Annotated in this window: 52 protein-coding genes and 1 other RNA gene (1 of these 53 only partly in view); 26 read left to right on the plus strand and 27 right to left on the minus strand. The window is 64.1% G+C overall.

What is annotated here, in order from left to right:
* Positions 1–541: 541 nt before the first annotated feature.
* Positions 542–1,609: an NAD(P)-dependent alcohol dehydrogenase gene (locus tag XalbCFBP2523_RS12320; protein WP_045765198.1), complete on the plus strand. Its 1,068-nt coding sequence runs from the start codon at positions 542–544 to the stop codon at positions 1,607–1,609.
* Positions 1,610–1,907: 298 nt separating this feature from the next.
* On the opposite strand, the gene XalbCFBP2523_RS12325 is transcribed toward XalbCFBP2523_RS12320, so the two are convergent.
* Positions 1,908–2,237, minus strand: coding sequence for a zinc-binding metallopeptidase family protein (locus tag XalbCFBP2523_RS12325; RefSeq protein WP_249027728.1), 330 nt, complete (start codon positions 2,235–2,237; stop codon positions 1,908–1,910).
* A gap of 38 nt (positions 2,238–2,275) precedes the next feature.
* Positions 2,276–2,938, minus strand: coding sequence for a DUF4097 family beta strand repeat-containing protein (locus XalbCFBP2523_RS12330; protein WP_045765200.1), 663 nt, complete (start codon positions 2,936–2,938; stop codon positions 2,276–2,278).
* A gap of 215 nt (positions 2,939–3,153) precedes the next feature.
* Between XalbCFBP2523_RS12330 and XalbCFBP2523_RS12335 the strand changes: the two genes are divergently transcribed.
* Positions 3,154–4,350 (plus strand): murein hydrolase activator EnvC family protein, encoded by a 1,197-nt coding sequence (locus XalbCFBP2523_RS12335; RefSeq protein WP_430523482.1) that lies wholly within the window; start codon positions 3,154–3,156, stop codon positions 4,348–4,350.
* A 105-nt stretch (positions 4,351–4,455) separates the two neighbouring features.
* Positions 4,456–5,928, plus strand: a complete 1,473-nt coding sequence (locus tag XalbCFBP2523_RS12340) for a S41 family peptidase (RefSeq protein WP_045765201.1) — start codon at positions 4,456–4,458, stop codon at positions 5,926–5,928.
* Between the two features lie 54 nt (positions 5,929–5,982).
* Here the strand turns inward: XalbCFBP2523_RS12340 and XalbCFBP2523_RS12345 are convergent, their stop codons facing one another.
* Genes XalbCFBP2523_RS12345 through XalbCFBP2523_RS12355 form a run of 3 tightly spaced genes read right to left on the minus strand, consistent with a single transcriptional unit; the run spans position 5,983 to position 8,006 of the window.
* The gene (locus tag XalbCFBP2523_RS12345; RefSeq protein WP_045765202.1) at positions 5,983–6,966 is read right to left on the minus strand and encodes a D-2-hydroxyacid dehydrogenase family protein; all 984 of its coding nucleotides are present in this window, start codon (positions 6,964–6,966) and stop codon (positions 5,983–5,985) included.
* A gap of 4 nt (positions 6,967–6,970) precedes the next feature.
* Positions 6,971–7,291, minus strand: a complete 321-nt coding sequence (locus tag XalbCFBP2523_RS12350; RefSeq protein ID WP_045756693.1) for a DUF1820 family protein — start codon at positions 7,289–7,291, stop codon at positions 6,971–6,973.
* A gap of 37 nt (positions 7,292–7,328) precedes the next feature.
* On the minus strand, positions 7,329–8,006 hold the full coding sequence (locus XalbCFBP2523_RS12355) for a rhomboid family intramembrane serine protease (RefSeq protein ID WP_045765203.1): 678 nt from the start codon (positions 8,004–8,006) through the stop codon (positions 7,329–7,331).
* Between the two features lie 248 nt (positions 8,007–8,254).
* On the opposite strand from XalbCFBP2523_RS12355, the gene XalbCFBP2523_RS12360 reads away from it, so the two are divergent.
* The gene (locus tag XalbCFBP2523_RS12360; RefSeq protein WP_045765204.1) at positions 8,255–9,595 is read left to right on the plus strand and encodes an outer membrane protein transport protein; all 1,341 of its coding nucleotides are present in this window, start codon (positions 8,255–8,257) and stop codon (positions 9,593–9,595) included.
* A 193-nt stretch (positions 9,596–9,788) separates the two neighbouring features.
* On the opposite strand, the gene putA is transcribed toward XalbCFBP2523_RS12360, so the two are convergent.
* Positions 9,789–13,019, minus strand: coding sequence for a bifunctional proline dehydrogenase/L-glutamate gamma-semialdehyde dehydrogenase PutA (gene putA, locus XalbCFBP2523_RS12365; RefSeq protein ID WP_045765205.1), 3,231 nt, complete (start codon positions 13,017–13,019; stop codon positions 9,789–9,791).
* A gap of 227 nt (positions 13,020–13,246) precedes the next feature.
* Here putA and XalbCFBP2523_RS12370 point away from each other — a divergent pair, with 227 nt between their 5' ends.
* The 6 genes from XalbCFBP2523_RS12370 (at position 13,247) to XalbCFBP2523_RS12390 (ending at position 17,966) form a co-directional block, all read left to right on the plus strand.
* Positions 13,247–13,723, plus strand: a complete 477-nt coding sequence (locus tag XalbCFBP2523_RS12370) for a DUF2244 domain-containing protein (RefSeq protein WP_012914952.1) — start codon at positions 13,247–13,249, stop codon at positions 13,721–13,723.
* A 65-nt stretch (positions 13,724–13,788) separates the two neighbouring features.
* Positions 13,789–14,709, plus strand: coding sequence for a cytochrome c oxidase subunit II (gene coxB, locus XalbCFBP2523_RS12375; RefSeq protein ID WP_407071000.1), 921 nt, complete (start codon positions 13,789–13,791; stop codon positions 14,707–14,709).
* Between the two features lie 31 nt (positions 14,710–14,740).
* Positions 14,741–16,351, plus strand: coding sequence for a cytochrome c oxidase subunit I (gene ctaD / locus XalbCFBP2523_RS12380; RefSeq protein ID WP_012914954.1), 1,611 nt, complete (start codon positions 14,741–14,743; stop codon positions 16,349–16,351).
* Positions 16,351–16,482: a hypothetical protein gene (locus tag XalbCFBP2523_RS17350; protein ID WP_012914955.1), complete on the plus strand. Its 132-nt coding sequence runs from the start codon at positions 16,351–16,353 to the stop codon at positions 16,480–16,482. The genes ctaD and XalbCFBP2523_RS17350 overlap by 1 nt, the downstream gene beginning before the upstream one ends.
* Positions 16,479–17,069 carry a cytochrome c oxidase assembly protein gene (locus tag XalbCFBP2523_RS12385; RefSeq protein ID WP_012914956.1) on the plus strand — a complete coding sequence of 197 codons (591 nt, stop codon included), beginning with the start codon at positions 16,479–16,481 and terminating at the stop codon, positions 17,067–17,069. Before XalbCFBP2523_RS17350 ends, XalbCFBP2523_RS12385 begins: the two co-directional genes overlap by 4 nt.
* A gap of 21 nt (positions 17,070–17,090) precedes the next feature.
* Positions 17,091–17,966: a cytochrome c oxidase subunit 3 gene (locus tag XalbCFBP2523_RS12390; RefSeq protein ID WP_045765207.1), complete on the plus strand. Its 876-nt coding sequence runs from the start codon at positions 17,091–17,093 to the stop codon at positions 17,964–17,966.
* Positions 17,967–18,191: 225 nt separating this feature from the next.
* On the opposite strand, the gene XalbCFBP2523_RS12395 is transcribed toward XalbCFBP2523_RS12390, so the two are convergent.
* The gene (locus tag XalbCFBP2523_RS12395) at positions 18,192–18,410 is read right to left on the minus strand and encodes a twin transmembrane helix small protein (RefSeq protein ID WP_012914958.1); all 219 of its coding nucleotides are present in this window, start codon (positions 18,408–18,410) and stop codon (positions 18,192–18,194) included.
* Positions 18,411–18,440: 30 nt separating this feature from the next.
* Between XalbCFBP2523_RS12395 and XalbCFBP2523_RS12400 the strand changes: the two genes are divergently transcribed.
* Genes XalbCFBP2523_RS12400 through cyoE form a run of 4 tightly spaced genes read left to right on the plus strand, consistent with a single transcriptional unit; the run spans position 18,441 to position 21,873 of the window.
* Positions 18,441–19,199, plus strand: a complete 759-nt coding sequence (locus XalbCFBP2523_RS12400) for an SURF1 family protein (protein WP_012914959.1) — start codon at positions 18,441–18,443, stop codon at positions 19,197–19,199.
* 27 nt (positions 19,200–19,226) lie between these two features.
* Positions 19,227–19,802, plus strand: coding sequence for a hypothetical protein (locus tag XalbCFBP2523_RS12405; RefSeq protein ID WP_012914960.1), 576 nt, complete (start codon positions 19,227–19,229; stop codon positions 19,800–19,802).
* A gap of 11 nt (positions 19,803–19,813) precedes the next feature.
* The gene (locus XalbCFBP2523_RS12410) at positions 19,814–20,977 is read left to right on the plus strand and encodes a COX15/CtaA family protein (RefSeq protein WP_045765208.1); all 1,164 of its coding nucleotides are present in this window, start codon (positions 19,814–19,816) and stop codon (positions 20,975–20,977) included.
* Entirely contained in the window at positions 20,974–21,873 is a 900-nt protein-coding gene (cyoE, locus tag XalbCFBP2523_RS12415; protein ID WP_045765209.1) for a heme o synthase, read from the plus strand. Before XalbCFBP2523_RS12410 ends, cyoE begins: the two co-directional genes overlap by 4 nt.
* A gap of 45 nt (positions 21,874–21,918) precedes the next feature.
* Here the strand turns inward: cyoE and XalbCFBP2523_RS12420 are convergent, their stop codons facing one another.
* Both XalbCFBP2523_RS12420 and XalbCFBP2523_RS12425 read right to left on the minus strand, forming a co-directional pair.
* Entirely contained in the window at positions 21,919–23,493 is a 1,575-nt protein-coding gene (locus XalbCFBP2523_RS12420) for a thioredoxin family protein (protein ID WP_045765210.1), read from the minus strand.
* 188 nt (positions 23,494–23,681) lie between these two features.
* The gene (locus tag XalbCFBP2523_RS12425) at positions 23,682–24,671 is read right to left on the minus strand and encodes a bile acid:sodium symporter family protein (protein ID WP_045765211.1); all 990 of its coding nucleotides are present in this window, start codon (positions 24,669–24,671) and stop codon (positions 23,682–23,684) included.
* 359 nt (positions 24,672–25,030) lie between these two features.
* Between XalbCFBP2523_RS12425 and XalbCFBP2523_RS12430 the strand changes: the two genes are divergently transcribed.
* Positions 25,031–26,068 (plus strand): lipase family protein, encoded by a 1,038-nt coding sequence (locus XalbCFBP2523_RS12430; protein WP_249027729.1) that lies wholly within the window; start codon positions 25,031–25,033, stop codon positions 26,066–26,068.
* A 135-nt stretch (positions 26,069–26,203) separates the two neighbouring features.
* On the opposite strand, the gene dnaG is transcribed toward XalbCFBP2523_RS12430, so the two are convergent.
* The 4 genes from dnaG to rpsU form a co-directional block, all read right to left on the minus strand.
* Positions 26,204–27,940, minus strand: coding sequence for a DNA primase (gene dnaG, locus XalbCFBP2523_RS12435; protein WP_012914966.1), 1,737 nt, complete (start codon positions 27,938–27,940; stop codon positions 26,204–26,206).
* A gap of 63 nt (positions 27,941–28,003) precedes the next feature.
* Positions 28,004–28,912, minus strand: a complete 909-nt coding sequence (locus XalbCFBP2523_RS12440; RefSeq protein WP_045756699.1) for a YihY/virulence factor BrkB family protein — start codon at positions 28,910–28,912, stop codon at positions 28,004–28,006.
* Between the two features lie 128 nt (positions 28,913–29,040).
* Positions 29,041–29,487 carry a GatB/YqeY domain-containing protein gene (locus tag XalbCFBP2523_RS12445; RefSeq protein ID WP_045765213.1) on the minus strand — a complete coding sequence of 149 codons (447 nt, stop codon included), beginning with the start codon at positions 29,485–29,487 and terminating at the stop codon, positions 29,041–29,043.
* 231 nt (positions 29,488–29,718) lie between these two features.
* Complete coding sequence (gene rpsU, locus XalbCFBP2523_RS12455) at positions 29,719–29,934, minus strand: 30S ribosomal protein S21 (protein WP_003465342.1); 216 nt, start codon at positions 29,932–29,934, stop codon at positions 29,719–29,721.
* A 121-nt stretch (positions 29,935–30,055) separates the two neighbouring features.
* Here rpsU and tsaD point away from each other — a divergent pair, with 121 nt between their 5' ends.
* The 3 genes from tsaD (at position 30,056) to XalbCFBP2523_RS12470 (ending at position 34,184) form a co-directional block, all read left to right on the plus strand.
* Positions 30,056–31,204, plus strand: a complete 1,149-nt coding sequence (gene tsaD / locus XalbCFBP2523_RS12460; RefSeq protein WP_230599017.1) for a tRNA (adenosine(37)-N6)-threonylcarbamoyltransferase complex transferase subunit TsaD — start codon at positions 30,056–30,058, stop codon at positions 31,202–31,204.
* Entirely contained in the window at positions 31,197–31,556 is a 360-nt protein-coding gene (gene folB / locus XalbCFBP2523_RS12465) for a dihydroneopterin aldolase (protein ID WP_012914970.1), read from the plus strand. The genes tsaD and folB overlap by 8 nt, the downstream gene beginning before the upstream one ends.
* Before the next feature lie 447 nt (positions 31,557–32,003).
* Entirely contained in the window at positions 32,004–34,184 is a 2,181-nt protein-coding gene (locus XalbCFBP2523_RS12470; protein ID WP_045765215.1) for a glycoside hydrolase family 3 N-terminal domain-containing protein, read from the plus strand.
* Between the two features lie 89 nt (positions 34,185–34,273).
* Here XalbCFBP2523_RS12470 and XalbCFBP2523_RS12475 read toward each other — a convergent pair whose 3' ends face one another.
* The 3 genes from XalbCFBP2523_RS12475 to XalbCFBP2523_RS12485 all read right to left on the minus strand — a co-directional run bounded on the left by XalbCFBP2523_RS12475 (position 34,274) and on the right by XalbCFBP2523_RS12485 (position 38,331).
* Positions 34,274–35,569, minus strand: coding sequence for an APC family permease (locus XalbCFBP2523_RS12475; protein WP_045766613.1), 1,296 nt, complete (start codon positions 35,567–35,569; stop codon positions 34,274–34,276).
* 270 nt (positions 35,570–35,839) lie between these two features.
* Entirely contained in the window at positions 35,840–36,943 is a 1,104-nt protein-coding gene (locus XalbCFBP2523_RS12480; RefSeq protein ID WP_045765216.1) for a dipeptide epimerase, read from the minus strand.
* Positions 36,940–38,331, minus strand: coding sequence for a C40 family peptidase (locus tag XalbCFBP2523_RS12485; RefSeq protein WP_045766614.1), 1,392 nt, complete (start codon positions 38,329–38,331; stop codon positions 36,940–36,942). Before XalbCFBP2523_RS12485 ends, XalbCFBP2523_RS12480 begins: the two co-directional genes overlap by 4 nt.
* A 244-nt stretch (positions 38,332–38,575) precedes the next feature.
* On the opposite strand from XalbCFBP2523_RS12485, the gene XalbCFBP2523_RS12490 reads away from it, so the two are divergent.
* The 5 genes from XalbCFBP2523_RS12490 (at position 38,576) to hglS (ending at position 43,071) form a co-directional block, all read left to right on the plus strand.
* Complete coding sequence (locus XalbCFBP2523_RS12490) at positions 38,576–39,394, plus strand: N-acetylmuramoyl-L-alanine amidase (RefSeq protein ID WP_045765217.1); 819 nt, start codon at positions 38,576–38,578, stop codon at positions 39,392–39,394.
* A 144-nt stretch (positions 39,395–39,538) separates the two neighbouring features.
* Positions 39,539–39,928 (plus strand): hypothetical protein, encoded by a 390-nt coding sequence (locus XalbCFBP2523_RS12495; RefSeq protein ID WP_045765218.1) that lies wholly within the window; start codon positions 39,539–39,541, stop codon positions 39,926–39,928.
* A gap of 229 nt (positions 39,929–40,157) precedes the next feature.
* Complete coding sequence (locus tag XalbCFBP2523_RS12500; protein ID WP_045765219.1) at positions 40,158–40,529, plus strand: EF-hand domain-containing protein; 372 nt, start codon at positions 40,158–40,160, stop codon at positions 40,527–40,529.
* Positions 40,530–41,043: 514 nt separating this feature from the next.
* Entirely contained in the window at positions 41,044–41,583 is a 540-nt protein-coding gene (locus XalbCFBP2523_RS12505) for a hypothetical protein (RefSeq protein WP_045766615.1), read from the plus strand.
* Positions 41,584–41,709: 126 nt separating this feature from the next.
* On the plus strand, positions 41,710–43,071 hold the full coding sequence (gene hglS / locus XalbCFBP2523_RS12510; protein WP_045765220.1) for a 2-oxoadipate dioxygenase/decarboxylase HglS: 1,362 nt from the start codon (positions 41,710–41,712) through the stop codon (positions 43,069–43,071).
* A gap of 127 nt (positions 43,072–43,198) precedes the next feature.
* Here the strand turns inward: hglS and XalbCFBP2523_RS12515 are convergent, their stop codons facing one another.
* From XalbCFBP2523_RS12515 to XalbCFBP2523_RS12545, 7 genes are all read right to left on the minus strand, one after another.
* Positions 43,199–44,569, minus strand: a complete 1,371-nt coding sequence (locus XalbCFBP2523_RS12515; protein WP_012914980.1) for a leucyl aminopeptidase family protein — start codon at positions 44,567–44,569, stop codon at positions 43,199–43,201.
* A gap of 63 nt (positions 44,570–44,632) precedes the next feature.
* Positions 44,633–45,358, minus strand: coding sequence for an HAD family hydrolase (locus tag XalbCFBP2523_RS12520; protein ID WP_230599018.1), 726 nt, complete (start codon positions 45,356–45,358; stop codon positions 44,633–44,635).
* Between the two features lie 99 nt (positions 45,359–45,457).
* Positions 45,458–46,579 carry an AI-2E family transporter gene (locus XalbCFBP2523_RS12525; protein ID WP_045756703.1) on the minus strand — a complete coding sequence of 374 codons (1,122 nt, stop codon included), beginning with the start codon at positions 46,577–46,579 and terminating at the stop codon, positions 45,458–45,460.
* A 136-nt stretch (positions 46,580–46,715) separates the two neighbouring features.
* A complete protein-coding gene (locus tag XalbCFBP2523_RS12530; RefSeq protein WP_045765222.1) occupies positions 46,716–47,153 on the minus strand; it encodes a hypothetical protein in 438 nt (145 codons plus the stop codon).
* On the minus strand, positions 47,153–47,644 hold the full coding sequence (locus XalbCFBP2523_RS12535) for a hypothetical protein (RefSeq protein ID WP_045765223.1): 492 nt from the start codon (positions 47,642–47,644) through the stop codon (positions 47,153–47,155). Before XalbCFBP2523_RS12535 ends, XalbCFBP2523_RS12530 begins: the two co-directional genes overlap by 1 nt.
* A 5-nt stretch (positions 47,645–47,649) precedes the next feature.
* On the minus strand, positions 47,650–48,021 hold the full coding sequence (locus XalbCFBP2523_RS12540) for a hypothetical protein (RefSeq protein ID WP_045765224.1): 372 nt from the start codon (positions 48,019–48,021) through the stop codon (positions 47,650–47,652).
* Between the two features lie 162 nt (positions 48,022–48,183).
* The gene (locus XalbCFBP2523_RS12545) at positions 48,184–49,620 is read right to left on the minus strand and encodes a Do family serine endopeptidase (RefSeq protein ID WP_045765225.1); all 1,437 of its coding nucleotides are present in this window, start codon (positions 49,618–49,620) and stop codon (positions 48,184–48,186) included.
* Between the two features lie 442 nt (positions 49,621–50,062).
* Here XalbCFBP2523_RS12545 and XalbCFBP2523_RS12550 point away from each other — a divergent pair, with 442 nt between their 5' ends.
* A complete protein-coding gene (locus XalbCFBP2523_RS12550; protein ID WP_045765226.1) occupies positions 50,063–50,716 on the plus strand; it encodes a hypothetical protein in 654 nt (217 codons plus the stop codon).
* A 45-nt stretch (positions 50,717–50,761) separates the two neighbouring features.
* Here XalbCFBP2523_RS12550 and XalbCFBP2523_RS12555 read toward each other — a convergent pair whose 3' ends face one another.
* The 3 genes from XalbCFBP2523_RS12555 to XalbCFBP2523_RS12565 all read right to left on the minus strand — a co-directional run bounded on the left by XalbCFBP2523_RS12555 (position 50,762) and on the right by XalbCFBP2523_RS12565 (position 53,508).
* Complete coding sequence (locus tag XalbCFBP2523_RS12555; RefSeq protein ID WP_080928179.1) at positions 50,762–51,541, minus strand: lysophospholipid acyltransferase family protein; 780 nt, start codon at positions 51,539–51,541, stop codon at positions 50,762–50,764.
* 477 nt (positions 51,542–52,018) lie between these two features.
* Positions 52,019–52,408, minus strand: a complete 390-nt coding sequence (locus tag XalbCFBP2523_RS12560; protein ID WP_045765228.1) for a ribonuclease domain-containing protein — start codon at positions 52,406–52,408, stop codon at positions 52,019–52,021.
* A gap of 281 nt (positions 52,409–52,689) precedes the next feature.
* Positions 52,690–53,508 carry an HDOD domain-containing protein gene (locus XalbCFBP2523_RS12565; RefSeq protein ID WP_045765229.1) on the minus strand — a complete coding sequence of 273 codons (819 nt, stop codon included), beginning with the start codon at positions 53,506–53,508 and terminating at the stop codon, positions 52,690–52,692.
* Between the two features lie 220 nt (positions 53,509–53,728).
* Here XalbCFBP2523_RS12565 and XalbCFBP2523_RS12570 point away from each other — a divergent pair.
* A non-coding RNA gene (locus tag XalbCFBP2523_RS12570) (sX9 sRNA) lies at positions 53,729–53,803 on the plus strand.
* Positions 53,804–53,807: 4 nt separating this feature from the next.
* Here XalbCFBP2523_RS12570 and XalbCFBP2523_RS12575 read toward each other — a convergent pair.
* The gene (locus XalbCFBP2523_RS12575) at positions 53,808–54,281 is read right to left on the minus strand and encodes a YehS family protein (protein ID WP_045765230.1); all 474 of its coding nucleotides are present in this window, start codon (positions 54,279–54,281) and stop codon (positions 53,808–53,810) included.
* A 256-nt stretch (positions 54,282–54,537) separates the two neighbouring features.
* On the opposite strand from XalbCFBP2523_RS12575, the gene glpD reads away from it, so the two are divergent.
* On the plus strand, positions 54,538–55,737 hold the 5' portion of the coding sequence (gene glpD / locus XalbCFBP2523_RS12580) for a glycerol-3-phosphate dehydrogenase (RefSeq protein WP_045765231.1). Its footprint extends 309 nt past the window's final position; 1,200 of the gene's 1,509 nt are visible here — the first part of the coding sequence; it begins with the start codon at positions 54,538–54,540; its stop codon lies beyond the right edge, outside the window.

Raw genomic sequence — 55,737 nt, forward strand, 5'->3', positions numbered from 1 at the left:
AGCCATGCGAGAGTAGGTCATCGCCAGGGGCTTCACCCCTAATCCCCGTCCCTAAAAGACGGGGATTTTTTATTGCACCATCAAAAGCCAAATGCTCCACAATGCTGATAAGACACGTGCTTGCGACGTCTCCCCGCCCTGAGTAGCGGCCGGGTTTCCTGTGAGGCGTCCATACCAAAACCTCCAAGCCCATATCCCGCATGCTGCCTCCACAGCGGCACTCTTGGGCTGGGGGATACATGACATTGGCCGCACCGCAGAGGCTGCGAAACACCGCTCAGCAACGGATGTGGGGTGGCTAGCTAGAACCATGCGGTGTTGAGCCGGCATGCGTCAGATGCTTTCTTCATTGAGCACGTCCACCGCAAAGATCATGAAATCCATCTCAGAGAATGCGCATCGCAGCGTTCTAACCGATGATGGGTGCTTTTCATGCCATCCCCCTTAGACTGAGCAGAATCCGGTAGTCGCTTGATGGGGAAGTACTTGTATCGAGCGATGTGTTTTGCCGTTCCTTTCCACTGAACACGAGGGCTTTCGCATGAGCCAAGCCAATGGATACGCTGCCCTGGCATCCGATCAGCCGCTGATCCCTTACGCGTTCGAGCGTCGTGTGGTTGGCGCCCAGGATGTCCGCATCGAGATCCTTTACTGTGGGGTCTGCCATTCCGATTTGCACACTGCTCGCAACGAATGGCATAACACCCAGTACCCGTCCGTGCCGGGCCATGAAATCGTCGGGCGCGTTACGGCGGTGGGTCATCAGGTCGATGGGTTCAAGGTTGGTGATCTGGCGGGTGTCGGTTGCATGGTCGACAGCTGCCGCCATTGTGCTTCTTGTGCCGATGGCGAGGAGCAGTACTGCGAGAACGGTTTCGTGGGCACCTACAACGGTCCGATGTTCGGTGGCGAAAACACCTATGGTGGCTATTCGGATCACATCGTGGTCGACCAAAAGTATGTGCTCCACATCCGCCACGGCGCACAACATCTCGCGGCTGTGGCACCGCTGCTGTGTGCAGGCATCACCACATATTCGCCGCTGAATCATTGGAAGGTCGGGCCAGGCAAGAAGGTTGGCATCGTCGGCCTTGGGGGGCTCGGACACATGGGCGTAAAGATCGCGCATGCGATGGGTGCGCACGTGGTGCTATTCACCACCTCGGCGGGCAAGCGCGACGACGCGCGGCGTCTCGGTGCCGACGACGTCGTGATATCCAAGAACGCGGAAGAAATGGCTGCCCATGCCAACAGTTTCGATTTCATCCTTAACACGGTGGCGGCCCCGCACGATCTGGATGCTTTCCTGAACTTGCTCAAGCGCGATGGCACCATGACTCTGGTTGGCGCGCCGGCCGAGTCGCATCCCTCCCCTGGAGTCTTCAACCTGATCATGAAGCGTCGCCAGTTGGCCGGCTCATTGATTGGCGGCATTCGCCAGACCCAGGAGATGCTGGATTTTTGTGCGAAGCACGGGATCGTGTCCGATATCGAGATGATCGAGATGGCGCAGATCAATGAAGCGTATGAGCGTATGCTCCGGGGCGATGTGAAGTATCGCTTCGTCATCGACATGGCTAGCCTGCCGAAAGCCAAGCTCGCAGCGTGATGTCGCGCCAGCAGGTTAAGCCATGCCAATGAGATCCGGGTGGGTGGCCTGAGCTTTTTCGTAGAGACCATGACATTCGCTTGATCGGCAGGGGGACGCATCCGCGAGAGCGCCGTCGGTTCACAGGAGGCAGGGACGACGGCTATGGCGCAGTGGCCGAATTCAGCGAATGGGGATGGACGAAAATCCGAAGATCAGCATGGCTGATGCGGTCGTTGCAGCTGTCGCCGCCTGTCTATATCAGCACCCTACCCAGGCACGCTGATAGCGCGGAACCTTGAAGGCGGGCAGCAATCGATCAGGTGCCGGAGGCCGACGCGGCCGGCTTGCTTTTTTTGATCATCTTGTCCCGGGATGCTTTGAATGGATTGTTCGGATACCAGTTCGGCCAGATGCCGCCGCTTCCCAATGCCGTGCCGACTGCATACACCGCTTGCAGGTCTTCCATCACACCATCGAGTTTCCAAAGTGTCGAATCGTATTCGTCGGCCGGCGTATGGTAACGCTTGGCGTAGGCTGCGGACGCGCGCCGCCCGGCTTCGATGCCGCCGCTGCAGCCAAGCACAACACGAGCATACGGGACATGCGGGCTTCTGGTGTCGAGGTAACTTCCGAATTCTATAAGCAAGCCGCATGTCCACGCCTCGCGCCCCCGAGGCGTTCGGCTTAGTTTTTCGGTGCAGTGTCGGTGTCGAACGATTGTGCGGTGGCGCCGCTGATCGGCCCGATCTTGGCGCTGCGGTGGACGTACAGCGTGACCTTGCGCTCGAACCTCAGCGGACCGTCGATCACCGCATGTGGTCCAACGATGACACGCGGCGTGCGTGTGGGGTTGAACGACATGCTGAAGCTTGGCTTGTTGATCGTGATTCCGCCGCCGAGATGTGCGTCATGGCCTACGGTGATGTCGCCGTTGACGGTCTCGATGCCGCGATCCAGTTGTATGGCGATCACGCCGATGCTGCCGTTGACGCTCTCGATCCCGCCGCTGACGCGCCCGCCGCTATTGACGAAAATGCTGCCGTTGACCGTTTTGATGGAGCCACCGATTTGCGCATGTTCGCCGATGTTGATGCCACCGTTGACTGTGGACAAACTTTGGGTCTTGGCGTTATCGGCAATTCTGACATCGCCGTTGACCGTCTCCACATTGCCTACGTGTGCGTTGTGTTCGACGCTGATGTTGCCGTTGACGATGTCCAGGTTGCCGTATTGCTTGCCGGCGATAGCCGTGATGCTGCCGTTGACCTTGCTGATGTCGTCGGCCGCCAGCGCGGAGCCGGCCGTTAGGGCCATGGCCAACAGTATCACCGGATGCATCCGCTTCATTTTCAACCTCCCCCAACACCGGCTATCCGGCAGCGACCAATTGTGTGGGCATCACAACACGCTTCGCTACAATCCACACCTGCCTGAAGTCACTGGATCCAACCTTGCCCGCAGCCACTTCCGTTTATTCGCGCTCCGCTTCGCTCGGTGCGGCGTGGGGCTATGCTGGCGGGCAGCGGCATAGGGCGATACGTTTTGTGACGGCGGCGGTACTTTTGCTGGCTGTGGGCCTGGTTGCTGCACAGAACCCACGCGACGCCGAGCGCCGTCTGGAGAAAGTACGCGGTGAATTGAAGAGCGTGGCCGAGGAGCGGCATCAGTTGGAGGGTAAGCGCGGCGACGCCGCAAGGCAGTTGCGTGACGCCGACGAAAAGGTCGCCGCCAGCGGACGTAGCCTGGCACAGACCCAGCAGGCACTGCGTCAGCATCAGCAGACCCTGGCCGAACTGGAGCACAAACGCGATGCATTGCGCGCCAGTTTGACCCGCCAGCGCGCCGAATTGGCGCAATGGCTGCGTGCCGCCTATGCCATCGGTGATAATGCACCGTTGAAGCTCTTGCTGGCGCAGGATCGCGTGGCCGATGCCAACCGGCTACTGACCTATCACCGGTATCTGCAGAGCGAACGTGCGCAACGCATCGCCAGCTTGACCCACGAATTGCAGGCACTCGAACAGGTGCAGCGCGATGTCGCGCAGCAGCGGCAGCAGCTGAGCGAAGCGCAGCGTCGTCAGCAAGAGCAGGCGGCCGCATTGCAGCGTGACCGCAAGCAGCGCGCCAGCGTGGTGTCGGAACTGGATCAGCGTTATCAGGATCGTAGCGAGCGCGAGAAAGCGCTCGGCCAGGACGCGAAGGCCCTGGAGACCCTGCTAGCCAATCTGCGCGCGGCCGCTGCGCGTGCCGAGGCCGAGCGGCGTGCCGCGGCCAGGCGTGCAGCGGCCGAACAGGCCGCGCAGGCCAAGGCGGGCAATAACCCGCACGGTGGCGGCAAGGTCCCGCCCAAGGTGGTGGCCTCGGCACCACCGTTGAAGGTCGGTGGGCTTGGCTGGCCATTGTCCGGCGATCTGCTCGCGCGTTACGGCGGCCGGCTGCCCGATGGACGCACCAGCAACGGTGTGCTGATCGCTGCGCCAGCCGGCAGTACCATCACGGCGGTGGCCGATGGCACGGTGGTGTTCTCGGAGTGGATGACCGGTTACGGCATGATCCTGATCGTGGACCATGGCAACGGCTACATGAGCCTGTACGCGCACAACGACACCTTGTTGCGCGATGCCGGCGACCGGGTCAAACGTGGGGATCCGGTGGCCAAGGTCGGTAACTCCGGCGGTCAGGGGCGCCCGGCGTTGTACTTCGAATTGCGTCACAACGGCCAGCCGGTGGATCCGGCGTCGTGGCTGCAGCGACGCTGAACTGCAGCATCGCACTGCGGGTCAACGCGAATCCAGGGTGATTTCGCGCATAATTGTGGTCACTGTGCCGCGGATGGCGCAGGCCTTCCCCAATCGGAGTGCTTCATGCGCGTAGTCCTGTCCGTAGCCCTGTTGCTTGCTCTGGCGCCGCTGCCACTGATGGCGCAGCATGCCGCCACGCAGACATCCACGGCACCGGCGGCCAGCGCCGATGATCCCGATGCCACCGAGTCGGCCGCGTCGAAGGTGCCGCTGGACGAAATCCGCCGCTATGTCGCGGTCTACAACGCGGTGAAGGAAGCCTACGTCGATCCTGTCGACGACAAGAAACTGATGCAGTCTGCGATCCGTGGCCTGTTGCTCGATCTCGATCCGCACAGTACCTATTTCAGCAAAGAAGACGCCGAAGCCTTTGATGAGCAGACCAGCGGTGCCTACGATGGCATTGGCGTGGAATTGCTGCAGCTGCCGGATAACACCCTCAAGGTTGTGTCGCCGATCGACGACACCCCGGCCGCGCGCGCCGGCCTGCGCTCGGGCGACATCATTATCGCCATCGACGGCAAGCCGATCAGTGCGATCAAGGCGATGGAACCATTGCGTGGCCAGTCGGGCAGCAAGGTCGTGTTGACCATCGAGCGCGACAAGGTGAATAAACCCTTCGACGTAACGTTGACCCGGCAGACCATCCGCGTGGCCAGCGTGCGCAGCCGCATGCTGGAGCCGGGCTACGGCTACATCCGCATCAGCACCTTCCAGGCCGATACCGGCTCGGATTTCCGCAAGCAGCTACAGCAGTTGCTTGCTAAGGCGGGCGGCAAACTGCGTGGCCTGGTGCTGGATCTACGCAGCAATCCCGGCGGACTGCTGACCGCAGCGGTCCAGGTGGCCGACGACCTGCTCGACAAGGGCACCATCGTCAGCACGCGCGGGCGCATCTCGGTCAGCGATTCCAAGTTCGATGCCACCCCCGGCGATCTGCTCAACGGCGCACCGATGGTGGTGCTGGTGGACGCTGGATCGGCCAGTGCCTCGGAAGTGCTCGCTGGCGCGCTGCGCGACAACAAGCGCGCACGCATCGTCGGCAGCCGCACCTTCGGCAAAGGCTCGGTACAGACCGTGCTGCCGCTGGACAACGGCGATTCGGTCAAGCTGACCACGGCACGCTATTACACCCCCAGTGGCAAGTCGATCCAGGCCAGCGGCATCGTCCCCGATGTGGTGTTGCACCCTGAAGGCGAGGCGGAGGATGCGGACAAGCCGGCGGCGATTGCGGACTACAGCGAAGCCACGTTGCCGGGTCATCTGCGCGGCGACGACGAGGGGGCCGAGGGGTACAGTGCCGGCGACCCGCTGCCGGGCGATGCGCCGATCGCGCAGGCGCTTGCCGAACTGAAACAGCCTGGCGCGGTGGCCAGGGCCGCCGCAGCCAAGCCGGTCAAGTCGAAATCCAAGCCGACGGCGGCACCGGCGCACAAACCGGGTACACCCTCGACCAAGTCGGCGTCGCAGACGCCTGCGCACGGCAAGACCGAACCCGAAAAACCTGAGCCAGTAGCGCCGACGCCCGGTTACTGAGCCAGTGGCGCCGCGTGGCCGTCCCCCGTGCAGGCGTCGGTATCGCCCTGCCGATTAGCCCTGCGTCAGCACCTCGGGATTGGCGAGATGCTGCGGTGCCCCTGCGGCGAAGGCCAGCACGTTGTCGAAGGCAGCGCCGAAGTACAGTTCGTAGCTGGACTGCTCGACGTAGCCCAGGTGCGGTGTCGCCAGCACCTGCGGATGCCGTAGCAGCGGGTGCTGCGGATCCAGAAGCGGTTCCTGTTCGAACACGTCCAGCGCTGCCTGTCCCGGATGTCCGGCCGCCAGCGCCGCCAGCAGTACGCCGGGGGCGAGCAGCTCGGCACGGCTGGTGTTGACCAACAGCGCATCGGGCTTCATGCGCAGCAGATCGTCCAACACAATTTGGTGGCGGGTGGCCGCGACCAGGCGACGGTGCAGGCTGAGCACGTCGCTGTCGGCGAACAGGGCGGCGCGGCTGGCGGCGATCTCGAAACCGTCGGCGCGCGCATGCGCGCAGGTATCCTCGCCACCCCAGACCTGCACGCGCATGCCGAATGCACGGCCGTAAGCGGCGACGCGACGCCCAATCTTGCCGTAGCTCCACACGCCCAGGGTCAGTCCTTCCAGGCTGCGGCCCAGGCCAGCATCGCCGGTGGCCTGCCAGCGCCCAGTCAGCAATGCGTCGCGGTATGCAGGTAGGCGCCGGCTGGCCGCCATCAGGAGCGCCCAGGTCAGTTCTGCTGGCGCCACCGGCGAACCGACACCTTCGGCGACAGCGACGCCGCGTGTGGTGCACGCGGCCAGGTCGATGTGCTCGCCGATCCTGCCGGTCTGGCTGATCAGGCGCAGGGAAGGCAGCCGCGCCAGCAGCGCGGTATCGATGCGGGTGCGCTCGCGGATCAGCACCAGCGCCTCGGCCTCGCCAGCGTGGCGAACGAGGGTATCGGGATCGGGCGACGGCGCGGTCAGTACTTGCACGCGATGCCCCAGCAGCCGACGGAAGCATGACAGGTGCCGTACCGCATCCTGATAATCGTCGGCGACCAGGATGTGCATCGGATCAGCGTGGTTTGCCGGGCATCGGGAATGGCGTGACCACCTTTTCGCCGGTGGCCGCCTCGCGGATCGCCGACGGGCCCTTCTTTTCCACCTGTTCGATCCGCACGATGCTCTGCATCGGCAGGTGCAACGTCTTGGTGTTGCCGAACTCTTCGCGCAGTCGTTCCTCGGTGGGATCGATCACCAAACCATCGTGCACATCGAACAGCAGCGCGCCGATTTCGGTGAATCCCCACAGATGGCTGCTGCCGACGTGCTGTGCATACAGTTCGTAGACCTTGCCGTGGTTGAGGAAGGTCACTTTGTAGAGGTGTTTGAACATGCCCGCAGTATAAGACGCCACTGTCGCCGGACCAGGCTCAGAAGGCGTTGCGCTTGTCCGGCGTAGCGCGCACGTACAACCCGTAACCGATGCCGAAGGCGAAGCCGGTCAGGTGCGCCGACCATGCCACCATGCCGAATGCCGGGCCGATGTAGGCGAACACTACCTGCAATGCGACCCATGTACCGATCAGCAGCGAGGCGGGAGCACGGACGAACTCCAGGAACAGCCCGAGAGGCAGGACCACGCCGAGCTTGGCGCGCGGGAACAGTGCCAGATAGGTGCCGATCAGGGCAGAGACCGCGCCGCTGGCGCCGATGATGACCCGATCCGGGGTGTCTATCGCGAATACGGCGGCTAGGTTGGAGATCGCACCTCCGCTCAGGAACAGTAGCAGGAAGCGCCACGGGCCCAGCACACGTTCGGTGGGCAGGCCGAAGATCAGCAGGAACACCAGGTTGCCGAGCAGGTGCGACCAGTCGGCATGCAGGAACAGTGCGGTGAACAGGCGCAGCACGCTGCCGTCATGCAGGGTTGCCAGCCAGTCGCGCGGGCTGACGCCGGTCGACAGCGCGCCCCAGTCCAGCCACAACGTCGCGCGGGCTTCATTGGGGAGATTGATGGACCACAGGAAGGCGAGCCATATCGCTGCCAATAGCAGCGGCGCGGCCCAGCGCAGCTTGGTCCGTTCGCGAGTGGGGATGGAGACGAACATGCGAATACCGGAAAGCTTCGGATGGCAAAGATACCGGGCTTCATACGACAGGACATAGGCGGGCTCCATACGAACCTGAACGGAGCATGTTGTTCATGCGGAATATTGTTATAGTTAAGTTAAAGCAAGGCGTTATGCAGCATAACGCGCGGTATGTCCGGAGGGGGCCAGGATGCATCGTCCGGCTTCTCAGGCCAGCAATGCGCAGGCGCGAACACAGATTTCCCTTTAGTCCGGAGAGAAGATCCATGCAAAACGCAACCCAGTTCGTCCGTTTCACTGCACTGGCCGTGGGTATCGTCGGTGCACTGACCATGGGTCAGGCACATGGCGCCGCATTTCAGCTCAAGGAAAACAGCGCCAAGGGACTTGGTCGTGCTTTCGCCGGTGCCGGGAGTGCGCCTGACGACGCTTCCATCATCGCCGTGAATCCGGCGGGCATGCGCCAACTCGATGGCTCGGTGTTCCAGGCCGACGTCAGCGCCATTCAGTTCTCCGCCAAGTACCGGGGCAACGGCGGTACCTATGCCAACGGTGCGCCGATCTCTGGTGGCAATGGCGGCGACGCCGGCATGATCGCCCCGGTCCCGGCGTTCTACTTCCACATGCCGTTCGGCGCAGACAACAACATGCATTTCGGCACCTCGCTGACGGTGCCATTCGGTTTCAAGACCCAATACGACCGCGATTGGGTTGGTCGCTACAACGGTGTCAAGACCGAATTGCAGACGATCGACTTGAACGCCGCTTTCTCCTACGACGTCAATCCGTACGTATCCTTCGGCGCATCGGTGTTCGCCGAGCGTTTGAACATCGATCTGACCAACGCCATCGATTTCGGCACCATCCTGGCTTCACGTCGGGTGCCGGGTTTCAGGCCGGGCAGCGTCGACGGCTTCTCGCGTCTCAAGGGCGACAACACCGCGGCCGGCTTCACTCTGGGCGGCTTGTTCAGCGTCGATGAGAATACCCACATCGGTTTCAGCTACCGGTCGCAGGTGAAGCACAAAATCACCGATGGTGACGTCGATTTCACCGTCTGGGGCAATGTCGCCACCGTGCTGGCCGTTGCTGCGCCGGGCACCTTTGTCGACACCAAGGGCCGCGCCACGGTCAAGCTGCCGGCCAGCGCCACCGCCAGCTTCACCCACAACGTCAACGAGCAGTGGACGGTGATGGCCGACGTCACCCGCACCGCCTGGAAAAAGTTCGACAAGATCACCGTTGACTTCGCTTCCAATCAGCCCGAAAACACGCTGCTGTTCTCCTACCGCGATACCACTTCCGTCGCACTTGGCACCGAATACCGCATGAGCGACACCCTGACGTTGCGCGGCGGTGTGGCTTACGACCAAACCCCGACCACCGATCAGCACCGCGACGTGCGCGTACCGGACCAAAGCCGCAAATGGGCTTCGCTGGGTCTGACTTGGAAGCCGTCTCAGCAGGTGGAGTACAGCGTTGGCTACACTCATCTGTTCATCAACGATCCGAGGGTCGCCACCACCAGTGCGACGGGAAACACGCTGGTCGGCCATTACGACGTGAACGGCAACGTGTTGGCGGGCTCGGTCAACTACAAGTTCTGATCGCAACCGCTGCGCCGATCATGAAAAAGCCCCGCTTCTGCGGGGTTTTTTCTGCGACGTTCGCTTCTCCTCGTGCGGTTCTGCATCGCTCCATGCGAAGCGAGGCAGGCAAGGTTGATCGTCTTGTCCAGGCACGCTTGCCGCGATCGCTGCGTGCAGGCGGCATGGACTGGCGACGCCAACCGTGGGTCGCTCAATCGCCGAGCGTCAGCAGCGAGGCATTGCCACCGGCGGCGGTGGTGTTGACGGTCACCACCTTCTCGGTCGCAAAACGCAGCAGGTAGTGCGGGCCGCCGGCCTTGGGACCGGTGCCGGATAACCCCTGGCCACCGAAGGGTTGCACCCCGACCACCGCACCGATCTGGTTGCGGTTGACGTAGACGTTGCCGACCGCCACACGCGTGGCGATGCGCTCGATGGTTTCGTCGATGCGCGAGTGTACGCCCAGGGTCAGGCCGTAGCCGGTGGCGTTGATCTGGTCGATCACCGCGTCGAGCTGGTCGGCCTTCCAGCGGATCACGTGCAGCACCGGGCCAAAGACCTCGCGCTGCAATTGCGCCAGCGATTGCAATTCGTAGGCGCGCGGTGCGAAGAAACTGCCGTGTGCGGTGCTGTCGTCGGTGGCGGTCACGGCAATCAAGCGTGCTTCGCGGTTCATGCGCGCGGCGTGCTCGGTGAGTAGTTGCAGCGCGTCGGCGTCGATGACCGGGCCGACATCGGTGGACGGCAGGCCCGGATCGCCGATCTTCAGTTCGGCCATCGCACCCGCCAGCATGGTCATCACCTTGTCGGCAATGTCGTCCTGCACGAACAGCACGCGCGCGGCCGAGCAACGCTGGCCGGCGGAAATGAAGGCGCTGGCGATTGCATCCTTGACCACCGCTTCCGGCAGCGACGAGGAATCGGCGATGAAGGCGTTTTGGCCGCCGGTTTCGGCGATCAGCACGCCGATGGCGGCTTCGCGCGCGGCCAGCGCACGGTTGATCGCGCGGGCGGTCTCGGTGGAGCCGGTGAAGGCGACACCGGCCACGCGTGGATCGCGGGTGAGTGCGGCACCGACGGTGGCGCCATCGCCTGGTAGGAACTGCACGACCGCTTCCGGCACGCCCGCCTCGTGCAGCAACTTCACCGCGGCGTGACCGACCAGGTTGGTCTGCTCGGCGGGCTTGGCGATGACGCTGTTGCCGGCGGCCAACGCCGCGGCGACTTGGCCGAGGAAGATCGCCAACGGGAAGTTCCAGGGACTGATGCACACGAACACGCCGCGACCGTGCAACTGCAGTTCGTTGGATTCGCCGGTCGGCCCCGGTAACCGCTCGGGCGCGCCGAACTGGGCGCGTGCTTGGCCAGCGTAGTAGCGCAGGAAATCCACCGCCTCGCGCACTTCGGCGACGCCGTCGGGCAAGGTCTTGCCGGCTTCCTTGACGCACAGCGCCATGAACTCGGGCATCCGCGCTTCCAGCAGGTCGGCGGCGTGTTCGAGGATGGTGGCGCGGCTGGCGGCGGGAGTGCGGTTCCAGGCCGGTTGTGCGTTGACGGCATTGGCGAGCGCTTTTTCCACGCTCGCGGCATCGGCTGGCTGCCAGCGGCCGACGATCTCGCGGTGGTTGGCCGGATTGGCCACTGGCAGCGATTCGCTGGCGATCACCGCGCCGGGCACCAGTGGTGCGGCGTGCCAGGGTTTGAGCGCGGCGTTGAGTTGATCGGCCAGTGCGCGCAGGTCGTTGTCGTTGGCGAGGTTGACGCCCATGGAGTTTTTCCTGTTGTGGTGCTGGCTGCGCAGCAGGTCGACCGGCAGCGGAATCTTCGGATGCGGGATGGACGCGAACGCGGACACGGCCTCGATCGGATCGCGGATCAGCTCCTCGATGGCCACGTTCTCGTCGGTGATGCGATTGACGAAGCTGGAATTGGCGCCGTTTTCGAGCAGGCGCCGCACCAGATACGGCAGCAGGTCCTCGTGCGAGCCGACCGGCGCGTACACGCGGCAGGGCACCCCCAGGCGATCGGCGGGAATGACCTCGGCGTAGAGGTCATCGCCCATGCCGTGCAGCTTCTGGTGCTCGTAGTCCCTGCCGTTGGCGATGGCGCGCACCGCCGCGATGGTCTGCGCGTTGTGCGTGGCGAACATCGGATACAGCGCGTCGCTGTGCGCGAACAGGCGCTTGGCGCAGGCCAGATAGGACACGTCGGTATTTTGCTTGCGGGTGAATACCGGGTAGCCAGAATGGCCCTCGACCTGCGCGCGCTTGATCTCTGCATCCCAGTAAGCGCCCTTGACCAGGCGCACCGGAATACGGCGGCCAACGCGGCGCGCCAGATCGGCAAGAAAGTCGATCGTATACGGTGTACGCTTCTGATACGCCTGCACCGCCAGGCCGTAGCCTTCCCAGCCGTCCAGCGATGGATCGGAGAAGGTGGCCGCGATGATGTCCAACGACAGTTCCAGACGGTCGGCTTCTTCGGCATCGACGGTGTAGCCGATGCCGTAGGACTTGGCCAACTGCGCCAGCTCCAGCACCCCCGGCGCCAGCTCGGCCATTACCCGTGCGCGCTTGGCGTGCTCGTAGCGCGGGTATAGCGCGGAGAGTTTGATCGAGATGCTGGGCGCGGCGAACACCGCCTCCTTGCCGCTGTCGCGCTGGCGTTGCGTGGCGAAGTGCGTGCCGATGGCGTGAATCGCCTGACGATAGGCATCCAAGTAGCGCTGTGCGTCGCGCATGGTCAGCGCGCCTTCGCCGAGCATGTCGAAGGAATAGCGGTAGTGCGCGTTGTCGCCCTTCTTCGAGCGCGCCAACGCCTCGCCGATGGTGCGGCCCATGACGAACTGGTGGCCCATGATCTTCATCGCCTGACGCACCGCCAGCCGGATCACCGGCTCGCCGACGCGGCCGATCAGGCGTTTGAATGCGCCGGCCACGTCGGCACGGGTGAGGTCGTTGATCTGTACCAGCTTGCCGGTGAGCATCAATCCCCAGGTGGAGGCATTGACGAGGATCGAATCGCTCTCGCCCATGTGCTTCTTCCAGTCCGCGTCGCCGAGCTTGTCGCGGATCAGCTTGTCGGCGGTGTCCTGGTCGGGGATGCGCAGCAGCGCTTCGGCCACGCACATCAGCAGCACGCCTTCCTCGCTGCCGAGGTCGTACTGGCGCATGAACGCTTCGATCGCGCCCTGGTGCTCCGCACGGGCGCGCACGCGAGTGACCAGATCGGCGGCCAGCGCCTGTACCTTGGCCTGGTCGGCGGTCGGCAGGCGGGCTTGTTCGAGCAGTTCGCGCACGTGTTCGGCTTCGTCCTTCAGCCAGGCGGCGGTGATCGCGGCGCGCAAGGCGTGCGCTGCGGGGGGAAGTTCGGGGGCGAGCAGCGGCGAAGGCAACGCCGATGGCATCGTCGAGGGAGAGCCGGCGCCAGACAGAGCGTTCATGCGGGAAAGGCCAGGGATGGAAGCGATCATTTTATGTCAGTGCCCGCGTCGGCTGGGTGTGGCCGGCAGCGTCGACGGCTGTGATGCCGGGCGACATGGCGTGCCGATCTGGTTGCATTGCAGCATTTTTTTGTGATGCACCCGCGCTTGCCGCGGGGCAGGCCCAGGGCTACCATCCAGGGGTACTCGCGACTTGAAGGCGAGGCGGTTCGGAAGCGCGGTTCGACATGATCGAAATGTTTCCGTTTTCTCCGGAGGGGTCGGGTGCGCAGCTGCGGTTGCGCCCGCCGCGGGCACTCAACGCCCGGCAGTTCGTCTTGTTGTTCGCTGCGCTCGCCGGGGCGATGTGGGCCGTGGCAGCGATTGGGTGGCTCGCAGGTAATGTGTTCGCGCCTGTATTCGCCTTGTTGCATAGCATGTTGGTCGCGCTGGCGCTGCGCTGGTCATGGCGTGTGGGCGAGCGCGAAGAAGATATCCGGGTGGGTCCGGCTTGTGTGGAAGTGACCCGTCCGAATGCGGGAACGCCAGCGTTCCGCGCCCATCCGCATTGGGTGCGGTTGCGGATCGAAGGCGACGACAGGGTGGTGCTGGCATCCAGCGGCAAGCAGGTTCGGGTGGGCGAGTTCCTCGGTCCCGACGAGCGCCGCGAACTGGCGCAGACCCTGCAAGGCTTGCTGGCGGCCGCGACTGGCCGCAACCGATGACACGCCAAGGGGTCTAGGCAATGAAGCAATGCGGCAGGTGGGTGCAACAGGCAATCAAGGCAGGAATGGCGCTGGTGGCGGTAGTGACCGCGCCGCTGGCGTGGGCGCAGGCGGCCGATCCGAAGCCGTGGCAGCTCAACATGGGCCGTGGCGTCACCCAGAGCGCGCACAATGCCTACGCTGCCCACATGCTCGCATTGTGGGTATGTGTGGTGATTGGTGTGCTGGTGTTCGGCGCGATGGCGTATGCGCTCTTCACCTTCCGCAAGTCCAAGGGTGTGGTGCCGGCGCAGTTCACCCACAACACCAAGGCCGAGATCGTCTGGACGGTGATTCCGGTGTTGATCCTGATCGTGATGGCATGGCCGGCCACGGCCAAGCTGATCGCGATGTACGACACCCGCGATGCCGAAATGACGGTGAAGATCACCGGCTACCAGTGGATGTGGCGTTACGAATACCTGGGCGAGAATGTGTCCTTCACCAGTCGCCTGGCGCGCAGTTCCGACCGCATGCGGCAGAGCGGCGCGGTGCCGACCGTCGAACACGATCCGCACTATCTGCTGGATGTGGACAACCGCTTGGTGTTGCCGGTGAACACCAAGGTCCGCTTCCTGATCACCGCCGACGATGTGATCCATGCCTGGTGGGTGCCGGCGCTGGGCTGGAAGCAGGACGCCATTCCCGGGATCGTCAACGAGGCCTGGACCAGCATCGACACGCCGGGGGTGTACCGTGGTCAGTGTGCCGTCCTCTGCGGCAAGGATCACGGCTTCATGCCGATCGTGGTCGAGGCGATGAGCAAGCAGGATTTCCGCAAGTGGCTGGCGTCGCGCAAGCCAGCGCCTGCGTCCACTCTGGCTCCGGTAGCCGCTCCAGCCGCGTCCGCTCCGGATCATGCGGCGGCGCCGACGGTGCCACCGCAGGCACAACAGTCGCGCCCGCGTCCTCGTCCCGGTTCGCACGTGATCGTGCAAACCACCTGATTCCCAGCCTTCCTTTCCTGAGGTAGCCGCCATGGCCCATTCCGCAGTCGATCACCACGACGAGCACGGGCATTCGCAGAGCTTCGTCGCGCGTTGGTTCTTTTCCACCAACCACAAGGACATCGGCACGCTGTACCTGCTCTTCAGCTTCACCATGTTCGTCATCGGTGCAGCGATGAGCGTGGTGATTCGTGCCGAGTTGGCGCAGCCGGGGTTGCAGTTCGTCAAGCCCGAGTTCTTCAACCAGATGACCACCGTGCATGCGCTGGTGATGATCTTCGGCGGGGTGATGCCGGCCTTCGTCGGCTTGGCCAACTGGATGATCCCACTGCAAATCGGCGCGCCGGACATGGCGTTGCCACGCATGAACAATTGGTCGTTCTGGCTATTGCCAGTGGCGTTCACCTTGCTGCTGTTGACCCTGTTCCTGCCCGGTGGTGCGCCAGCCGCCGGCTGGGCGATGTACCCGCCGTTGATGCTGCAGGGTGGTTACAACGTGGCCTTCTCGGTGTTCGCCATCCATGTGGCCGGCATCAGTTCGATCATGGGGGCGATCAATATCATCGCCACCGTGCTCAACATGCGCGCGCCGGGCATCTACCTGCTGAAGATGCCGATCTTCTGCTGGGCCTGGCTGATCACCGCGTTCCTGCTGATCGCGGTGATGCCGGTGCTGGCCGGCGCGGTGACCATGCTGCTGACCGACAAGTTCTTCGGCACTTCGTTCTTCAACGCGGCCGGCGGTGGCGATCCGGTGATGTACCAGCATATTTTCTGGTTCTTTGGGCATCCGGAGGTCTACATCATGATCCTGCCGGCGTTCGGCGTGATCAGCGAGATTATTCCCACCTTCAGCCGCAAGCCGCTGTTCGGTTACCAGGCGATGGTCTATGCGATCGCGGCCATCGCGTTCCTGAGCTTCATCGTCTGGGCCCACCACATGTTCACCGTGGGCATGCCGCTGGGTGGCGAGATCTACTTCATGTTCGCCACCATGCTGATCTCCATCCCCACCGGGGTGAAGGTATTCAACTGGATCAGCACGATGTGGCGAGGCGCGATGAGCTTCGAGTCGCCGATGCTGTGGGCGGTGGCGTTCGTCATCCTGTTCACCATCGGTGGTTTTTCCGGGCTGATGCTGGCGATCGTGCCGGCCGACTTCCAGTACCACGATACGTATTTCGTGGTTGCGCATTTTCATTATGTGTTGGTCACCGGCGCGGTGTTCGCGCTGATCGCGGCGGTGTACTACTGGTGGCCGAAGTGGACCGGGCGCATGTACAACGAGAGCTGGGCCAAGTTCCATTTCTGGTGGACGATGCTGTTCGTCAACCTGCTGTTCTTCCCGCAGCACTTCCTCGGTCTGGCCGGTATGCCTCGGCGTATTCCGGACTACAACGTGGTGTTCGCGGACTGGAACCTGGTCAGTTCAATCGGCGCGTTCGGCATGTTCGTCACCCCGTTTTTGATGGCCTCGATCCTGCTGGCGTCGCTGCGCAACGGCGCGCATGCGCAGGCGCGTGTGTGGGAAGGCGCGCGCGGCCTGGAATGGACGGTGCCGTCGCCAGCGCCGGCGCATACCTTCACCCTGCCGCCGGTGCTCAAGCCCGGTGATCTGGCCCACGACGACATCGGCCACTGATGACTGCCCAGCCGCCACTCGACGAGTTGGTCCTGCGCCGCAAACGTGCGGCGCGTACCGCCCTGGTGGTCGGCGTGGTCGCGCTGGCAATCTACGTCGGCTTCATCCTCTCCGGGGTGTTGGGCCGATGAACGCGCCGGCACCGCACGTGCACAGCAGTGCCGGATTGTTCAAGCTGGTCGGTGTGGCGCTTGCCGTGTTCGTGCTGACCTTTTCGCTGGTGCCGTTGTACCGTATCGCTTGCGAGAAGGTGTTCGGCATTCGCCTGGAGCGCGGTCCGGGCGAAGGTCAGCAGGCGCGCGCGCCGCTGGTCGACAAGCGCACGGTCAAGGTGCAGTTCGATGGCGGGGTGAATTCCAAGCTGCCGTGGTCGTTCCATCCGGAGCAGATGACCATGGAGGTGATCCCCGGCCAGCTCAATCAAGCGCTGTACTACGCACGCAACGAAAGCGGTCGCGCCATCGTCGGCAGCGCGGTGCCATCGGTGGCGCCGGCACGCGCCTCCGGTTATTTCACCAAGACCGAGTGTTTCTGCTTCACCGCGCAGACCTTGCAGGCCGGAGAGCAGCGCGACATGCCGGTACGCTTCATCGTCGATCCCAACCTGCCGCGCGACATCACTACCATCACTCTGTCCTACACCTTCTACAAGAACGATGCGCTGAGCAAGGAACTGCAATCGCCGAGACTGGCCGGTTCCGCACGCGCAGCTCTCTGACACCCGACCGGAATGCCTGCCATGGCCCAACCCAGCACCGACGCCACCGCCTATTACGTGCCCAGCCAGAGTCGTTGGCCGTTCATCGGTTCCATCGCCATGTTTCTGACGATGATTGGCGTGGCCAGTTGGCTCAACGACGCGGCCTGGGGCCAATGGACGTTCTTCGCTGGCATCGCGATGTTGCTGGCGACACTGTTCATGTGGTTCGGCGATGTGATCCGCGAGTCCATCGCCGGGCACTACAACCGTCAGGTCGACGTGTCGTTCCGGATGGGGATGGTCTGGTTCATCTTCTCCGAGGTGATGTTCTTTGGCGCGTTCTTCGGCGCGCTGTTCTATACCCGTACCTTCATCCTGCCGATGCTGGGCGGCGATAGCTATCGCGTGATGACCAACGCGCTGCTATGGGACGGGTATTCCGCGGCGTGGCCGACCAACGGGCCAGGGGCGATCGGCGGGCACTTCCAGACCATCGAGGCTTGGGGATTGCCATTGATCAACACGCTGATCCTGCTCAGCTCCGGAGTGACCCTGACCATTGCCCACCATGCGCTCAAGGCGGGGCAGCGCACGCGCCTTCTGGTGTTCCAGGCGCTGACCGTGTTACTGGGGTGTACGTTCCTGTATTGCCAGGGCAAGGAATACATCCACGCCTACAAAGAGCTCAATCTCACGCTGGGATCGGGCATCTATGGTTCCACTTTCTTCATGCTCACCGGCTTCCACGGCGCGCACGTGCTGCTGGGAACGATCATGTTGCTGGTGATGTGGCTGCGCGCGGCGCGCGGGCACTTCAGTCGCGATCATCATTTTGCTTTCGAGGCAGCGGCCTGGTATTGGCACTTTGTCGACGTGGTGTGGTTGGCGCTGTTCCTGTTCGTGTATGTGCTTTGAGATCGCGAGCCGGTTTATGCGAGATTGCGAGAATGTGCGTCATGTGGGCGTTCCGGATTTTCTAGCGGCGCGAGTTTGCCGAATGGCGATGCATCGTGGGTGCAAACCGTCTCGAAACGGCCGCTAGGGCACGGCGGTTTGGTTTTCGACATGCGTTCCTTTTTCCGTGCATCCCATCGCTTGATCGCGATGGTGTGCCGCGCGGCATGGCAGCTGTTCTGCTTCTTACTGCCCCAGCCCGTGCGGCTTGATCGTGCCGGTGTAGATGCCCAAGATCACCAATAAGATCAGGCAGACCGACAAACCGATGCGCCAGGTCAATGCGTTCACCGTGCGCTTGCTCTGGCCGCGGTCCACCAACAGGTAGTACAGACCGGCGCCGAGGTTCCATAGGATGACCAGCAGGAACGCGACGATCAGCAGGGTTTTCAGTGAGTCGTTCATGGGCGTCTCGGCGCATGGTGTTTCCGCATTATGACCCTCGCCGCCGCCTCGCGTGCGGGCGCGCACCGGCGCATGCCGTTGTGGCTGGGCTGGAGTGTTGCGCTGGCGTTGGCGCTGGGATTTTGCGCGCTGGGCCGTTGGCAATTGCAGCGCATGCATGAGAAGCAGGCGCTGCTCGCGCAGGCGGCGCACGTGCGCGATCGTCCGCAGGCGCTGGCCGATGCGCTGCGCACGGGCCGACCTGAGCGGCTGGCCTGGGTACACGGCGCAGGCCGCTTCCTGCCTGGGCAGATTCTGCTCGATAACCAGATCCGCCAGGGCCGTAGTGGGATGAAGCTGTATCAGCCGTTCCTGCCCGATGGCGTGTCGGTGCCGTTGCTGGTCGAGCTGGGCTGGTTGCCGTTGCCTGCCGACCGCGCCCTACCGAGTCCAGCGCCGCTGCAAGGCCGGTACGTGCTGGTCGGTCTGCTCGGGCCGCCACCGTCGCATGGCCTGACATTGGGCCCGGCGCTGGTCGCGGCGCCGTCGCCGCAGCGCTGGTTGGCGATGCGGATCGAGCCGGCGGCGATTGGCGTGGCGCTCGGCCGCCGCGACATTTTGTCGCAGGTGCTGCGCCTGGATCCGGCCCTGCCGCTGGGCTATCCGCGCGATCTGGACCCGTTGCCGAACACGCTGCCGCCCGAGCGCCACCTGGCTTACGCGGTGCAGTGGTTCGGACTGGCACTGCTGGTGCTGGTCACGACCGCATTGCTCAGTTGGCGCAGACGCAGGGGACGAGACGGGCGCTGAGTGCGCGCGCATGAGAAAATCTCCGGCATGACTGTTTCCCCTCCGATTCCGCGTGAGGCGGCCGCGCGCGGCCGCTGGCCGTTGGTCGCGCTGTTCGTGCTGTTTTTCGGCTCGATGCTGGGTGCCGGTGTGCTGCGCTTTTCCGGCTGGCAGCCGCCAGCGCGCCGCAATCATGGGGAACTGCTGACGCCACCGGCCGATCTGCGTGTGCTGCAACCTCTCCTGGCCGATGGCAGCGGTTATGCCTGGCGACCGCAGCAGCGTCTGTGGCGCATCGCGCTGGCGCCGCCAGCGGAGTGTGCCAGTGCCTGCGACGCGTTGGCGCGCGAACTGGACAAGGTCTGGCAATTGTTCGGCCACGACGCCGATCGCGTGCAGATCCTGTGGATCGGCACGCCCTCGCCATGGATACGCACACTGCCGCAGGTGCGCGTGCTGCGTGCGGATCCGGCGCTGTTGGCCGCGCTGCCGCGGGTACACGATGCCGCGGGGGTGCCGGTCTACGTCATCGATCCCAATGGCTTCGTCGTGCTGCGCTATGCCCCCGGTTTCGACCCGGCCGGCTTGCATGCCGATCTGGCGAAATTGTTGAAACTTCTGTGAGCCACCTCCCTATGAGCTTGTTCGCGCCGCCGGCGCTGTTCCGCCACTTCCACCGCATGGCCTGGCTGGCGGCGCTGTTCACCGCCAGCACCATCATGTTCGGTGCGTTCGTGCGCCTGTCCGATGCGGGCATGAGCTGCCCGGACTGGCCGACCTGCTACGGTCGGGTGACATGGCCGCAGACCAGTGCCGAAGCCAACACCCATGCGGCCAGCAAGATCCGTCCGCTGGAGACGCACAAAGCCTGGCGCGAGCAGGTACACCGTTTTCTCGCCGGTGCGCTGGGGGTGGAGGTGTTGGTGCTGTCGCTGCTGGCGGCGCGTCGACGTCGGCTGGGGATTGTCCGGATCCTCGCGGCCGCGCTGCTGGTGGCGCTGTCGATTCCACTGTACATGTCCGGCTGGCCGGTGCTGGCAATGGGGTTGGCGGTGAGCGCCGAGGGGATGCTGTTGCTGGCGGCGTGGCGCTGGTCCAATGCCGATCTTGCCCGCGTGGCGGTGTTGGCCCTGACGGTGGTGATTTTCCAGGCGTTGCTGGGAATGTGGACGGTGACTCTGCTGCTCAAGCCGATCGTGGTGATGGGGCATCTGCTGGGTGCTTTGACGATGTTCTCGTTGCTGGTGTGGATGGCCTGGCGCGCCACGCACTTGCCGATCACCCTGGCCGATGTGGTGCAGTTGCAGTGGCTGCTGCGCATCGGCGTGGGGTTGCTGGTGGTGCAGATCGCACTTGGCGGTTGGGTCAGCGCCAACTACGCGGCATTGGCCTGCGGCGGCGGCAGCTGGTCGGCGGACAATTTCCCGCGCTGCGTCAGCCAGTGGTGGCCGCCGCACGATTTCCGTGCCGGTTTCACCCTGTGGCGTGCCATCGGCGTGGACTACGAAGGCGGTGTCCTCGACGGCGCGGCGCGCATCGCCATCCAGATGGCGCATCGGATGATGGCGCTGGGCGTGTCCGCTTATCTGGTGTGGTTGGGCTGGCGTCTGAGCCGTTCGCCGGGCATGCGCGGTTGGGCGGTGGCGCTGCTGGTGTTACTGCTTGCTCAGATCAGCCTGGGCATTCTCAACGTCAAGTTGGCGCTGCCGTTGCCGGTGGCGGTGTTGCACAACGCGGGTGCGGTGGCATTGCTGTTCGTACTGGTGTCGCTGCTGGCGCGGTTGCGAGCGCCGCAATGAGCGCGCGTGGCGTCTACTGGCGCGATTATTGGGATTTGACCAAACCCAAGGTGGTGGCGCTGATCGTGTTCACCGCCTTGGTCGGCATGTGTCTGGCGATCCCGGGCGTGCCGACCTGGGAGCAGGTGCGTACCGGGCTGCTCGGTTTCTTCGGTATCTGGCTGGCCGCTTCGGCGGCGGCGGCGATCAACCAGTTGCTGGATGCGCGCATCGATGCGCAGATGGCGCGCACTTCCTGGCGTCCGTTGGTGGTGGGCAAGGTGCTGCCGTGGCAGGTGTTGTTGTTCGCCGCTGTGCTCACCGCGCTGTCGATGACGGTCTTGGTGGTGTGGGTCAACGTCATCACAGCGGTGTTGACCTTCGCTTCGTTGATTGGCTATGCGGTGATCTATACGGTGTTCCTCAAGCGCACCACGCCGCAGAACATCGTCATCGGCGGCCTGGCCGGCGCCGCGCCACCGCTGCTCGGCTGGGCCGCGATCACCGGTATGCAGGGCCAGTGGGACTGGGCCTACGCTTCGTTGCTGGTGTTGATCATCTTTGTATGGACGCCGCCGCATTTCTGGGCGCTGGCGATCTTCCGTCGCGCCGATTACGCCAAGGCGGCGATTCCGATGTTGCCCATTACCCACGGTGTGGCGCACACGCGTCAGCAAATTCTGGTGTACACGCTGCTGCTGGTCGTGGCGACCTTGTTGCCGGTGGTCGTGGGCATGAGTGGCGTGTTTTATCTTGGCGGCACGCTGGTGCTGGATGCGGTGTTTCTCTGGTACGCCTGGCGCATGCTCGACCCGCCGGATGAGATGTTCTCGATGCGAATGTTCGGCTACTCCATCGTGTACCTGATGGCGTTGTTCGCGTTCCTGCTGGTCGATCACTGGTTGCTGCCGGGTTAGGGCGCGGCGCCGTCGGCACCGCGTCCTGCGCGACCGCGACGGGGTTCAACTCAGCCAGTGTTGGCAGTTGTCGGTGTCCTGGTGGCCGCAGTTCTGCTGCATTTTCTGCTGCAGGCGTGCCAGCACGGCGCTACCGCTGTGATTTTTGCTCCAGACCTTTAGTGCCTTGCCCAGGGTGTCGAAGCGCTGCCGGGTACGCTGATGGTAGCCGTCGGGCTGGCTAGCCAGTTCGGCGATGACCTGGCCTGCGGCGTTTTCGATGGCGGTTGTGTTGTCCGGTTGCAGGCGGATCAGGCCCTTGACATAGACCACACCCCATTGCACCCGTGTGGCCGGGCCTTGTGCGCTCGCATAGGCCTTCTTCAGCCAGTACAGCGCGGTTTGCTTGTCGCCGCGCTCCTCGGCCATCCCGGACAATTCGGGCATGTAGTAGTAAGGCGTCTTGCTGCGTCCGAGTTCGGCGAGCAACAACTGTTCGGCGCCGGCTTTGTCGCCGATGACATAGAGCAGGTCGGCGGCGCTACTGATCGTGGACTGGCGTTCGGCATCGCTGTGTGCGGCCTGTTCGGCCCAGTGCGCGCGTTGCCGTATTTTTTCGACCAAGGCCGCCGACAGTGGCGGCGGAGTATGCGTCTCCACCTCCGGCTGGCCCTGTGCCAGCCGCGCCAGCGCGATGTCTGCATAGACCGTCTCCAGGCGATCACTGATCGGCAAGCGACTGTCGGTGTAGACTTTGTCCAGTGCCTGCGTCAGCGCGCTCGACAACGTAGCGCGCTCGGCTGCATTCGCCGCTGATGCCTGCACCAGTTCACGTGCCGAATAGGTTAGTGCGCCGAGGTTGGCGCGCACTTCGGCCGGATCGGACAGCACGGCCTGTAGCAGGGCACGATTGGCGGCGCGCTGTTTGGGCGTCGGTGTGCCGGTTTTGTCCATGCTCAGCGCCAACAACCCGAAGCGACGGCGCAGCGCAGGCTGCGGCGCGGCGGCGGCCAGGCGTGCGAGCACGTCGGCGGTGTGTTCGGACTTGATCAAGTGCGCGCCATCTACGCTCCAGTCGTATTGGCTGAGTATGGTCCAGTCGTCGTTGCTGAGCGTGGCCGGTTCTTTCAGGGCCTGCTGCAGTAATTGTGTCGAGCTGGAGGTATGGGTTGCCGCCACCCGCAGCGCTTCGGCCAGATGGGCGGTGTCGCTGTCGCCGGCCAGACGGGTGATTTCGCTGCGGTCCGGGCGCAGCACGATGATGGTCGGATAGCCCTTGATACCGAAACGGTCGCCCCAGGCTTGCGCACTTTCCGAGTCGCCGTCCAGATGCACCGCCACGAAGGCGCGAGTACGGGCGATGAATGCCGGGTCCTTGAACAGCGTGGCTTTGAGTCGATTGCAGGGGGGGCACCACGCCGCACCCCAGTAGAGCAGTAAGGGTTTGTTCTGTTCACGGGCTTCGGCGAAGGCATCGTCGAGGTCGCCCTCGCGCCAGGCGATGCCGGCACTGTCCTTGGTGGGGGCTGGCGCGGCGGCCGTGGGCGTGGCCGGAGCGGGCGGCTTTTCGCAGGCGCTCAGGGCCAGCAACGTGGCTAGACTTGTGCAGAGTATGGCGGGGCGGCGGAGCATACGGCTCATATGGGGCACCGGTAAGGGGAGGGAGGCGTGGCGGGGGCCACAGCGGTCCCCTACTTTACCCAGTGCCGCCGCCGCGGGGACATGACGGTTGCGTCTGTGCTTATAAGATCGTGACCGGGCACACGATCGTGGCATCGGGCGGGTGTCTCCCCTCGTCTAAATGCGCACCGCAGATGCGAGGAATCGGTTTATTGGCCGCGCGCCGACTTCACGGTTTGCGCATAGCGCTGTGCGATCACCGCGCAGACGATCAACTGAATCTGATGGTAAATCATGACCGGCAGTACGATCGCGCCGAGGCTGCCACTGGCGAATAGCACCTTGGCCATTGGCACGCCGGTGGCCAGACTCTTCTTGGAACCGCAGAACACGATCGGGATTTCGTCCTCGCGGGAAAAGCCCAGTCGCCGTGCGCTGAAGGTGATCAGCAGCATTGCCAGCGCCAGTAACAAGGCTCCGACCACCGCCACGCCGAGCAGTGCCGGCAGCGGCGTTTTGCGCCATAAACCTTCGATCACCGCCGCACTGAAGGCGGTGTACACCACCAGCAGAATCGTGCCCTGGTCGGTGTAGCGCAGCAGCGCGCGGCGGCGATCGACCCAGGTGCCGATCCATGGCCGCAACAGATGACCTGCCAGGAACGGCACCAGCAACTGCAGCATGATCTTGCCCATCGCTTCCAGCGGATTGGCCATGGCGCTCTGTGCGCCGGCCAGCAGGCCCATCAGCAACGGGGTCAGAAACACGCCAAGCAGGCTCGACAGCGAGGCGCTGCACACGGCGGCCGAGACGTTGCCGCCGGCCATCGAGGTGAACGCGATCGACGACTGTACCGTGGATGGTAGCGTGCACAGGAACAGCACGCCGATGTACAACGCCGGGGTCAACATCCAGTGCGATAGCGGCTTCAATAGCAAGCCCAGTAACGGAAACAGCATGAAAGTGGCGGCGAAGATGGTCAGGTGCAGGCGCCAGTGCAACGCACCAGCCAGGATGGCCTCGCGTGACAGCCGCGCGCCGTGCAGGAAGAACAGCGCGGCGATGGCCAGATCGGTGACCGCGTCCATGATCCGCGCCGCGCGCCCGGACACCGGCAGTAGCGAGGCCAGCAACACCGTACACAACAGCGAAAGGGTGAATGGTTCGATACGCAGACGAGCGAGCCAGGGTCTGATCATGGCGCGGGGCGGTGTTGTCGGGTCTGCATTGTAGGAAGCGAAGACGCAGGAGGCGAGTCCGGACGCGCGGCGTAGACAACTTTCCAGCATGCTGTGGCAATGATGGCTTTTGCCAAGTTCACCGATCGGTTGCTTGCTAAATTTCCGCGCATCGTGTTGATGGGGGATGCGGCCGGGCAATATCGAAGGTAGTAGGTGTTCCACGTCTGGCGTTTTTCCATAAATTACTAGCGACTAGGAACATGCATATGCGATACGACCCGTATCAGACCGTCTTCGCGCTTTCGACCCTGGCCAGTTGGATCAGCAATCAAATTGGCACGGCGCAAGCGTTGCAGGCCGATTATCAAAAGGTACTCATGGCGACGCTGGCGTCGCCGCCGGTGCCGCAGACGATCGGGGTCTGGGAGCTGGCCTGGGGGCCGCAGGTCTGGCAGGCGGAGAACTCCAATCGGTCGGACAACGCCATGTGCGTCGTCAAGACGCGCAACCTCGGCGATATCGCCGGGGACGTTTACGTTGTGGTGATCACCGCCACCAATGCGTTCTCTCTCTACGACTGGGTGGTGGAGGACTTCGACGTCGCCAAGGTGGTCGACTTTTCGACCTACGATCCCACCGCGAGTACCGCACCGGTTCGACTCTTGCATCCGAGCCAGACCAATCCGGTCATCTCGATGGGCACCGCGCTGGGTGTCTGGCACTTGCTCAACATGGTGAGTCCACCGTCTGGCGTGTCGCCTGGCGATACGCTGGATGGATTTTTGAAGAAAGTAACCAGCAGTGGCGCAAGCGTGATTTTCGCTGGCCATAGCCTGGGGGGGGCGTTGTCGCCGACCATGGCGACCTGGTTCAAGAATGCCCACAGGCTGGACGAGTGCACGGCGGTGTATTGCTATCCCACCGCTGGCCCCACACCGGGAAATGCCGCTTTTGCGCAGCTATGCACGAGGGTATTGCCGCCGACGAGTGGCAACGGTTATCGGGTATGGAATCGCGTGTTGTGGAACGCGTACGACGTGGTGCCGCATGGCTGGGATCTCGCGATGCTCGAGCAGATCAAGACGCTGTATGCAAACGCGCCGATGTTGTTGATCAACGCCATTGTCGATATTGCCAAGCAGTATGCATCGTCGTCGGGTATCGCGTACTGCCAGATTGCGAACCAGCGACTTTCGGGAACGTTGAGCGGCATCCCGACCACGCTTTGGGAGTTCATTGAACAGGCAGAAACCCAACATACAACCGCCTACGCCGCGCTGATCGCGCATCGGTTGAAGCCGGTGGTGCCGCCGGCGAAGAAACGGCAAACGGTGGAAATGGACATGGAGGCGGAGTTCTATGCCTTGCTCAAGCGACTTGAAGCGCTCGGCGATGTGTCGACGACGTTAGGTTAGAAGCCACCGCGACATCGGCGATGTCGACTTGTCTCAACGCGCTTCAGGTGACTTCGCATTCACTTCAAGGACATCATTTGCTCCAGGTTAGGTTTCGCAGCATCCGGCGAATGCATCGCATCCGCCGGCTAGCGTTCAGCGCAACGTCGCAAGGATCTTCAGCAGTTCGCGTAGTTCGTACTTATCGGTCTCGTCCAGTCCTTGCGCGCGTTGCTTGGCCTGCAGTTCGTCCAGGCGTTGTTGCAGGGTCTGTTTTTCCAGTTGCACCATCACATCGAGTAACTCCTGACGCCAGCTCGCGGTGTCGCCGGGAATCTCCTGCACCACCAATTTTTGTAGTGCGGCCAGTTCCTCGCGTTCGTGGAAGTGTTCGAGTAGCGCGCCAGTGGTGATTTCCGGCCGTGTATGCACGATCTGCAACAGTTCGATGAGTAACTCGACGCCGGGTAGACGCAGGCCAGCGAACGGATAGGGCGGCGTTAACTCCAGCGCCAGCGCTGGCACTTGCAGCAAACGTGCGATTGCCTCGCGCACCAGGCTGCGTTTGTGCGCCGACCGCGCTGGCCTCAGCGGCGGTCGGCTTGTCGATGTAGTGGCGGGTGCGGCGGCGCCGATGCCGGTGAGTTCGGTCAGGCGCTGGCGCATCAGGTCGCCGAACGCGCCGTCGGGAATCTGCGCCAGCATCGGTCGCGCGCGCTCGGCCAAACGCGCCTTGCCATCGAGCGTGCTCAGATTGATTTCGCGCGACAGCTCGTCGAAGAAAAATTGCGACAGTGGCGTGGCCTGGGCGAGGCGCGTGTCGAACGCCGCCGCGCCTTCTTTGCGCACGATGGTGTCCGGATCCTCGCCCTCGGGCAGGAACAGGAAGAATGCCTGGCGTCCGTCCTTCATTCGCGGCAGCACCGATTCCAGTGCCTTCCAGCCAGCGCGGCGCCCGGCGGCGTCGCCGTCGAAGCAGAAGAACACGTCTGGCGCATTGCGGAACAGTAATTCGGCATGCTCCGGCGTGGTCGCCGTGCCCAGTGTCGCCACCGCCTGAGTCACGCCGAACTGGAACAGCGAGACCACGTCCATGTAACCCTCGACCACGATCAGCCGCTCGATCTTCTGGTTGCTCTGGCGCACCTGCCACAGGCCGTACAGCTCGCGTCCCTTGTGGAATAGCGCAGTCTCCGGCGAGTTCAGATACTTGGGGCCATCGTCCTTGTCGAGGACGCGGCCGCCGAAGGCGATCACCCGCCCACGGCGGTCGAAGATCGGGAACATCACCCGGTCGCGGAACTTGTCGTAGACGTGGCCACGGTCGTTCTTGGAGAACAGTCCGGCGCGGTCGAGCAACTTATGCCGACGCTCGTCGGTGCCCAAGGCATCCTTGAGCGCGCTGTAGCCGTCTGGCGCATAGCCGATCTGGAAGCGTGCGCGGTTCTCCGCATCCACGCCACGACCATCCAGATAGGTACGTGCTTTGTCGCTGGTGTCGAGCTGGCGTTGGAAGAATTTCGTCGCCGCTTCCAGCGCCGAGTACAGGTCGCGATGGTCTTCGCCGGCGGCTTGTGCGGCGCCGCGTTGTTGCGCGTCGCGCGGTACTTCCATCCCGGCGCGCTTGGCCAGCTCGTCCACCGCGTCGAGAAATTCGAGGCGGTCGTAGTTCATCAGGAAGCTGATCGCGGTACCGTGCGCACCGCAGCCGAAGCAGTGATAGAACTGTTTGGTCGGGGAGACGGTGAACGAGGCCGAGCGCTCGTCGTGAAATGGGCAGCGTGCCGCGTACTCCTTGCCCTGGCGCTTCAGCGGCACGCGCGTGCCGATCACCTCGACGATGTCGGTGCGGGCGAGCAGATCGTCGATGAATGCGTCGGGGATGCGGGCCATCGGCATAGGATGCCACGCGTGTGCGTCGTCGCCACGGATCGGGTGCTGCGCGGTGTGGTGGATTCAGTGAGGCGGCGCTGCGGTCACGGCGCTGGGCGGGTCGATCCCGGCGTCGTCGAGGGGGCGCCGCGCGCGCTGGCGCTCGTCGATGACGGCGGTGATCAGCGCGCCGACGAAGAACACCACCGTGGCGTAGTAGATCCACACCAGCAGGATCACCGGCGCGCCCATGGAGCCGTAGGCGCTGCCCGGTGCGGCGGTGGCGATGTATACGCCGATCGCATAGCGCCCAATCACGAAAAGACAGGCGGTGATGGCCCCGCCGATGATCGCCTGCCGCCACTCCACGCGCCGATCTGGCAGGTAGTGGTAGAGCACGGCGAAGGCCAGTACGTAGATCGCCAGCGTGGAGAAGTAGCCCACCGCCGGCAGCAGCGATGGCATCCGCGCGAAGGCGACCTGCAACACGGTGGTCAGGATCATCGAGATCAGCAGCAAGAAACCCAGTGCGAAGACCACGCCGAAAGAGAACACGCGTTTCTTCAGCCACGGTAGGAAACCGTCGAGCTGCTGCTTGTCGGTGCGGAAGATCAGATTCAGCGCATTTTGCAGTTGCGCGAATACCGCTGTGGCACCGACGAACAGCAACAAGGTGCTCCACAGTCCGGCCAGCGAGCCGATGTTGGGCTGGTGCTTGGCGTTGTCGATCACCGTCTGTGCGACGTCGCGTGCGCCGTTCCCGGCCAGTTGCCCGATCTGTGCGATCAGCGCTTGCTGCGCTTGTGGATATAGCGAGGCGGTCAGCCACAGCAGCAACACCAGGAGCGGCGCCAGCGACAGCAGCGCGTAGAACGACAGCGAGGCGGCCTGGGTCATCAGATCGATCTCGGTGAAGCGCCGTGCCAGTGCCGCCGGCAGGCTCTGCTGTAGGCGGTCCAAGTGCGTGTGCAGGCGTGCGGATGATAGGGACATGGTCGCCAGAACCTTAAGCGCGCGGCGTCGAAACACCAGCCCCGCGCTGCGCGCGGTAAGTGAAAGCGCGGGCTTGCCGGTGTTGTAGCAGTCCTGCGCTAAAGATGGGTGAAGCGTGACGCGCCGGATCAGCCGCCCAGTTGCTGCTTGACCAGGGCCGAGACCTGGCCCATGTCGGCCTTGCCGGCGAGCATCGGCTTCAGCGCGCCCATCAACTTGCCGATGTCGGCCGGACCGCTGGCGCCGGTCTGCGCGATCGCAGCCTGGATCGCGGCAACGATCTCGGCCTCGCCGAGCTTGGCCGGAAGATAGCGCGCGATCACCGCGATCTCTTCGCGCTCGACCGTGGCCAGATCCTCGCGGCCGGCGGCCTCGTACTGGCTCACCGAGTCCTTGCGCTGCTTGACCATCTTGTCCATCACGGCGATCACCGCGGCGTCGTCCATGTCCACGCGCTCGTCCACTTCCCTCTGCTTGATCGCGGCGTTGATCAGCCGGATCACGCCCAGGCTGTGCTTGTCGCCGGACTTCATCGCGGCCTTCATGTCGTCGGTGAGCTGCTGTTTGAGGGGCATGACGGATTCCACAGTGAAGGAAAAAGACAGGGGCATTCTAGGCAACGCCACCGGGACAAGCCGCTGCGCATGGGAGTACAGGCGCGACGGCGACAACGGTTTGATCGCGACGTGTGGCGGAGGCGGCGAGGAGAAGCGCAAAAAGCCGGCGACGCTTGCGCGTGCCGGCTTCGTGGGCTTACCGTAGCGCCTGCCCAGACCCGCAGGCCGCGCTACCGTAGGCCGCGATCCTCAGTACAGGCGCTGGCGCTTGGTGACGTCGCGCGAGGTGCGGCGCAGTTGGCGCTTCACCGCAGCAGCGGCCTTGCGCTTGCGTTCCTGGGTCGGCTTTTCGTAGAACTCGCGCTTGCGGGTTTCGGCCAGTACGCCGGCCTTTTCGCAGGTGCGCTTGAAGCGGCGGAGCGCAAACTCGAAGGGCTCGTTCTCGCGGACTTTGACGCTGGGCATGGAATCTCCGGGACACAAGGGTGGCCGGGTCAAGCCCGGCGAGCCGCACATTATAGCGACGGATTCTCCGGCTGCAAGCGTGGGGTTTGGCCTGCCGCCGATTCGGCCCCACAATGCACTCATGAATGTGCTCGGCATCGAATCCAGTTGCGACGAAACCGGCGTCGCTGTCTACGACACCGCCCGCTCCGGCGCGGCCGCGCTACGTGCGCACGGGCTGTACAGCCAGATCGCCCTGCACGCCGAATACGGTGGGGTGGTGCCGGAACTGGCCAGCCGCGACCACGTGCGCAAGCTGCTGCCCTTGATCCGCCAGACCCTGGCCGAGGCCGGCCTGCGGGTGCGCGACTTGGATGCCGTGGCCTATACCGCCGGGCCGGGCCTGGTCGGCGCGCTGCTGGTCGGCGCCGGCGTCGCCCGCGCGCTGGCCTGGGCGTTGGAAGTGCCGGCGATCGGCGTACACCACATGGAAGGCCACTTGCTGGCGCCGTTGATGGAAGACCCCGACCCGGCGCACGGCGTGCCGGCGCCGCCATTCGTGGCGCTGTTGGTGTCCGGCGGGCACACGCAGTTGATCGCGGTGGAGGCCATCGGCCGTTACCGACTGCTCGGCGAAACCCTGGACGATGCGGCCGGCGAGGCCTTCGACAAGACCGCCAAGATGATGGGGCTGCCGTATCCTGGCGGTCCGCAGTTGGCGGCACTGGCCGCGCAGGGCAGGCCGGGGCGCTTTCGTTTCGCGCGCCCGATGACCGACCGACCGGGCCTGGATTTCAGTTTTTCCGGGCTCAAGACCCAGGTGCTGCTGGCCTGGCGCGGCAGCGACCAGTCCGACGCGGTGCGCGCGGATATCGCGCGCGGTTTCGAGGACGCGGTGGTGGAAACGCTGGCGATCAAGTGCGAGCGTGCGTTGGATGCGGCCGGGAGCCATACCCTTGTGGTCGCCGGCGGTGTCGGCGCCAACCTGCGCCTGCGCGCGCGCTTGCAGGCGATGGCGCAGGCGCGCGGTGGCCGCGCCTGCTTTCCGCGCCCGGCGCTGTGCACCGATAATGGCGCGATGATCGCCTTCGCCGGCGCGTTGCGCTTGCAGGCCGGGCTACACGACGCCACGGCCGCCGTGCAGGTGACCCCGCGTTGGGACATGGCGTCGCTGCCGCCGTTGGTGGCGGGATTGCCGACGCAGGGTGCGCGTACCAACAGCCCCAGCGATGTTCCAACTGTTGCTGTTGCCGGGGGCGAGTCCCGAATTTCAGGTGCTGGCAATGGATAAAGTCTTTATCGAAGGTCTGGAAATCGATGCCTTGATCGGCATCTACGCTTGGGAGCGGCGGATCCGGCAGACACTGCGTTTCGACCTGGAAATGGGTTTCGATAACCGCATACCCGCAGCCAGCGACGATATTGCCGATACGCTCAATTACAAGGCGATCAGCAAGCGCATGGTGGAGTTGGTCGAGCAATCCGATCACGGCCTGGTGGAAACCTTGGCCGAGCGCTGTGCGGCGATGGTTTTGGACGAGTTCGCGGTGCGTTGGTTGCGTTTGAAGCTGAGCAAACCGGGTGCGGTGCGCGGCGCACAGGCCGTGGGCGTGATGATCGAGCGCAGCCGCCCGTGTGGATGAAGCGGCGTGGGATGTACGGCGTATGCCGCATACGGTCATTGAAACCATGGCGAGCGCTGCTTCTGCGATGCCGAGATCCGGCAGCGGCGAGAGCATGTGATGGACGTTGCCGGGAGTACGAGGCCTGCTGAAGTGTGTTGAGACTGCCAGTGGCGCAACGCATGACGGCGCGCGTGCATGTGGCTTCCTATCGTTTGGGATTCGGCGCCGCTGCTGTCCGTTGTGTACACGATCCTGCGGTGCATCCAGGCGCGCCGTTCTGGTCGCCGCTCCCGTCGGCAGTGTTTCGGGCGGTCATGGCGCGGCAGGCTGACCGGTGTGGCAATTGGATCGTGGCCGGGCGGGGAGCAATGTCCTGAACAGGTCGTGCGCTCGCCGGGATTTGCCCCATCGTCTGGCCCCAGCGCTAAACTCAGCGCCTATGTAAGCGTTTTCTCAAAGGACCTCATGGCTTCGGATCGTATCGAATCGCTCATCGCTCGCATGACCGTCGAGGAGAAGGTTGGCCAGCTCGGTGTCTTTGCCGACATGGTGCGTCCGTTCGCGCCCGACGTGAATCCGGAAGTGAACGTGAGCAATGCCGACGAGGTGATACAGCAAGTGCGTGCCGGGCGGGTCGGGTCGCTGTTCAATGGCGTGGGCGCGGAACTGGGACGACGCATCCAGCAGGTGGCCCTGGAGGAGAGCCGCCTGGGGATTCCGGTGATCCTGGCGGCGGATGTGATCCACGGCATGCGCACGGTGTTCCCGATCCCACTCGGCGAGGCCGCCAGCTTCGAGCCGGAGTTGGCCGAGCGCACCGCGCGTGCCACCGCAATCGAAGCCACCGCCGCTGGTCTGCATTGGACCTATGCGCCGGCGGTGGATATCGCCCGCGACCAGCGCTGGGGCCGGGGCGCCGAAGGCGCGGGCGAGGATGTCGTGCTGGGCTGCGCGTTCGCCGCCGCGCGGGTGCGCGGTTTTCAGGGGCCCGACCTGCGTGCGTCTGATGCGCTGCTGGCCACGCCCAAGCACTTCGCCGCTTACGGCGCGGTCGCTGCGGGGATGGAATACGCTAGCGTGGACATCGCACCGCAGACTCTGCGCGATGTGCACCTGCCGCCATTCCAGGCAGCCTTCGGCGCTGGCGCGTTGACCGTGATGACGTCCTTCAACGACATCAATGGCGTGCCGGCCAGCGCTAACCAAGAGTTGTTGACCGACATCCTGCGCGGGCAATGGCAGTTCCCCGGCGTGGTGATTTCCGATTACACCGCCGACATGGAACTGATCGCGCACGGCTACGCCGCCGACGAGCGCGACGCGACTAAAAAAGCGTTTCTCGCCGGCATGGATATGAGTATGCAGAGCGGTTTCTACGCCGCGCATCTGCCCTCGCTGGTGGAAGACGGCGACGTGCCGATGGCATTGCTGGACGCGGCGGTGCGCCGTGTGCTGGCACTGAAGGATGCCATCGGCCTGTTCGAGGATCCGTATCGTTCGTTGGATCCGGCACGCGAGGCCGACCAGTCTCATCTCCCCGCACACGATGCGCTGTCGCGCGAGGCGGCGCGGCGCTCGATCGTGCTGCTCAAGAACGATGGTCCGGTACTGCCGCTGCGGAAATACGGGCAGAAGATCGCACTGATCGGTCCGTTCGCGCAGGACCGCGACAACATCGAAGGTTGCTGGACGTTGTTCGGAGACAAAGAGCGCTACGTGACCCTGGAGGATGGGGTGCGCGCAGCGCTGGACGATGCGCAGGCGTTGGCCGTGGTGCCGGGCTGCGCGCTGGAAGCGCCGCTGGACGGCGGCATCGACGCGGCCGTCGCCGCCGCGCGTGCCGCCGACGTGGCCGTGCTGGCGCTGGGCGAGCCGCAGCGCTACAGCGGCGAGGCGCAGTCGCGCACGCAGATCGTGTTGCCACCGTCGCAGCAGGCACTGGCCGAGGCCGTCGCCGCCACCGGTACGCCCGTGGTGGTGTTACTGCGCAATGGCCGCGCGCTGGCACTGCAGGGCGCGGTGCGTGATGCCGCCGCCATCGTCGTGACCTGGTACCTGGGCACGCAGACCGGCCCGGCGGTGGCCGATGTGTTGTTCGGCGACTACAACCCTTCTGCGCGGTTGCCGGTGAGCTTTCCGCTGGATGCCGGGCAACAGCCGTATTTCTACAATCACCCGCGCACCGGACGACCGGAATTGCCGACGATGCGCGAGTTCAAGGCGCGTTGGCGCGAGGTGCCGAACGCGCCGCTGTATCCGTTCGGCCATGGCCTCAGCTACACCCGTTTCGCTTACGGCACGCCGCAACTCGACCACATGCGGTTGGGCTGGGACGATACGCTGACTGTCACCACCCGCATCGACAACGTTGGCGAGCGTGAGGGCGAGGAAGTGGTCCAGTTGTACATCCACGACCGCGTCGCCAGTCGGGTGCGTCCGGTGCGCGAATTGAAGGCGTTCCGCAAGGTACGCCTGGCGCCGGGGCAGGGCATGGAGGTGGTGTTCACATTGGACCGGCACGCGCTCGCCTTCACCGGTCGCGATGGATGCTGCACAGCCGAACCTGGACAATTCGATCTATGGGTGTGCGCGTCCGCGACCAGCGGCGAGCCGGTGGGGTTCGAGTTACTCGCACAAGCCCGATAACAGCACGGCGCGCTTTACGCTCGGTGGTTGCTGTGAGGGTCATTTCGTCAGCATGCATGTTGCGATGGCGAAACATGCGCAAGCATGTTTCATCCCGGTGTCTTGCGCGGAAAGCGGTACAGCAGCGCGCCGATCAGCAATGCCACGCCGGCGGCGGCCAGGTTCTGCCAACTGGCGCTGAGCAGCAGTGCCAACGCCAACAGCAATGCGGCCAGTGGGATCAGCGGCCCACCAGGCAGGCGCAGCGCACCGGGGCGGTCGCGGTAGCGCCGCGCCAGCACCAAGGCTGCCGCGGCGGTGCCGATGTAGGCGAACAAGCGCGTGACCATCGACAGCAGCGCCAGTCGCACGAACGAGCCGGACAGCGCCAGTGCCAGCGACAGCACGCCCTGCAACAGGATCGCCGCCGCCGGGGTATGGAAACGCGGATGCACCCGCGCCAGGAACGCCGGGCCGTAGCCGTCTTTGGCCAGCGCGAACAGAAAGCGTGGCCCCAGCATCACCGTGTTGCTGGTGGTGCCCAGGATGGAGATGGTGGCGCCGATGGTGAGGATGAGTGCCAGCGCCTCGCCGCCGAAGCCGCTGGCGGCATCGGCCAGCGGTGTCGCCGATTGCGCGACGTTGGCCAACGTCCCCTGCGCCACCACCTGTACCGCAGCGTAGATCAGGGTTACGGTGACGATCATTGTGATCAGTGCGAATGGCACGTCGCGGCGCGGATTGCGGTACTCGCCTGCCGCAGCAGGGATGTTTTCGAAGCCAGCATAGGCGAACAACAGCAACAACGCCGCTTCGCCCATGGTGCCGACATCGTGCAGGTCCGGGGTCTTGCCGGAGAAGACCCACGATGGATGCACATAAAACAGGCCGATCCCCACGAACAGCGCCAGCGGCAGCAACTTGCCGATTACCAGTGCCACGCCGGTCCGTGCCGCCGACTTCACCCCGATCACGTTGATCGCGGTCAGCAGGCCGAGCGCGCCGACGACGATGCTCAGGCGTGCGCCGCCATGCGCGGCGGCCGGCCAGAAGCGCACGACGGCGTCCGCCAGCCCGTTGCCCAGCGCCGCCGCTGAACTGATCCGGGTCAGCCAGATCATCCAGCCGATCTCGAAGCCGACGAAGCGGCCGAACGCTTCGCGCGCATACAGATAGCTGCCACCGGGTTCGTCGAAGTAGCTGGCCGCCTGCGCGTAGCACAACACCAGCAAGGCAACTGCCAGCCCGGCCAGCAGCACCGCCCACAGGCTCAGTGGCCCCAGCAGCGCAGCGGCGGCGGCGGGTAGCAGATAGATCCCACTGCCGATCACGTCGTTGATCGACAGGCCGACGATTTGCCAACGGCTGACCGCACGGACCAGGCTTGGCGTGGGCGGTCGGTTCATGGCGCGGATTCTGTCGCCTGAACTGCCCAGCGCACGCGTCGCCGAGCGCATGCACGAGGCGAGGACAACACGCAGCGCGATGCCGCCATGGGGCACCGACCGGGCGGCGGTTCCGGCATGTCGGTCGGTATGTTCGCGGCGTTGTCGGTGCTGGTTTCGTCGGGTGCGCGCCAAGGGTGCAGGCAGAGGCGATGTCCTGTGCTGGGTGGGACCTGTGCAATGTATTGGATCATGGAGTCCTTTCGGTCGCGTGGGATCGGATCGTGGCGATTATGCGCTGCGCGGCAACGGTTCCAGTCCACGAATCGCGCGGATGCCCAGCCCCGGCGCATCGCTGATGTGGATCTGCGCCTCGTCAAAGCGCACTCCACCGTCTACTGGATCGAACATTCCCAACGATGGGCTGTCCAGGTCCACCTTGGTGATGATGTTCGCTCTGGCCACCGCCAGGTGCGCTGCCGCGGCCACGCCGATGCTCGACTCCAACATGCAGCCGATCATGCACGGCACGCCATAGGCTGCGGCGATGTCGGCGATGCGCAGCGCATTGGCGATGCCGCCGGCTTTCATCAATTTGATGTTGAGGATGTCCGCCGCGCGCTGCCGCAGTAGCGCGATCGCCTGCGCTGGCGCGAAGACGCTTTCGTCGGCCATCACCGTGGTTTGTACCCGTTCGGTGACGTACTTGAGCCCGTCGAGGTCGTCAGCCTTGACCGGTTGCTCCAGCAGTTCCAGCACCACGCCCGCTTGCTCCAGCGTGTGCATGGCGTGCACCGCCTGTTTCGGTGTCCAGCCCTGGTTGGCATCCAGCCGCAGTTGCGCGCGGCCACCGACCGCGTCGTGGATTGCCTTGACCCGCGCGATGTCCTCGGCGGTGTCCTGGCCGACCTTGATCTTCAACGCGACGAAACCGCGCGCGATGGCCGAGTGCGCATCGCGCACCATCGTGTCGATGGTGTTCACACTGATGGTGAGGTCGGTGACGAGGGTCGGAGTGCCGCCGCCGAGCAGGCGATACAGTGGCGCGCCATAGCTTTGCGCCCATAGGTCGTGGATGGCGATGTCCAGCGCGGCTTTGGCACTGTTGTTGTGCGCGAGCGCGCCCTGGATCCGGCCGATGATCCGATTGAGATCGGCGATGTCTTCGCCGATCAGGCGTGGTGCGATGCAGTGCTCGATCGCCGCAATGATCGCGCCGTGGGTATCGCCGGTGATCGGTGGCGTGGCCGCGGCGCTGCCGTAGCCGATATGGCCATTGTCGGTGTGCACCATGACCACGACGTCCTCGATCGCCTGCACGGTGCGTAGTGCGGTTTTGAACGGAGTGTGCAGTGGCACGCGCAGCATGCCCAGGCGAATGTCGGTGATTTTCATTGGCTCGGGATCGGCAGGATGCGCTGGATGCGGGTAATACGGTCGATGAAAGGGGTGCCGTCGGCGAGCAGCAGCGATTCCAGCGGCGTGACCGAGACACCATTCAATGGCACCTGTTGCAGTTGTCCGGCGGCGTTGCGGTCGCTGGCTGCGGCCACGTCGTGGATCACCCAAGTGCGGCCCCGCTCGTGGCCGATCACCAGCATCACGTGGCCGTGGATGTATACCAAGTCGCCGACCTGTAACTGCGCTAGCACTTTCTGCCGTTGCGGCAGCGGCGCGCCAGCGTTGTAGGGTACGGTGGTGAGGCTGGGGCTGCGTGCCTGATCGTTTGTGTTGCGTGGCAGGAGAATGCCGAGGCTGCGGTAGACATCGACGACGAAGCCGCTGCAGTCGTGCCCATCGTGGCTGTCGCCCCAGCCATAGCGCTCGCCGAGAAACTTGAATGCTTGCTGCAGTAGAACGTGCGCGGTTGCGGGGAGTGGTGCGTCGCGCGCATCCGCAGCGCGCGGGACCAGCGCTGGTGCCAACTGCAAGTGGCCGTCAGGTGTGCGAAGCGGTAATTGCACAACGTAGGCGGCCAGCGGCGATTGGCCGTTGACGGGTTGCGATGGTGGCCATTTCTGCAGCAGAGGTAGTGTGCTGCCCATGTCCAATGGTACCTGCGATGCGGCCGGTAGCTCTGGAGTAAAGACGGTGAACACGCGGGTGCCGGTCACCAGCAGCCGCGGCTCGCGCTGTATGTAGTCCAGCACCGTGGCACGCTCGGTTTCGGCGACACGGTCGCGAGCAATCCAGGCCGCCTCGTTCGACGCCAGGACGAACAGCCATTGGCCATCATGGCTGACATGTAGGATTGCCACCGCACTGCCGGGGGCCAGGGCCGACTCCTGGAAGCGGTCGATGTCGTGCTCGTCGGGCGCGCTAAACACGCGTTGCGCAGTGGGGAACAGGCGTAAATCCGCGTGTCGCACGACCAGGCCATAACGCGGGGTTACCTGTTCCGGCAGGGTTTGCAGCGCAAGTGCGGATTGCAATGCCTGCAGTTGCTTGGCATCGAGCGTGTGGCCTTGCGCGTCGTAAAGCCTGTGCGTTGGTGCTGCCGAAACGCTTAGAATCTGCGCGCGCACCTGCGTCGCGCTGAGACGCACAGGCAGCGCGGCGAGATCGTGCATTGAAATATCGTGATGCAGCAAATGTGCATTGAAAGCGGATACCTGGGCTGCATCCAGTAGTGGGTGCAGCGATGCGGGCAACCGCGCGATCCAGTGGTCGGCCTGCAATTGCGCTGTCTGCAGTTGCCAGGGCAGCGCATCCGCGGCGTGTGCGGCCACCGCGCCGTTCAATGCGGCGGCGAGCAACAGGCACAGGCCACGCATGGTGGTCATGAAATCCTGATGATGCGGAAAGAATGTCGGAACCTGGCGCATGCCGAGAATGATCTTCGATTCCCGGATTTTTTCTGTCAAGGTGTGATCGCGGTCCCGCTGCATCCTGCGCCCGCGACAGCTGGCGTTTTAACGAGGCACTCTATAATGGGGTTGCTCGGCTAATGTCTATGGTGGCCGTTGCGCTCTGACATGATTTTGACCTGCCGATGTGTATTCGTGCTTATCCATCTTGGAGTTGCCCATGATCCGTCGTTTGACTGTGCCTGCGTTGCCCGTCGTGCATCGGCTATCGTTGTTGGTCCTGGTCGCATTGCTCGGTGCTTGCGCGCATGCGCCGCCGCACAATCCGCTGGCGCAGTGGGTTCCGTCGCCCAATTACAACCAGCGTCGCGCGCAGCTGATCGTGATCCACTTTACCGGCAAAAATTCATTGCAGGAAAGCTTGGATACGCTGCGTTCGCGAAACGGTTTGGGCGAGTTGGTCAGTGCGCATTACCTGATCGGTCCCGACGGCAAACGCTATCAGTTGGTCAGCGACCAACTGCGCGCCTGGCACGCCGGTGTCGGACGTTGGGGTACCATCACCGACGTCAATTCGGCCTCGATCGGTATCGAGTTGGACAACGACGGCAAGACCCCGTTTCCGCAAGCGCAAATCGATAGCCTGCTGGTGTTGCTGCAGGATTTGTGCACGCGCCTGCACATTCCGCGTACCCAGATCGTCGGGCATGAGGATTTCGCTCCGTCGCGCAAGGTCGATCCGGGCCCGTTGTTCCCGTGGAAGCAGTTGGCCGATGCCGGGTTTGGTCGTTGGCCGGCCGCCGATGCGCCACCGGCGCCGTCTGGCTTCGATCCGTGGCAGGCGCTGGCGCTGTTCGGTTATCCGATCGGTGATCGCGCCGCCGCTATGCGCGCGTTCCATCATCATTACCGTGGCAATGATGCCACCGCGTTCGATGCGGAAGATCTGCGCATTCTCTATGCTCTGACTCAGCCATTGCTTGCGCCGCAGCCGAAATCGCTGTCGTCGCCGCCGCCGATAGAACATAACGAGTTCTAGCGTGTCGTTCGTGCGTGTCTCAAGCCGGCCGTGTATGTTGGCGGGGGGCGTCTTGTTTCAACGTACTCCAGCTGGCGTTGCACTTACTTCAATGTGCATGACACGGTCTAGACTGGCGTTCTTGCCCGCCGAGGACACGATCCGATGAACCTGCCGCTGCACTTTGGCTTGCTGGGCTCGCTGGAAGCCGGGCTGATCGCGTTGGCGGTCGGATTCTTGGTGTATGCGCTGTGGCAGCGGCTGGGCCGGCGTTTGCGCTGGTCCGAGGGCCAGCGGCTGGGTGGGGCATGCCTGCTGGCGGTGACGGCATCGGCAGGGGTCGATTGCTGGAACCTGTTCTACACCAGCATCGTGCGCCTGGAGTCGCCACTATATGCGCGCATTGCGCTGGCCAGCATCCACGATCCAGACGAGTTGGGCTCGCGTGTTGTGTTGGAGATTGGGTGCGCACTTGCCGGCGTGGCTTTGGCCTGGATCGTATTCAGTTCTTGCTCAAAAAAAAAGGCGGCCGATTATGGTCACGAAACACGTTAAATCATACGTTTTTTTCTGTAGTCTGAATATTTTAAATGCTCGAGTCACCACAAGTTCATTGAATCGTAACTACGGCGTTGGCACATTGCTTGTGTGCTGTGGTTAATACTCTGTTTTATGGAATTTCGCGTCGGGTAATGGATTCAGTTCGGTAGAGCCACTGTGGCGGTGTGTGCCGGAATTGGCCGGTACATGTCACTTCCCGAAAGAGCATAAGGAGGATTCACACGTGAACATTCGTATTCGCACCCCGCTGTTCGGTTCCGTTGTCCTTCTCGTCGCTGTGTTGGCCTTGCCGGCTTTCGCTCAGCACCCGCAGCGCAGCGATGCCGTTGGGCAAGCGCAGTCGTACACCAGCACCACTGGGCAGCGAACGCAATCCGATATGTCTGGTCCTGGTCAGACTTGGGCCGATGTCGATACCGATAGAGATGGTGCCATCAGCAAGCAGGAGGCGCAGGTCAACGCCGGCCTGAGCCAGATTTTCTCGCAGGCCGATACCGACCACAACGGCAAGCTTACCCCAAAGGAATACGAAGCCTATGTCGCTAAACATCATGCTGGCATGGTTGGCGGCAGCAATAATCGTGACGGAAAATAAGAGTGGCTAACAAAACGTCGCGAAATCGCTGTCAGGTGGGCGCGGACAGCGCGCAGCAACCGCAGTAGGGGAGCATCCCAGCACTGTCCACGCCCGTTCGGCGGCGACACAGTGGCTTTGTTAGCTACTTTAAGTCGATCATGGTAATGCAGATGGCCTGATCGGTCTGATGGTGAAGGCGGTGATGGGTGCGCCTAGTTTTGCCGAGTTGTTCTTCGCGTACATCGACGTGGTATCGGGTAAGAATCCGAAGACCTGCGGCAGTCGACAGGGGCTGGTCAAATTCGGCACCGAACGTTTTGTGATGAATGGCAATTTGCTGCGCTCGGAAGTGGAGCCACCCGTTGATTGTATTGGACGGCTGGGGCACCCACCCCCGATGCCATCCCTTGGGCGCATGCGGCCGAGCACTGCCTCGCGTCCGATGCGTTGTATCGATGGCGGTGAGTGGCTGCAGGCGGTGGCGGGCCTCTGGGGCGCTGACAGCGCCTGTGGTATCCGGCAGAATCGGTGCATGTCGTTCCGTTTGCACGCTGCTGGTTCGCTGCTGTTCGTATTGCTGCTCGTTGTCGGCATTGCCGCAGCGCAGGACACGTCTGTGTCGGTGTCTGCGTTCGCCGCCGCAGCGCCTGCCGAGATGCCCGCCAGCGGCGATGTCTGGGTCGATCGCCAGTTGCTGGATATCGATCGTTATGCCGTGCGCTATCCGGACAGTTTTCTCGACGAGGTTGCGCGCTATGCGCAGATGCCGCGCGGCTACGCCGAGGCGTTGCTGCGTGAATGCCATTGGCCGGCTCGCGACATCTATTTTGCCGGTTTCCTGGCCACGGCTACCGGACGACCCTATCGCGAGGTGGTACGCGCCCGCAGCGCCACTGGTGCGCAGGCTGGTTGGGCAGAGGTCGCCACGGGATTGCAGGCGCCACCGGGGTCGCTGGCGTACCGCGCGCTGCGCCATGCCATCGTCGCCAGTTACGATCATTGGGACCGGCCGATCGTGCTGGACGCGCTGTTGCGCCGCCAACTCGGCGGCCGCGCCGCAGCGCAACCGTAGTTACGGCGCAGACGCAGCATCCGATTCGCGGCATTCGATCGCACGACTGGTTGTGTCGTCGTGACGGCGCGAGAATGCCACTTCCGCCGGTCCAGTCGCCGGCATCACCGTTGCTCCGGAGCGCCGATGACCACTGCCTTCGTTTCGTCGGACGCCATCCGCAGTCTGTTCGCGCAGGCCATGTCCGACATGTATCGCGCCGAGGTGCCGTTGTACGGCACGCTGATGGACTTGGTGGCGCAGGTCAACGCGCAGACGCTGGCCGCCGATCCGGCGCTGGAAGCGCAGTTGCAGCGCAACGATGAACGCGCGCGGCTGGATCAGGAACGGCATGGAGCGATCCGTGTCGGTACGGCGGAAGAATTGGCCATGCTGCGGCGCCTGTTCGCGGTGATGGGGATGGTGCCGGTCGATTACTACGATCTCTCGGTCGCGGGCGTGCCGGTGCATTCCACCGCATTCCGTCCGCTGGATGCGGCAGCGTTGGCGCGCAATCCGTTCCGCGTGTTTACCTCGTTGCTGCGACTGGAGTTGATCGAAGACCTGGCATTGCGCGCGCAGGCGGCGCAGATTCTCGCGCGGCGACGCATCTTCAGCGCTGGCGCGCTGGAATTGATCGCGCGCTGCGAGCGCGACGGCGGCCTGGGCGAGGCTGACGCGCACCGCTTCGTCACCCAAGTACTGGAAACCTTTCGCTGGCATAGCGATGCGACTGTATCGCTGCCGATCTACCGTGCGTTGAGCGACGCGCACAAGCTGGTTGCCGATGTGGTTAGCTTCCACGGTCCGCATATCAACCATCTGACTCCGCGGACTCTGGATATCGACGCGGCGCAGGTGCAGATGCTGCACCGTGGTATCGAGGCCAAGGCGGTGATCGAAGGGCCGCCGCGCCGGCGTTGCCCGATCCTGCTACGCCAGACCAGCTTCAAGGCACTGGAAGAAACCGTGCGTTTCCCCGCCGGCGCGGGCAGTGCCGAGGTCGGCACCCACACCGCGCGTTTCGGCGAGATCGAACAGCGGGGCTTGGCACTGACGCCGAAAGGCCGCGCGCGGTACGACGCGCTGCTGGAGCGTGCGCGCGGCGCCGACGGCAGCGCCGGTGGCGACTACATGGCGCGCCTGCAGGCCGCGTTCGCCGACTTCCCCGATGATGAAGCCACGCTGCGCCGCGAAGGCTTGGGCTATTTTCGCTATGCACTCACCGACGCCGGTCGCGCCGCCGGCGCGACCGCGCTGGTCGGCAAGCCGGCCGAGGCGTTGATCGCCGATGGTTTGGTCAGCGCCGACCCGATTGTCTATGAGGATTTCTTGCCGGTCAGCGCCGCTGGCATCTTCCAGTCCAACCTCGGTGGCGGCGAACAGCGCGGCTACGCGGCGCACGCCAACCGTGCCGCATTCGAGCAAGCGCTGGGCGCGACAGTGCATGACGCATTCGCCATCTACGCCGGGATCGAGCGCGATTCGCTGCAGGCATTGAATCGCTGAGAAAACCTCGGTGATTGCGTCGCGCGCAAGACGCGCCATGTCGGCGCGCGGTGTCGTGCGCCGATCGCAAGTGCGCTTGCTTTCGCGCAGCGGTGTCCGGGCTATCCCTGCGCCGCGCGGCGATTGCCTATCGCGTGTAGCGGGCCTTGAGCATGGCGTAGGCCGAGCGCAATGCCAGTGCCTCGCCACCGGCCGGACGGCCAGGGCGCTCGCTGTCGTTCCAGGCGTATACATCCAGATGCGCCCAGGTCTGCCGCGCCGGTACGAAGCGCTCCAGATATAGCGCCGCAGTCACTGCGCCGGCCATGCGTGAGCCGGCGTTGGCCAGATCGGCCACCGAACTGCTCAGGTAGCGTAGGTAAGGACGCCAGAGTGGCATGCGCCAGACCGGGTCGCGGTGGCGCTCGCCGGCCTCGATCCAGGCTTGCGCCAGCGCGTCGTCGTTGCAGAACAGCGCCGGTAGGTCCGGGCCAAGGGCGATGCGCGCTGCGCCGGTCAAGGTGGCGAAATCCATGATCGCGTCCGGATTCTGCTCGCTGGCGTAGGCGAGTGCATCGCACAGCACCAGCCGGCCCTCGGCATCGGTGTTGTCGATTTCCACGGTCGTGCCCTGGCGGGTGGCGATGATGTCGCCAGGGCGGAATGCGTTCGGGCCGATCGCGTTTTCCACCGCTGGCAGCAACACCGTTAGCCGCAGTGGCAGGCGTTGTGCCATCACCAACCCGGCCAGCGCCAGCGCATGCGCCGCGCCGCCCATGTCCTTCTTCATGTGGCGCATGCCGTCGGCGGGTTTCAGATCCAGGCCGCCGGTATCGAAACACACCCCTTTGCCGATCAGCGCCAAGTGCGGATGCGTGTCCTCGCCCCAGCGCAGCACCAACAGCCGTGGCGCGCGGTGGGAGGCGCGACCGACTGCGTGGATCGTCGGGAAGTTCTGCTCCAGCAGTGCGTCGCCGACGATGCTGTCGAACTGCGCGCCGTGCGCTTGTGCAATCGCGCGGGCGATTGCTTCCAGTTGTTCCGGTCCCATGTGCTCGGTTGGCGTATTGACCCAGTCGCGCACGCGCACGCAGGCTTCGAGTAAATCGAGCACCTCCGCTTGCGGTGTCGCCAACAGCGACGCCGGCAAGCGTGGCGGTTGCTTGTAACCGGCATAGCGGTAGCTACCCAGGCCCCACCCCAGGTGCAGCGCGGCCAACGCCTCGGTGTCCAGCGCACTGGCCAGATGCCAGGTACTGCCGGCCGGCAATGCGAACGGCGCGTGCGCATAGGCATAGGCATCGCCGCGATCGCCGACACCGAGGACCGCCGCGGCCACGCCATCAGGGCCCGGTAGCAACAGCACCGTGCCGGGTGCGGCCATGAACTGCTGCGTGTCCATCCACGCCACCCAAGCCGGCGACTGCGCCGCGCGCCATTCGGCCAGATGTTCGCGTTCCAGCACGTACAGCGGCAGTGGTGTGTGCGAAGCGTCGGTGAAGCCGTTCGGCAAAGACATCGGGAGATCCTTCTTGTGCTTGGGAGGGAAAGGGAAAATGGCTAGCGATGTGGCCGGCGCTGCTTATGCGTGTGCCGTGTGGAGCGGTTGCGTGGTCTCCAGCCAATCGGCCAGGCCGGTGAGCGTGTCGAACTGCAGATCCGGTGGTGTAGGCCGATCCCAGAGCTGCCCTTCGCGGTTGATCCAGCAGCCGCGCAGGCCGGCTTGCATCGCACCGACCACGTCGATCTCGATGTGGTCGCCGACATGCAGGACCTGCGCGCAGGGCAATGCCAGGCGCGCGCAGGCGGCTTGGAAGATACTCGGGTCCGGTTTGGCCGCGCCATGTTCGCCGGCGCTGAGTTGGAAGGCGAAATACCGCTCCAGTCCGATCGTGGCCAGATCGGCGTTGCCGTTGCTCAGTGCCGCCACTGGCATGCACGCGGCGATACGTTGCAGTGCGGGCAGGCTGTCCGGGAAGCATTCCACTTGGTTGCGTGCGGCATGGAAGGCCGCATAGGCCGGTTCCGCCAGTGTTTCATCGGCGCCGCTCTCGCGCAGTGCCTGACGCAGGGTGAGGCGTCGTAGTTCGCTCATGTCGTGGCGCAGATGCGGGTGTGCGGCGACCACCGTGTCGCGTAACTGGCGCATGGCAGGGATCGGGAAGCATGCGGCGGTGCGCGGACTATGTTGCAGCAACCAGTCGTGCAGCACCTGTTCGATGCGCGCTCCGATCGGCGCGAAGGGCCACAGGGTATCGTCCAGATCCAGCGTGATCGCGCGGATGGGGAAAGTGGGGGAAGAAGTCACTCGGCCCATTTTACGCGATGCGATGTCGCGCCCCAGTGTTGTCGGTAGACAGCGCCGCGATCCATCTTTCCCCGAGTCCCGAGCCGGCCGATCCAGGAGTTACTCCAGCAGTCGCGCCCAGCGTTGCATGCCATCCACCCGTGCCAGCACTATCTTGATGCACACCAACAACGGCACTGCTAACAGCAGTCCGATCATTCCCCACAGCCAGCCGAACAGCATCAGTGCCAGGATCAGCATCAGGGGCGAGATCGCCATGCGCCGGCCGAGCACGATCGGTGTCACCACCTGGCCTTCCAGCAGATGCAGCGCCAGGTAGAACAGTGCCGGCAGCGTTGCGCTCAGCGGGTCGCGAAACGCGACGAAGCCCATCAGCAGCATCAGCACCACACCGATCAGCGGTCCCACGTAGGGCGCGAAGTTCAGCAGTGCCATTACCGTGCCCCACAGCAGCGCCTCCTGCGGTGTGATGTTCAGCAGGATCAGAATGACAGCGAACACCAGCCCGACCAGTGTGTTGATGACGCTAATGGTCAGGACGTAGCGCGACACTTCTTGTTCGATCGAACGCAGGATGTCGGTGGTGAACTTCTGCTGCTGGCGGCTGGGGAGTAAGGCGATTGCGTGCCGTTGCAGGTTCTCGCCGAACACCATGAAGAAGAACGTCAGCAATACCACGGCCAGCGCCGAGGCGGCCAGTCGTGGGGTCCGCACCAGTGCCCGGTAGGGATCGTCCATCTGCGTGCGGATCACCTGTACGCGGGGGCCCCCGTCACCGCCGGCGGCGCGGGCGAAGCTTTCCGCCGCCTGGTTGGCCAACTGCATCGGTTTGGTCAGGTCGTGCACCTGGGTGGCGATGTGACGCATCTGTGCGGGTGCCTGTTGTACCCAGACTGCGGCCGGTCCGGCCAGTTGCACGGTGAGCGTCGCCGCCAGCGCCATGCCCGACAGCAGGACGACCAGCGCGGCCAGGAAGCGGGGCAGGTACAGCCGTCGTAGCAGGCGCAGGATCGGGTTGCCGATCAGGGCGAAGAAGGCCGCCAGCAGTACCGGCAGGATCACCTGTTGTGCGGCCCACAGCGTGTATGCGACGGCCAGCGTCGCCAGCACCACCAGCGACACCGGGCCGCGTGGCCGCGCGGTGTGCGGCATCGGCAAGGCATCGCGCGGCGCGGCGGTCGCGGGGTGGTCGTCGGTCGCGGAATCGGGAACGGTACTCATCGGATCTGCGTTACGGTGGCCTTGGACTGCGTTATAAGACACGCAGCATCCGGCCTCGAAAAGGAAGCGCAGTGTAGGCCGATCCTGCCTGACGCGGTATGACGAGCGCTTAGCTGTCGCGCGGTTGTGAAGTGTTTCAAGGCTCGGACAGGGCCGTTGCCGTGTCGGTCGGGTTGGGGGCGTCCGGCCTGGACGCGTCAAGCGGATCGCCGTGCCGTGCCGTGGTGCTGGTGTCCGCTGGCGCAGCATGTGGGGCCGTACCGGCAGACGCCTGCGTCGTGTCTGCGGCGCGCTCGGGAGCGTTTGAGCTTGCCGTGGCCGCGTTGAGCAGTTTGTAGAGTGCGCTGAGCATTTGCAGCCAACGCGCGCCGCCAAGTTTGCCGAGCGCCGCGACCGGCTCGGCGCGTCCCACCAGGAAACCGATTCCCAGCCCGACCACGACGATACGCAGGGGTGTCCAGCCTTCGCGCCAGCCCTGCTGCAACGTGGTCCAGTGCGTGCGCATCTGTTCCCGGCGTCCTTCCAGCACTGCTTCGGCGCGGGCGACGCGGTGTTGCAATTGATCCAACTTCATTATTCGGATGCCTTGCCGGTCGGGGCGGACGCGTCGTTGTGGTCCTCATCGCTGTTGCCGATGCCCAGCTTGGCCAACTGGCGTCGGGTGGCGTCGAGTTTGCTCATCTCCAGGTAGCGCAGCGCTTGCCAGGCACCGAGAGCGGTGAAGAAGAGGCTGATTCCCGCAGTGGCCGTGATCGATGCCAGCCACGACCAGCCCATGCGATGCAGCAATGCGATCAGCGCGCTCATTAACAGGATCCAGGCCGAGGCGCCGAACGCCACCGAGATGATCAGCCACACCAACGCTCGCACCAGGGCGACGCGAGCCAAGGCCAAGTCTGCGGCCACTAGCCGGCGCAGGGCGCGCCCGGTGTGCAGTGAGGCGTGCAAGCCTTCGCGACCGGCCGCCCTGAAGATGCGCAACGATTCCCCCAGCGACGGCGTTGCCGCCGCTGGTTCCGCCGTAGCGCCGTCGGGCGTGCCGGCGCGTGCTTGCGCGTCGCTCACGCGGCTTACTTGTCGCCGCCGCTGCGCGCCAGTTTGGCGATGATCCAGCCAGTGGCGAAGGCCACCCCGAACGAGGCCAGCGGACGCTCGCGGATCAGGTCGGCGGCGCTGTCGATTAGGTCGCGGCCTTTGTCCATGAGTGCGTCTACCTGCTCTTTCGCCGCCGCCCCACCGAATTCGGCCGCCGCCAGTCCCGATAGTGTGCTGTCGGACAGTTCGGCCTTGACGTTGGCCTTGCCCAGCTTCAACTCGTCGCTGGCGGCACCGACTGCGCCCTTGATTGCCTCGCCTGCGTAGCTGGCGGCCGACTTCAGATGCGCACCGGCTTCGCTCAGGTTGTCCTTGAGGTGATCGGTGTTTGTGGGGCTGGAATTCATGTGCGTGTCTCCTCTGGGGTAAGGGAGCGCTCCGACCGCCACTGGCGGACGCTGCGGAAAATGTAGGCGACGTATACCATCGCTAAAGTATAAAAAGTGTCAGTGAACGGGCGGTGGCGCGCGTAGAATCGCCGCGCCGCATGCCTGTGCCGATGTGGCCGCTCATTGCATTATTAAATCGGCCTGCACGCCGCCGCGCACCACGCGCAGCACCAGCTGGGCTGGCTTGCGCGCGAAATTGGCGCGGTAACTGGCCAGGTCGGCGAACTCGCCGGCCGAGGCCGCGACGACGATATCGCCGCTGGCCAGGCCGTTGTGCGCCGCGCGACTGCCGCGCGCCACGTTGCCGATCAGTACGCCGGAGACGCCGGACTGACGCAGCGATTCGGGCAGGTCGGTGAAGGTGGCGCCGCTCAGACGCGGGTCCAGCGCTTCGCCGCTCACCGCGCGCGGCTGTTCCTTCAGGCGGACTTTGAGTTGCAGTGGTTTGCCCTCCCGGCGCACGTCCAGCGTGACCGTGCTGCCCACCGGCTGCAGGCCCTCGTAGTTATGCAGCGCCTCGGCGCTGTCCAGACGTTCGCCGTTGGCGCCGGTTACCACGTCGCCCGGTTGCAGTCCGGCTGCGGCGGCGGCCGAGCCCACCAGCACCCGCGTCACCAGTGCGCCGCGCGGGGAGGGCAGGCCCAGCCCTTGCGCCATCTGCGCGGTCAGGTTCTGGGTCTCGATGCCGAAGGTGCCGCGGATCATCACACCGTTGTTCTTAAGCAATTGGTCGACCACCGCGCGGGCCAGGTTCGAGGGGATCGCCAGGCCCAGCCCGATGTTGCCGGCCATGCTGCCTTGCGGGTTGAAGCTGGCGGTGTTGATACCGACCAATTCGCCGCGCAGGTCCACCAGCGCGCCGCCGGAGTTGCCTGGGTTGATCGAGGCATCGGTCTGGATGAAGTTCTGGTAACCCAGGCCGCGGATGCCGTTGCGGCCCATCGCCGAGACGATGCCCGAGGTCACGGTCTGGGTGAAGCCGAACGGGTTGCCGATCGCCGCGACGAAATCGCCCACGCGCAGTTTGTCGCTGTCGCCGAGGCGGATTTCGGTGAGATTGTCGGCCTTGATCCGGACCAAGGCGATGTCGGTGTCCGCGTCCGAGCCGATGAATTCGGCTTTGAAGCTGCGTCCGTCGGCCAGTGTCACTTGCACATCGTCGGCGTTCTCCACCACGTGATGGTTGGTCAGCACGTAGCCGTTCTTGGCATCGATGATGACGCCCGAGCCCAGCGACTCGTTGATGCGCTCCTGCGGGATGTCCGGAAAGAGGCGGCGGAAGAATGGGTCGTTGAAGAACGGGTTGCGTACCCGCACCACCTGCTTGGTGTTGATGCTCACCACGGCTGGCATGACAGTTTGCAGCATCGGTGCCAGCGATGGAAGCGGAGTGCCGGCGACCGACGTCGGCAACGCCGCCGTGTTCGCCACGGCTCGCGTCGCCGGTGTCGGCGCGGCATCGGCGCGATTGTCCAATTGGGCGTTGATCGCGGTTGCAGCGAAACCGCCGAAGGCAGCGGCGGCGGTCAGGGTCAGCAGCGTGGGCAGCGGGCGCATGAGTCGGATTCCGGGGGACGCGGGAGACGGATTGGGAAAATGGGCGCCTGAGGGCATAAATCAAGATGAACGCAGGGCGTTTAACTGTCAGTGAAAAGCCGCTACCTCGCCGAAATGTGTCGCTATTGCCACCATGCCGCAGATTGCGTGGAGAGCCGGGCTACCGAGCGCTGGCGTGCGTGCGATCTTGGTTACTGTATCTGTAGGCAACGCGGGGCGATGGCGCGGCCACCAGGGTTCTCCTTGCTGAGCGCTCGTATCCCGTTGTGCTGGCGACTTCTGCGTGCCTCCGTGCCGACACAGGGCAGGGCGGTGGGCTGCCGCGATTGCGCGGGTTTGCCGACCGTCCGCCGCATGTCGCACTCGTTGGCTCCCCGCTTTGCTGCAATCGGTATAGCATCGTCCGTGTGGTATCAAACACCGACACCCTGAGGAGGGTTTTATGAGCAATGGCAATGGGGTAACGGCGACGCTGACGCAAGTCGCCGAGAACATGAAAGAAACCGCCACCAACATGGGCGAGACCATCGCTGCGACTGCCAGCGAGGCCGTCGCCAGTGTCAAGCACACCGCTGAGAACGTGCAAAAGCGTGTGCAGGACCAAGTCGCCAAGACCCGCAAAGCGGTGAAGCAGGCCGAGAAGGCCGTCGCCAAGCGCGCCGAGAAGGCCGGCAAGGCGGTCAAGAAGACCGTCGCCAAAGCGCGCAAGACACTGGAGGCGGCCAGGGCCAGCGCCAAGTCTGAAGCCGCTGCGCTGAAGAAGGTGGTCAAGAAGAAGACCGCCAAGAAGGCAGCGGCCAAGAAGGCTCCGGCAAAGAAGGCGGTGGCCAAAAAAGCCCCGGCGAAGAAAGTGACCGCCAAGAAAGCCGCGCCGAAAAAGGCAGTCAAGAAGGTCGCCGCGAAGAAGGTCGCGGTCAAGAAAGCGGTGAAGAAAGTGGCCGCGAAGAAGGTCGTCGCCAAAAAGGCGGTAAAGAAAGTGGCTAAGGCGGTCAAGAAGACCGTCGCCAGGGTTGCCAAGAAAAGCGCCACGGCGAAGAAGACCGCTGTACGCAAGAGCGCGGGTAAGAAGGTTGCTGCCAGCCGGGTAAAGAAGTAAGCCGTCGCGTTGCATCCTCTCTCCCGTGCACGGGAGAGAGGGCGGTTATGGCGTTATCGGACGAGTCGGTGCGGTGAGCGCCGACGAGACGATGCCGTGCAGGTGCGCGGCCAACGCCTTGCGGTCGCTGCCGGGTGCCAGTGCGATCGGCGTGTGGAAGGTTACCCGTACCAACGCGCCGGACAGGCGCAGGAACTGCGCTACGTGTGCGCCGGCCTGCATCTCGCCGTAGAACGCATAGGCATCGCGATTGCCGCCTTGTGTCAGCGGCTGGCCGTCCACGCTGCGCAGCTCCAGCGTGAACGGTTGCAAGGTCCAGCGGGGCGTGTTCGTGTCCGCGTCCAGGAACAGCGAGAACAGGCTGGATTTGAACGGCGCCACGTGCTCGCCGGAGGAGGTGGTGCCCTCGGCGAATAGCACCAGGTCATGGTCCGGGCGCAGTTGCGCGGCGATGGCGGTGGCGACGGCCGCCGCATCCTGTCGACGGCGGCTGATGAACACGGTCTGCGCCATTGCGCCGATGTGGCGCATGCCGGGCCAGCGTTCCATGTCGTTCTTGGCGATGAAGCGTGTGCGTAGCAGGCTGCCCAGCACGACGATGTCGAAGTGGGAGAGGTGGTTGCCGACGAACAAGGTACCGCCAGTAGCGCGTGGTTGGCCGATGACCTCGACGCGAAGACGCAGCGCCTGGCGCAGGCAGATGAACCACAGCCGCGGCAGCACGAATGCGCCGCGTCCACGGATAAAACGCATTAGCAGCCATTGCAGGGGCATCAGCAGGAGGCTGGCCAGGATGCAGGCGGCGAGTTTGACGACGATGCGCAGACGGTCGGCGAGGGCATCTGCGGTAGGAAGTGGCGGAGAGGTTGCGGGCATGGGCAAGTGGATGAAGGAGACGGTCGGTCGCGCACGACTGCGGCGATGGTAGTCGATACCGCTGGTCTTGGTTCGTTCGATGGCCGGCGCGCTGGAGCGAGCGTCGCGTCCTCGCTCCGGTGCGTCGCGACTGTCGTGGCGCTGCCCGGCGTGAGGCCGATGGCGCTTTTATCGCAATGCTGGACTAAGCGCATGGAGACCGCTCGCCGCACAGTCGCGTTGCCGCGACGGTGGCATCGCACGCGCTATTGGGCACTCTCGGGCGGCCGCCCCTGTTTCATACATATGGGCAGTACACGCGCATCCCGCGCGCACCAGTGCGACTGACGTCAAGCCCGCCGCCGCCAGCTGTGGTGCTAGCGGCATAGGATCGGTCCAGGTGACGCGCGAACGCCACTGCCCGCAGGTCTGCCCGAGCGCCCCGTATCACTGGATCGTGCAGAATGTGGCGTAATGGTCGGCGGAGTAGTAACGCTGCTCGATCGCCTTTTTCTTTTTGCCATCGGTGACGAGGAACACCAGTCGATACGTCCCGGCCTGATCGTTCTGAGGGAGCCGTGCCTTGCCTTCATAATAGGTCTGCCCGTTTCCGGACTTGGGCAAGCGTCCTTCGTTGTTGCCGAACACCTGCACGTCCAACTGTGCGTTACCACAAGCGGCGATCGGGCTGGGCATGGTGAGGCAATACGCCATGTCCCGACTGGCATCGCGGATGTAATTAGGCAAGGTGCTGCAGTGCGTTGGAGATTGATACGCCTGTACATGGGTGGAAACGAATAAGGCCGCAAGCAGCGCAAATTTGATCGAGTGAGACATGAAACACTCCTTGGCAGATGGATCGGATGGCCGTGGATGCGGGAGTTGCATCGCGCCGACGCACCGACTATGCGCATGCGCGCCGTCAATGCCCATCGGTCGAAACCTGATCTGCTTTCGTCGCAGTAGATTGCAACGAGGTGCCGGAGGTTTTTTTCGCCACTCTAGAGCGTGGCTAACAAAACAACCGCTTCATCTTCATGTGCCCACCGTACACTGCGCTTCCTGTGCGTTGTCTGGCACCGGTCCGACAGCGACTCGGAATGTTTTGTTGTTAACTCTTAGCGCAGCATTTCGGTAAAGGCGCGATCGGCTTCGATCACCTCGGGCAGGGCGGCGAACAATGCGTCCAGGTCCACCTCTTGCAACAGTGGTCCAGTCACCGCTTGGCGCGCTTCATCGGTCGCGCCGCCGTAGTGCCTCAAGGCGTCGGCGACCAGTGCGGCTTGTGCCACCACACGTGGCATCGGTTCGCCTTGCGGCGCTTGCAGCGGGCGTGCCTGATAGGCGATGGCGGCCTGGATCACCTGCGGCAACTGCCAGCGCCGCGCCAGCTCCGCGCCCACTTCCGGATAGCCAAAGCCCAGTTGGACGGTTTCGTCGGCGGCACGACCGCTGGACGATGCGTCCGGATGCAGCTGTGCGGCATAGCTCGGTGCGCCGGTCTGGATCAGTAGTTCGCCGATGTTGTGCATCATCCCGCAGGTGAAGGCGGTTTCCGGATCCAGGCCCTTCTGCCGTGCCAGTAGCCGGCAGATCCCGGCCACCTCGAAGCTGTGCAGCCAAAACCCGCGCAGGTCGAAATGCGGGGGGGCCTTGAATGCGCCGGTCATCGACGAGGCCAGCACCAGCGTGCGCAGGGTGTTGAAGCCCAGGCGCAGCGCGGCGTCTTCCACCGTGGTCGAATCGCGTGCGCCACGAAAGCGCGCCGAATTGGCCAGCCGCAGCACCTTGGCCGCGATCACCGGATCCCGTTCGATGTTGCGCGCTACCGCATCCAGGCTGGTGCCGGGGGAATCGAATTGCAGGATCAGGTCCTGCGCCACCTGGGGAATGGTCGGCAGGGTGTGCAACTGGTCGAACAGCGCCTCTAGTTTCATGAAAGCCTCAAGACGGAACGGAAGCGGGAGCTGCCGGTTTGGGCGGCCGCGCCCGCCTGGTGGCGGAACTGGCGCATCCTAGACCGAATCGCTGTGGGCGGCGCGTGCATCGCCGCCGGAACCGCTCTGGCCGATGGTGTGCATGCCTCGCCGGCCTTAGAGTAGCTAAGAAAACGACGGCGTCGCCGCTGGACGGGCGCGGGCAGTGCTCGGAATCCCCATGTCCCCCTGTACACGGCGGTTCCGGCGGGCTGTCCGCGCCCACCCGACAGCGCCTCGCGACGTTTTGTTAGCCACTCTTAGCCGGCTGGGCGCAGGCGCAGGGTGAGACCCTTGAGGAAGTTGCGCAGTAGCTGATCGCCGCATAGGCGGAAATTCTTGTGCTCCGGTTGCCGAAACAGCGCCGATAGCTCCGGCTTGGATACCGGCAAGCCAGCGGAGTAGAAGATCTGGTGCATGTCTAAGTCCTTGAGTTGAAACGTCACCCGCAGCTTCTTCAGCACCACGTTATTGGTAATGTGCGTTTCCACCGGGCGCGGTGGCAGGCGCTCGTCGCGGCCACGGTAATGGAATACCAGCCCATCGAGGAAATGCGCCAGTACCGCATCGTGGCATTCGACGAAGCCTGCTTCGTCTTCTTTCTTCAGCCAGGCGGCAATCTGCGCTTTGTCGATAGGAAACATCGGGTCGGTGAGTTGCACGATGTCCACGACTTTTTGGTCGCTCAGATCGAGCATGTAACGGATAGAACGCAGAATGTCGTTGTTGAGCATGGCCGATTGGGGGAGTGCCGTTGTCTTCGGCGGGTTGTCTAGTCTAGAGCGTGCATTGAAGTGAGTGCGAAGCCAACTGGGGTGCGTCAAAATGTACGTCGCTGTTTCGGCGCGCTTCAGGTGATGCACGATGCTGTCGGCATCGCACTATTGTGTAGCGTGATATGTTCGCAAATAGTCGTTTGCGATTTTTCGTTACTTTGTCCTGCTCCAGGTGATGCGCCTGATCCAGGGCGCGACATCTTCGGAGTCAGCAATGCGCGAGACTTACGATGTGCTGGTGATCGGTGGTGGGATCAATGGCGTTGGTATCGCCCGCGATGCGGTGGGCCGGGGGCTGTCGGTGTGCCTGTGCGAGCGCGACGATCTGGCCGCGCATACCTCCAGCGCCAGCACCAAGCTGATCCACGGCGGGCTGCGCTATCTGGAACAGTACGAATTCGCTTTGGTTGGCAAGGCGCTGGCCGAGCGCGAGGTACTACTGCGGCTGGCGCCGCACATCATCTGGCCGCTGCGCTTTCTGCTGCCGCACCAGCCGCATTTGCGCCCGGCGTGGATGCTCCGCGCGGGCCTGTTCCTGTACGACCATCTTGGTCGTGGTCGCCGCACCTTGCCGGGCTCGCGGCGTCTGGCGTTGCGCACGCATCCGGTGGGCGCACCGTTGCGCGAGGAGTTCCGTACGGGTTTCGTCTATTCCGACGCCTGGGTGCAGGATGCGCGGCTGGTGGTGCTCAATGCGATGGATGCGGCGCAACGCGGTGCACGTATCCTCACCCGTACCTGCTGCGTCAGTGCGCAGCGCGCGGACGGCGTGTGGCGCGTGGGGTTGCAGTTCGCGGACGGTCGCAGTGAGCAGGTGCAGGCGCGTGCGCTGGTCAATGCCGCCGGGCCATGGGCGGTGCAGTTCCTGGACCAGGTGGCGCAGGTCGGGCACGACCATGCGTTGCGCCTGGTGAAGGGAAGCCATCTCGTGGTTCCGCGGCTGTTCGACCACGACCATGCTTACATCTTCCAGCAACCGGATCGGCGCATCGTGTTCGCCATTCCCTATGAACAGGACTACACCTTGATCGGCACCACCGATGTCGACTACCGCGCCGATCCGGACGCGCCGCGCATCGATGCGGAGGAAACGCACTATTTATGCGCGGCGGCCAACCGGTATTTTCGCAAGCAGATCGCCCCGGACGATGTGGTGTGGAGCTATAGTGGCGTGCGCCCACTGCTCGACGATGCGCAGGACAACGCCGCCGAGGTCACCCGCGATTACCTGCTGGAACTGGACGCGCGCAATGGTGCCGCTTTGCTCAATGTGTTCGGTGGCAAGCTCACCACCTACCGCAAGCTTGCCGAAGAAGCGGTGGACCGGTTAACCGCGCATGTCGGACGCAAGGCGCCGGCATGGACCGCGCATGGCGCGCCGTTGCCTGGCGGCGAGCGGGCCGATATCGACGTG

The organism is Xanthomonas albilineans (assembly GCF_002939705.1).
Lineage (GTDB): Bacteria > Pseudomonadota > Gammaproteobacteria > Xanthomonadales > Xanthomonadaceae > Xanthomonas_A > Xanthomonas_A albilineans.

Bases quoted from the DNA above. Each gene is read 5' to 3' on its own strand.
- XalbCFBP2523_RS12320 (WP_045765198.1), top strand. From the start codon at position 542: ATGAGCCAAGCCAATGGATACGCTGCCCTGGCATCCGATCAGCCGCTG.
- XalbCFBP2523_RS12330 (WP_045765200.1), bottom strand. From the start codon at position 2,938: ATGAAGCGGATGCATCCGGTGATACTGTTGGCCATGGCCCTAACGGCC.
- XalbCFBP2523_RS12340 (WP_045765201.1), top strand. From the start codon at position 4,456: ATGCGCGTAGTCCTGTCCGTAGCCCTGTTGCTTGCTCTGGCGCCGCTG.
- XalbCFBP2523_RS12345 (WP_045765202.1), bottom strand. From the start codon at position 6,966: ATGCACATCCTGGTCGCCGACGATTATCAGGATGCGGTACGGCACCTG.
- XalbCFBP2523_RS12350 (WP_045756693.1), bottom strand. From the start codon at position 7,291: ATGTTCAAACACCTCTACAAAGTGACCTTCCTCAACCACGGCAAGGTC.
- XalbCFBP2523_RS12355 (WP_045765203.1), bottom strand. From the start codon at position 8,006: ATGTTCGTCTCCATCCCCACTCGCGAACGGACCAAGCTGCGCTGGGCC.
- XalbCFBP2523_RS12360 (WP_045765204.1), top strand. From the start codon at position 8,255: ATGCAAAACGCAACCCAGTTCGTCCGTTTCACTGCACTGGCCGTGGGT.
- putA (WP_045765205.1), bottom strand. From the start codon at position 13,019: ATGAACGCTCTGTCTGGCGCCGGCTCTCCCTCGACGATGCCATCGGCG.
- XalbCFBP2523_RS12370 (WP_012914952.1), top strand. From the start codon at position 13,247: ATGATCGAAATGTTTCCGTTTTCTCCGGAGGGGTCGGGTGCGCAGCTG.
- coxB (WP_407071000.1), top strand. From the start codon at position 13,789: ATGGCGCTGGTGGCGGTAGTGACCGCGCCGCTGGCGTGGGCGCAGGCG.
- ctaD (WP_012914954.1), top strand. From the start codon at position 14,741: ATGGCCCATTCCGCAGTCGATCACCACGACGAGCACGGGCATTCGCAG.
- XalbCFBP2523_RS17350 (WP_012914955.1), top strand. From the start codon at position 16,351: ATGACTGCCCAGCCGCCACTCGACGAGTTGGTCCTGCGCCGCAAACGT.
- XalbCFBP2523_RS12385 (WP_012914956.1), top strand. From the start codon at position 16,479: ATGAACGCGCCGGCACCGCACGTGCACAGCAGTGCCGGATTGTTCAAG.
- XalbCFBP2523_RS12390 (WP_045765207.1), top strand. From the start codon at position 17,091: ATGGCCCAACCCAGCACCGACGCCACCGCCTATTACGTGCCCAGCCAG.
- XalbCFBP2523_RS12395 (WP_012914958.1), bottom strand. From the start codon at position 18,410: ATGAACGACTCACTGAAAACCCTGCTGATCGTCGCGTTCCTGCTGGTC.
- XalbCFBP2523_RS12400 (WP_012914959.1), top strand. From the start codon at position 18,441: ATGACCCTCGCCGCCGCCTCGCGTGCGGGCGCGCACCGGCGCATGCCG.
- XalbCFBP2523_RS12405 (WP_012914960.1), top strand. From the start codon at position 19,227: ATGACTGTTTCCCCTCCGATTCCGCGTGAGGCGGCCGCGCGCGGCCGC.
- XalbCFBP2523_RS12410 (WP_045765208.1), top strand. From the start codon at position 19,814: ATGAGCTTGTTCGCGCCGCCGGCGCTGTTCCGCCACTTCCACCGCATG.
- cyoE (WP_045765209.1), top strand. From the start codon at position 20,974: ATGAGCGCGCGTGGCGTCTACTGGCGCGATTATTGGGATTTGACCAAA.
- XalbCFBP2523_RS12420 (WP_045765210.1), bottom strand. From the start codon at position 23,493: ATGAGCCGTATGCTCCGCCGCCCCGCCATACTCTGCACAAGTCTAGCC.
- XalbCFBP2523_RS12425 (WP_045765211.1), bottom strand. From the start codon at position 24,671: ATGATCAGACCCTGGCTCGCTCGTCTGCGTATCGAACCATTCACCCTT.
- XalbCFBP2523_RS12430 (WP_249027729.1), top strand. From the start codon at position 25,031: ATGGCGACGCTGGCGTCGCCGCCGGTGCCGCAGACGATCGGGGTCTGG.
- dnaG (WP_012914966.1), bottom strand. From the start codon at position 27,940: ATGGCCCGCATCCCCGACGCATTCATCGACGATCTGCTCGCCCGCACC.
- XalbCFBP2523_RS12440 (WP_045756699.1), bottom strand. From the start codon at position 28,912: ATGTCCCTATCATCCGCACGCCTGCACACGCACTTGGACCGCCTACAG.
- XalbCFBP2523_RS12445 (WP_045765213.1), bottom strand. From the start codon at position 29,487: ATGCCCCTCAAACAGCAGCTCACCGACGACATGAAGGCCGCGATGAAG.
- rpsU (WP_003465342.1), bottom strand. From the start codon at position 29,934: ATGCCCAGCGTCAAAGTCCGCGAGAACGAGCCCTTCGAGTTTGCGCTC.
- tsaD (WP_230599017.1), top strand. From the start codon at position 30,056: ATGAATGTGCTCGGCATCGAATCCAGTTGCGACGAAACCGGCGTCGCT.
- folB (WP_012914970.1), top strand. From the start codon at position 31,197: ATGGATAAAGTCTTTATCGAAGGTCTGGAAATCGATGCCTTGATCGGC.
- XalbCFBP2523_RS12470 (WP_045765215.1), top strand. From the start codon at position 32,004: ATGGCTTCGGATCGTATCGAATCGCTCATCGCTCGCATGACCGTCGAG.
- XalbCFBP2523_RS12475 (WP_045766613.1), bottom strand. From the start codon at position 35,569: ATGAACCGACCGCCCACGCCAAGCCTGGTCCGTGCGGTCAGCCGTTGG.
- XalbCFBP2523_RS12480 (WP_045765216.1), bottom strand. From the start codon at position 36,943: ATGAAAATCACCGACATTCGCCTGGGCATGCTGCGCGTGCCACTGCAC.
- XalbCFBP2523_RS12485 (WP_045766614.1), bottom strand. From the start codon at position 38,331: ATGACCACCATGCGTGGCCTGTGCCTGTTGCTCGCCGCCGCATTGAAC.
- XalbCFBP2523_RS12490 (WP_045765217.1), top strand. From the start codon at position 38,576: ATGATCCGTCGTTTGACTGTGCCTGCGTTGCCCGTCGTGCATCGGCTA.
- XalbCFBP2523_RS12495 (WP_045765218.1), top strand. From the start codon at position 39,539: ATGAACCTGCCGCTGCACTTTGGCTTGCTGGGCTCGCTGGAAGCCGGG.
- XalbCFBP2523_RS12505 (WP_045766615.1), top strand. From the start codon at position 41,044: ATGTCGTTCCGTTTGCACGCTGCTGGTTCGCTGCTGTTCGTATTGCTG.
- hglS (WP_045765220.1), top strand. From the start codon at position 41,710: ATGACCACTGCCTTCGTTTCGTCGGACGCCATCCGCAGTCTGTTCGCG.
- XalbCFBP2523_RS12515 (WP_012914980.1), bottom strand. From the start codon at position 44,569: ATGTCTTTGCCGAACGGCTTCACCGACGCTTCGCACACACCACTGCCG.
- XalbCFBP2523_RS12525 (WP_045756703.1), bottom strand. From the start codon at position 46,579: ATGAGTACCGTTCCCGATTCCGCGACCGACGACCACCCCGCGACCGCC.
- XalbCFBP2523_RS12530 (WP_045765222.1), bottom strand. From the start codon at position 47,153: ATGAAGTTGGATCAATTGCAACACCGCGTCGCCCGCGCCGAAGCAGTG.
- XalbCFBP2523_RS12540 (WP_045765224.1), bottom strand. From the start codon at position 48,021: ATGAATTCCAGCCCCACAAACACCGATCACCTCAAGGACAACCTGAGC.
- XalbCFBP2523_RS12545 (WP_045765225.1), bottom strand. From the start codon at position 49,620: ATGCGCCCGCTGCCCACGCTGCTGACCCTGACCGCCGCCGCTGCCTTC.
- XalbCFBP2523_RS12550 (WP_045765226.1), top strand. From the start codon at position 50,063: ATGAGCAATGGCAATGGGGTAACGGCGACGCTGACGCAAGTCGCCGAG.
- XalbCFBP2523_RS12560 (WP_045765228.1), bottom strand. From the start codon at position 52,408: ATGTCTCACTCGATCAAATTTGCGCTGCTTGCGGCCTTATTCGTTTCC.
- XalbCFBP2523_RS12565 (WP_045765229.1), bottom strand. From the start codon at position 53,508: ATGAAACTAGAGGCGCTGTTCGACCAGTTGCACACCCTGCCGACCATT.
- XalbCFBP2523_RS12575 (WP_045765230.1), bottom strand. From the start codon at position 54,281: ATGCTCAACAACGACATTCTGCGTTCTATCCGTTACATGCTCGATCTG.